This window comes from Spirosoma gilvum (genome assembly GCF_054776815.1).
In genome coordinates this window covers 115,344-173,014 of record NZ_BAAHBH010000003.1, presented here as the reverse complement: position 1 = coordinate 173,014, position 57,671 = coordinate 115,344, and the positions used below count along the sequence as shown (strand labels likewise).

General features: G+C 48.4%; 47 protein-coding genes (2 of these 47 cut by a window edge). 20 read left to right on the top strand and 27 right to left on the bottom strand.

The genetic code is table 11. From position 1 onward, the window contains the following. The 3 genes from ACYVFD_RS09050 to ACYVFD_RS09040 form a co-directional block, all read right to left on the bottom strand. Positions 1-2,602 carry the 5' portion of a PVC-type heme-binding CxxCH protein gene (locus tag ACYVFD_RS09050; RefSeq protein WP_461089580.1) on the bottom strand. 1,163 nt of this gene lie to the left of the window's left edge, so only the first 2,602 of its 3,765 coding nucleotides appear in the window; its start codon is at positions 2,600-2,602; its stop codon lies beyond the left edge, outside the window. Between the two features lie 111 nt (positions 2,603-2,713). After that, a complete protein-coding gene (locus ACYVFD_RS09045; RefSeq protein WP_461089579.1) occupies positions 2,714-3,823 on the bottom strand; it encodes a Gfo/Idh/MocA family protein in 1,110 nt (369 codons plus the stop codon). A 47-nt stretch (positions 3,824-3,870) separates the two neighbouring features. Next, positions 3,871-4,749: a sugar phosphate isomerase/epimerase family protein gene (locus ACYVFD_RS09040; protein ID WP_461089578.1), complete on the bottom strand. Its 879-nt coding sequence runs from the start codon at positions 4,747-4,749 to the stop codon at positions 3,871-3,873. Between the two features lie 135 nt (positions 4,750-4,884). Between ACYVFD_RS09040 and ACYVFD_RS09035 the strand changes: the two genes are divergently transcribed. Both ACYVFD_RS09035 and ACYVFD_RS09030 read left to right on the top strand, forming a co-directional pair. Then, entirely contained in the window at positions 4,885-5,757 is an 873-nt protein-coding gene (locus ACYVFD_RS09035; protein ID WP_461089577.1) for an AraC family transcriptional regulator, read from the top strand. A 39-nt stretch (positions 5,758-5,796) separates the two neighbouring features. Then, positions 5,797-6,729 carry an RpnC/YadD family protein gene (locus ACYVFD_RS09030; protein WP_461089576.1) on the top strand — a complete coding sequence of 311 codons (933 nt, stop codon included), beginning with the start codon at positions 5,797-5,799 and terminating at the stop codon, positions 6,727-6,729. 50 nt (positions 6,730-6,779) lie between these two features. Here the strand turns inward: ACYVFD_RS09030 and ACYVFD_RS09025 are convergent, their stop codons facing one another. Both ACYVFD_RS09025 and ACYVFD_RS09020 read right to left on the bottom strand, forming a co-directional pair. Further along, a complete protein-coding gene (locus tag ACYVFD_RS09025; protein WP_461089575.1) occupies positions 6,780-7,658 on the bottom strand; it encodes an alpha/beta fold hydrolase in 879 nt (292 codons plus the stop codon). 218 nt (positions 7,659-7,876) lie between these two features. After that, on the bottom strand, positions 7,877-8,425 hold the full coding sequence (locus ACYVFD_RS09020) for an RNA 2'-phosphotransferase (protein WP_461089574.1): 549 nt from the start codon (positions 8,423-8,425) through the stop codon (positions 7,877-7,879). A gap of 220 nt (positions 8,426-8,645) precedes the next feature. Between ACYVFD_RS09020 and ACYVFD_RS09015 the strand changes: the two genes are divergently transcribed. Beyond that, on the top strand, positions 8,646-9,344 hold the full coding sequence (locus ACYVFD_RS09015; protein ID WP_461089573.1) for an RNA ligase family protein: 699 nt from the start codon (positions 8,646-8,648) through the stop codon (positions 9,342-9,344). Beyond that, positions 9,341-10,453, top strand: a complete 1,113-nt coding sequence (locus ACYVFD_RS09010) for an AAA family ATPase (protein WP_461089572.1) — start codon at positions 9,341-9,343, stop codon at positions 10,451-10,453. The genes ACYVFD_RS09015 and ACYVFD_RS09010 overlap by 4 nt, the downstream gene beginning before the upstream one ends. Before the next feature lie 204 nt (positions 10,454-10,657). Here the strand turns inward: ACYVFD_RS09010 and ACYVFD_RS09005 are convergent, their stop codons facing one another. From ACYVFD_RS09005 to ACYVFD_RS08995, 3 genes are all read right to left on the bottom strand, one after another. Beyond that, positions 10,658-11,170, bottom strand: coding sequence for a hypothetical protein (locus ACYVFD_RS09005; RefSeq protein WP_461089571.1), 513 nt, complete (start codon positions 11,168-11,170; stop codon positions 10,658-10,660). 46 nt (positions 11,171-11,216) lie between these two features. Beyond that, complete coding sequence (locus ACYVFD_RS09000; RefSeq protein WP_461089570.1) at positions 11,217-11,729, bottom strand: RNA polymerase sigma factor; 513 nt, start codon at positions 11,727-11,729, stop codon at positions 11,217-11,219. Between the two features lie 319 nt (positions 11,730-12,048). Further along, positions 12,049-13,944, bottom strand: a complete 1,896-nt coding sequence (locus ACYVFD_RS08995; RefSeq protein ID WP_461089569.1) for a YgiQ family radical SAM protein — start codon at positions 13,942-13,944, stop codon at positions 12,049-12,051. Between the two features lie 307 nt (positions 13,945-14,251). On the opposite strand from ACYVFD_RS08995, the gene ACYVFD_RS08990 reads away from it, so the two are divergent. Both ACYVFD_RS08990 and ACYVFD_RS08985 read left to right on the top strand, forming a co-directional pair. Continuing rightward, a complete protein-coding gene (locus tag ACYVFD_RS08990; RefSeq protein WP_461089568.1) occupies positions 14,252-15,154 on the top strand; it encodes a Nif3-like dinuclear metal center hexameric protein in 903 nt (300 codons plus the stop codon). Between the two features lie 48 nt (positions 15,155-15,202). Further along, positions 15,203-16,096: a hypothetical protein gene (locus tag ACYVFD_RS08985; protein ID WP_461089567.1), complete on the top strand. Its 894-nt coding sequence runs from the start codon at positions 15,203-15,205 to the stop codon at positions 16,094-16,096. Between the two features lie 103 nt (positions 16,097-16,199). On the opposite strand, the gene ACYVFD_RS08980 is transcribed toward ACYVFD_RS08985, so the two are convergent. After that, complete coding sequence (locus ACYVFD_RS08980; protein ID WP_461089566.1) at positions 16,200-19,727, bottom strand: ThuA domain-containing protein; 3,528 nt, start codon at positions 19,725-19,727, stop codon at positions 16,200-16,202. 670 nt (positions 19,728-20,397) lie between these two features. On the opposite strand from ACYVFD_RS08980, the gene ACYVFD_RS08975 reads away from it, so the two are divergent. Further along, positions 20,398-20,769, top strand: a complete 372-nt coding sequence (locus ACYVFD_RS08975; RefSeq protein ID WP_461089565.1) for a LytR/AlgR family response regulator transcription factor — start codon at positions 20,398-20,400, stop codon at positions 20,767-20,769. A 119-nt stretch (positions 20,770-20,888) separates the two neighbouring features. Here the strand turns inward: ACYVFD_RS08975 and ACYVFD_RS08970 are convergent, their stop codons facing one another. From ACYVFD_RS08970 to ACYVFD_RS08955, 4 genes are all read right to left on the bottom strand, one after another. Then, on the bottom strand, positions 20,889-21,824 hold the full coding sequence (locus tag ACYVFD_RS08970) for a sugar phosphate isomerase/epimerase family protein (protein WP_461089564.1): 936 nt from the start codon (positions 21,822-21,824) through the stop codon (positions 20,889-20,891). Positions 21,825-21,836: 12 nt separating this feature from the next. Then, positions 21,837-22,676, bottom strand: coding sequence for a ThuA domain-containing protein (locus ACYVFD_RS08965; RefSeq protein WP_461090145.1), 840 nt, complete (start codon positions 22,674-22,676; stop codon positions 21,837-21,839). 98 nt (positions 22,677-22,774) lie between these two features. Next, on the bottom strand, positions 22,775-23,524 hold the full coding sequence (locus ACYVFD_RS08960) for a LytR/AlgR family response regulator transcription factor (RefSeq protein ID WP_461089563.1): 750 nt from the start codon (positions 23,522-23,524) through the stop codon (positions 22,775-22,777). Between the two features lie 55 nt (positions 23,525-23,579). Then, positions 23,580-24,740, bottom strand: coding sequence for a sensor histidine kinase (locus ACYVFD_RS08955; protein WP_461089562.1), 1,161 nt, complete (start codon positions 24,738-24,740; stop codon positions 23,580-23,582). Positions 24,741-24,989: 249 nt separating this feature from the next. Between ACYVFD_RS08955 and ACYVFD_RS08950 the strand changes: the two genes are divergently transcribed. Beyond that, positions 24,990-25,328, top strand: coding sequence for a hypothetical protein (locus tag ACYVFD_RS08950; RefSeq protein WP_461089561.1), 339 nt, complete (start codon positions 24,990-24,992; stop codon positions 25,326-25,328). 338 nt (positions 25,329-25,666) lie between these two features. Here the strand turns inward: ACYVFD_RS08950 and ACYVFD_RS08945 are convergent, their stop codons facing one another. After that, positions 25,667-26,239, bottom strand: a complete 573-nt coding sequence (locus tag ACYVFD_RS08945) for a hypothetical protein (protein WP_461089559.1) — start codon at positions 26,237-26,239, stop codon at positions 25,667-25,669. Positions 26,240-26,501: 262 nt separating this feature from the next. On the opposite strand from ACYVFD_RS08945, the gene ACYVFD_RS08940 reads away from it, so the two are divergent. Then, a complete protein-coding gene (locus ACYVFD_RS08940) occupies positions 26,502-27,971 on the top strand; it encodes a Gfo/Idh/MocA family protein (protein WP_461089558.1) in 1,470 nt (489 codons plus the stop codon). Positions 27,972-28,048: 77 nt separating this feature from the next. On the opposite strand, the gene ACYVFD_RS08935 is transcribed toward ACYVFD_RS08940, so the two are convergent. Further along, positions 28,049-28,594, bottom strand: a complete 546-nt coding sequence (locus tag ACYVFD_RS08935; RefSeq protein WP_461089557.1) for an RNA polymerase sigma factor — start codon at positions 28,592-28,594, stop codon at positions 28,049-28,051. Between the two features lie 235 nt (positions 28,595-28,829). On the opposite strand from ACYVFD_RS08935, the gene ACYVFD_RS08930 reads away from it, so the two are divergent. The 3 genes from ACYVFD_RS08930 (at position 28,830) to ACYVFD_RS08920 (ending at position 30,721) form a co-directional block, all read left to right on the top strand. Then, a complete protein-coding gene (locus ACYVFD_RS08930) occupies positions 28,830-29,135 on the top strand; it encodes a (2Fe-2S) ferredoxin domain-containing protein (RefSeq protein ID WP_461089556.1) in 306 nt (101 codons plus the stop codon). 82 nt (positions 29,136-29,217) lie between these two features. After that, entirely contained in the window at positions 29,218-29,910 is a 693-nt protein-coding gene (locus ACYVFD_RS08925) for a YjjG family noncanonical pyrimidine nucleotidase (protein WP_461089555.1), read from the top strand. Between the two features lie 31 nt (positions 29,911-29,941). Then, positions 29,942-30,721, top strand: coding sequence for a 3-hydroxyacyl-CoA dehydrogenase (locus ACYVFD_RS08920; protein WP_461089553.1), 780 nt, complete (start codon positions 29,942-29,944; stop codon positions 30,719-30,721). A 229-nt stretch (positions 30,722-30,950) separates the two neighbouring features. On the opposite strand, the gene ACYVFD_RS08915 is transcribed toward ACYVFD_RS08920, so the two are convergent. The 5 genes from ACYVFD_RS08915 to ACYVFD_RS08895 form a co-directional block, all read right to left on the bottom strand. After that, positions 30,951-32,219, bottom strand: coding sequence for a GDSL-type esterase/lipase family protein (locus ACYVFD_RS08915; protein WP_461089552.1), 1,269 nt, complete (start codon positions 32,217-32,219; stop codon positions 30,951-30,953). A 133-nt stretch (positions 32,220-32,352) separates the two neighbouring features. After that, positions 32,353-35,352 carry a TonB-dependent receptor gene (locus ACYVFD_RS08910; RefSeq protein WP_461089551.1) on the bottom strand — a complete coding sequence of 1,000 codons (3,000 nt, stop codon included), beginning with the start codon at positions 35,350-35,352 and terminating at the stop codon, positions 32,353-32,355. Between the two features lie 381 nt (positions 35,353-35,733). Then, on the bottom strand, positions 35,734-36,678 hold the full coding sequence (locus tag ACYVFD_RS08905; RefSeq protein WP_461089550.1) for an FKBP-type peptidyl-prolyl cis-trans isomerase: 945 nt from the start codon (positions 36,676-36,678) through the stop codon (positions 35,734-35,736). A 35-nt stretch (positions 36,679-36,713) separates the two neighbouring features. Then, on the bottom strand, positions 36,714-37,601 hold the full coding sequence (locus ACYVFD_RS08900; RefSeq protein WP_461089549.1) for an FKBP-type peptidyl-prolyl cis-trans isomerase: 888 nt from the start codon (positions 37,599-37,601) through the stop codon (positions 36,714-36,716). A gap of 119 nt (positions 37,602-37,720) precedes the next feature. Next, positions 37,721-38,674, bottom strand: a complete 954-nt coding sequence (locus ACYVFD_RS08895) for a fasciclin domain-containing protein (RefSeq protein ID WP_461089548.1) — start codon at positions 38,672-38,674, stop codon at positions 37,721-37,723. A gap of 307 nt (positions 38,675-38,981) precedes the next feature. Here ACYVFD_RS08895 and thrA point away from each other — a divergent pair, with 307 nt between their 5' ends. From thrA to ACYVFD_RS08870, 5 genes are all read left to right on the top strand, one after another. Continuing rightward, complete coding sequence (gene thrA, locus ACYVFD_RS08890; RefSeq protein ID WP_461089546.1) at positions 38,982-41,438, top strand: bifunctional aspartate kinase/homoserine dehydrogenase I; 2,457 nt, start codon at positions 38,982-38,984, stop codon at positions 41,436-41,438. 28 nt (positions 41,439-41,466) lie between these two features. Next, positions 41,467-42,180: a putative polyvalent protein kinase domain-containing protein gene (locus ACYVFD_RS08885; RefSeq protein ID WP_461089545.1), complete on the top strand. Its 714-nt coding sequence runs from the start codon at positions 41,467-41,469 to the stop codon at positions 42,178-42,180. 54 nt (positions 42,181-42,234) lie between these two features. After that, positions 42,235-43,365: a retropepsin-like aspartic protease gene (locus tag ACYVFD_RS08880; protein WP_461089544.1), complete on the top strand. Its 1,131-nt coding sequence runs from the start codon at positions 42,235-42,237 to the stop codon at positions 43,363-43,365. 74 nt (positions 43,366-43,439) lie between these two features. After that, positions 43,440-45,032, top strand: coding sequence for an McrB family protein (locus ACYVFD_RS08875; RefSeq protein WP_461089542.1), 1,593 nt, complete (start codon positions 43,440-43,442; stop codon positions 45,030-45,032). A 92-nt stretch (positions 45,033-45,124) separates the two neighbouring features. Then, on the top strand, positions 45,125-46,156 hold the full coding sequence (locus tag ACYVFD_RS08870) for a galactitol-1-phosphate 5-dehydrogenase (RefSeq protein ID WP_461089541.1): 1,032 nt from the start codon (positions 45,125-45,127) through the stop codon (positions 46,154-46,156). 175 nt (positions 46,157-46,331) lie between these two features. Here the strand turns inward: ACYVFD_RS08870 and ACYVFD_RS08865 are convergent, their stop codons facing one another. Both ACYVFD_RS08865 and ACYVFD_RS08860 read right to left on the bottom strand, forming a co-directional pair. Then, positions 46,332-46,772, bottom strand: a complete 441-nt coding sequence (locus ACYVFD_RS08865) for a hypothetical protein (protein WP_461089540.1) — start codon at positions 46,770-46,772, stop codon at positions 46,332-46,334. A gap of 60 nt (positions 46,773-46,832) precedes the next feature. Continuing rightward, positions 46,833-47,204, bottom strand: a complete 372-nt coding sequence (locus ACYVFD_RS08860) for a hypothetical protein (RefSeq protein WP_461089539.1) — start codon at positions 47,202-47,204, stop codon at positions 46,833-46,835. Positions 47,205-47,277: 73 nt separating this feature from the next. Between ACYVFD_RS08860 and ACYVFD_RS08855 the strand changes: the two genes are divergently transcribed. Continuing rightward, entirely contained in the window at positions 47,278-48,354 is a 1,077-nt protein-coding gene (locus ACYVFD_RS08855; RefSeq protein WP_461089538.1) for a Gfo/Idh/MocA family protein, read from the top strand. Between the two features lie 91 nt (positions 48,355-48,445). Here the strand turns inward: ACYVFD_RS08855 and ACYVFD_RS08850 are convergent, their stop codons facing one another. After that, positions 48,446-49,747, bottom strand: coding sequence for a RagB/SusD family nutrient uptake outer membrane protein (locus ACYVFD_RS08850; RefSeq protein WP_461089537.1), 1,302 nt, complete (start codon positions 49,745-49,747; stop codon positions 48,446-48,448). A gap of 1 nt (position 49,748) precedes the next feature. Next, positions 49,749-52,937, bottom strand: coding sequence for a SusC/RagA family TonB-linked outer membrane protein (locus tag ACYVFD_RS08845; protein WP_461089535.1), 3,189 nt, complete (start codon positions 52,935-52,937; stop codon positions 49,749-49,751). Positions 52,938-53,101: 164 nt separating this feature from the next. Here ACYVFD_RS08845 and ACYVFD_RS08840 point away from each other — a divergent pair, with 164 nt between their 5' ends. Beyond that, positions 53,102-55,333, top strand: coding sequence for a S9 family peptidase (locus ACYVFD_RS08840; RefSeq protein WP_461089534.1), 2,232 nt, complete (start codon positions 53,102-53,104; stop codon positions 55,331-55,333). 181 nt (positions 55,334-55,514) lie between these two features. Beyond that, positions 55,515-55,835: a hypothetical protein gene (locus tag ACYVFD_RS08835; RefSeq protein ID WP_461089533.1), complete on the top strand. Its 321-nt coding sequence runs from the start codon at positions 55,515-55,517 to the stop codon at positions 55,833-55,835. 103 nt (positions 55,836-55,938) lie between these two features. Here ACYVFD_RS08835 and ruvA read toward each other — a convergent pair whose 3' ends face one another. From ruvA to ACYVFD_RS08820, 3 genes are all read right to left on the bottom strand, one after another. Next, positions 55,939-56,532: a Holliday junction branch migration protein RuvA gene (gene ruvA / locus ACYVFD_RS08830; RefSeq protein WP_461089532.1), complete on the bottom strand. Its 594-nt coding sequence runs from the start codon at positions 56,530-56,532 to the stop codon at positions 55,939-55,941. Positions 56,533-56,640: 108 nt separating this feature from the next. Then, positions 56,641-57,120 (bottom strand): hypothetical protein, encoded by a 480-nt coding sequence (locus tag ACYVFD_RS08825; protein ID WP_461089531.1) that lies wholly within the window; start codon positions 57,118-57,120, stop codon positions 56,641-56,643. Between the two features lie 61 nt (positions 57,121-57,181). Next, a protein-coding gene (locus ACYVFD_RS08820) for a lytic transglycosylase domain-containing protein (RefSeq protein WP_461089529.1) crosses the window boundary here: on the bottom strand, positions 57,182-57,671 show its 3' portion. Its footprint extends 1,085 nt past the window's final position; the window shows 490 of its 1,575 coding nt (coding positions 1,086-1,575); the start codon falls outside the window, past its right edge; the stop codon is at positions 57,182-57,184.

The window sequence follows — 57,671 nt, the reverse complement described above, 5'->3', positions numbered from 1 at the left end:
CGTGCGTCTGCTGGCTATGTCCTGCCTCCGAAGTCGCTAATTGAGCCAGATAGGTTTTCAGCAGACGGCCATCGTTTGCCGTCAGCGCACAGGCAAATGCATCGGGCAACCAACGGTCATTTGCTTCGGTCGCTTTCGCCAGACGAGTCAGAATGGCATTATCTACTTCAGAAGACGCGGGCACCTGCGACAGTGCTAATAATGAATTTAGCACAACCAGCGGCTCTTGGTCCTGTAGCAGATTGTTCCGCAGAATGGCCTGTGCTGCATTAGAAGCGGGCATTACCTGAACAGCGGTTTTACGTACGGCCGAAGCGGGATGCTTAAGCGCACCGGTCATAGCCTGCATCACGTCGGGCTGACTGGCGGCACCTAATCCCTGTAACGTCCACAAGGCATGAATGGCGGCAGGGTTATTACCAATTTCGTCCAATGACTGATCGTTTACCAGGGCAACGAGTTTCGGCACAACGTCTTTGTTTGCTCGCTCGATCAACAGCCGCTGGGCCGTCATCCGCCAGAACATGTTCGTATTTTTCAGCGCAGCAATCAGTTCATCCGGGCGGTCTTTGCTCAAGGCCATTGGTGTATAGGCCGGTGCATTTTTATAGCCAACCCGGTATATCCGACCATGGGTAAAATCCCGGAGCGGGGTCTCATAGGCATTACCCGAACCGTTTGTAGCACCTTTGGGCGTCGGATTGTGCTGAATAATGAAGCTGTACCAATCAACGACCCAAACTGCTCCATCGGGACCTACCTCGGCAAAGACCGGTGCAAACCACTCATCGGCACCCGCCATCAGATTGAATCCGTCAACATCTTCGTAGTCGGTGCCCGACTTTTTCATCACATTCTGGTGCAGAATATGGCCGGTTGGCTCGGACACGAAAGCCACTTTATTCCAATACTGTTGCGGAAAAGCACGGGCAGTATAGAAATTATGCCCGGCGGCTGCCGTAAACCCACCAAATACATCCACCTGTCTTACTTTAGGGGTAATGGGTTTCATATCTTTATGGGTATCGGTACTGCGGCTACCATTTTCGCGCAGGTGCGGGGCTCCGTGGAAATAATTATTCGGAATCGCCATGTACCAACCGTGCGAATTATTGGCTGTCGATCCGAAAATATCGCCGGTTTCGGTAAAGCCCAAGCCCCAGGTATTGTTGGAGGTAGCGGTTACATATTCGAGTTTCGAGCCATCGGGTTTGAACCGGAAAAATCCCTGGCTAAACTTGACACTATCGGCCCCGACTTTACCTTTAAAGCCCGAGTAGCCAACGCTTCCCCAAATCCAGTTATCGAACCCATAATGCAGGTTGCTGGGTCCGGCATGGGTATCGAACGTACCAAAGCCCGTAAAGAGGATTTTTTTCACATCGGCCTTATTGTCGCCATCAGTATCCTGTAAAAACAGCATGTGTGGTGCCTGCGACACATACAGCCCACCATTGGCAAACACCATCCCGGTCGGGATGCTAAGTCCTTCGGCAAAATTGGTAAACTTATCGGCCTTTCCATCCTTGTCGGTATCCTCGCAGATCACAATATAATCGGAACCACCTTCGGGCTTACGCTCGTTCGGATAATCCTTAGTGATGAGCGCAAATAACCGGCCGCGCTCATCCCAGGCCATCGCAATGGGGTGCATCACGTTGGGCTCGTGGGCGAATAGTTCGAGCGTAAAATCGACCGGGACCTGAATATGTTTCATCGACTCTTCGGGCGAGAGGGGCTCCTGCTGCAATTGCGCTCCAGCTCGTTTTTCGTAGTTCGGCAGGTTCGCTTCGTGATAGGCAAACGCCTGCGGTTTCAGATCGTCGTGCAGTTTCTTTACCTTGTCGCCTACAGCCCAAAGAATCCCCCGTTCCAGTAATTGTTGAAACCCGGGCTGGCTCCACGTACGCTCGTCGTGTCCATAAGCGGTGTAAAATACCCGGCCTTTGCCGTACTGACGCGTCCAGGTGTAGGGTTCTTCTTTCTGGTCGGGACGGTCTTTTGTCTGATCGGCTTTGATTTCCCGTACAGCCAGCACATTATTATCGGCCTGTAAATGGCTGTGCAGGTAGGTTTCGTCGTAGGCTTTAAACGACGGCAAACCGGCTACAATGGCATTATTCGGCTGCGTAAAACGAGTTTGGATGGTATCCATCCGATGCCGCCAGAACTGTCCGCCAACTACTTTATCGACGTACTCCGGCGAATTGCGGAAACAATAGGATGCACAGTGAACCGGAATGAGCCCATGCCCCGACGATACATAAGCCAATAATGCCTGCTCCTGCGGCTTAGGGATACTATCCCAGTTGGCATAGATCAGCAGACCATCGTACTTGTTCAGGTTATCGGCATTCAGGTCTTCCAGCTTATCGGTATAGGTAATGTTGATTCCCTTATCGCCGAGAGCTGCCATCAGTTGCGGAACGCGTTCGATGGGTCGATGGTGGCCATTGTCGCCCAAAAACAGGATTTCGGTCCGACGAGGCTGTTCTTTACCTGATGCTCCGCCAGTTTGTCGGACAGAGGTTTGGGAAGCCGATTGGCGGGCGCACTGGGCAAGAGCGACTATAACTCCAACGGCGATGAGTAGTTTTTTCATGTTAACCAAAGGAAAAGGTAATGAGAAATGGATAATGAATACTGTAGAATGAATAATAGAAGGATTTCTCCCACATTTTCCATTCTACAGTATTCATTATCCATTTCTCATTTAGTTAAAATCAGGCAATTGAATGAGCTTGCCACCCTGTAGCGCCGACTCGTGCGCCAAAATTCCCACGCTTGTCCAGTTAGCCGACTGAGCCGCGTTGGGGAATGGGTCGCGGTCTTCAATGATGGCCGATATAAACTCATGCACCATATGCGGATGCGACCCTCCATGCCCGCCCCCCTGCGTAAACGACAGGTGCTGTTGCTCATCGGCGTCATACACCCCTTTGGTCGTAAACCGCTGGATAGGCTCAGGCAGGTAGTGTGCGTAATCAGGAACCGTTACTTTCTCAGGAATTTCCGGCTCCGGTTTTTTAGCGGTATGAATCACCGGTAGCTCTTCCTCGATCAACTGCCATTCAAACGACTTTTTATCGCCGTACACTTCAAAGCTTTCCCGGTACTGCCGCGCTACATCGAACAGTGAGCGATAGACATAAGCTGATAAATCGCTGTCCTTAAATTTAATATGCGCCGATTCAACGGCAAAGGGCGAATTGTGAATTTTGGCCAGTTCTTCCCGAATGGTGCCCGATCCAAAGCAGGATACATACTCAGCTTCGAGTTTGAGCAAACCGGCTACAGGTCCCACGCAGTGCGTAGCGTAGTGCATCGGTGGTAAGCCAGGCCAATAATCAGGCCAGCCGTCCATATCCTGTTGGTGACTGGCTTTCAAAAACTGCACTTTACCCAACTCACCCTTTTCGTACAACTCCTTGACGAACAGAAACTCGCGACTATACACCACCGTTTCCATCATCATATACTTCTTGCCCGATTCTTTGGTAGCCTTCACAATCTCCATACAATCCTCCACGCTGGTAGCCATCGGCACTGTGCAGGCAACGTGCTTACCAGCGCGCAACGCTTTCAGGCTTTGCTCGGCATGATTCGGAATGGGCGAGTTGATATGCACAGCATCAACAGCCGGATCAGCCAGCAACTCATCGTAACTACTATACCGTTTCTCGATACCATAGGCGTCGCCAATCTTGTTCAGACTCTCGACGTTCCGCTGGCAGATCGCATACATGTTGGCATTCGGATGCCGCTGATAAATTGGAATAAATTCGGCCCCAAATCCAAGGCCCACAATGGCGATGTTTAACATAAGTAAAGAGCGAAAGAATGAAAGAGTGAAAGAGCGAATAGGATAGGTCAAGATGCGATAGCTTCGCTCTTTCGCTCATTCACTCTTTCGCTCTTTGTTTTTATAAACGCCAGTCCATCGACGGCCAATTGCTCGGGCGAGTCGAACATGGGACGGAAAATATGCGTGGCGGCTGCGAGTTCTGGTGGGTTTGGCCCAAAGGCTTCGATCGCAATTGGCCCGTTGTAACCCACTTCGTCCAGCACACTAAAAACGTCATCGAAATTAATATGTCCCTGCCCTGGTGTAGAACGGTCGTTTTCCGAAATCTGGATATGGACCAGATAGGGAGCACATTTACGTAAGGCTTCAGCCATGTTTTTCTCCTCCATATTGGCATGGAACGTATCGAAGGCCGCCTTACAATTCGGATGGTCGACAGCCTCAACATACCGAACCAGTTCATCAGCACAAGTAAGGAGGTACGTCTCGAAGCGATTCAGGTATTCCATCGCCAGCATCACGCCTTTCGTCTGTGCATACTCGGCCACTTCACGCATACCCGTTACCGACCAGTTCCACTCGTCAATGGTGGCGGGTTTACCTGTAAATGTTTTAAAGCCTGCATAAAACGGTCCCATTAAAATGGTAGCTCCTGCAGCAGCGGCACAATCGACAATTTGCTTTAGGTATGCAACCCCCGCCTGCCGGACAGCATCATTAGGACTGATGAGACTGTATTCTGAGCTACAGAGTGTACAAGCCTGAACACTTAAACCCAGTTCGGCAAGCTGCTTTCCTAACTGCTGCCATTTATCCAGCTTGACATCGTTAATGGGTATTTCAACGAAATCGAAACCGCTTGCTTTCAGGAATGATAATGTATCCGACAAATCTTCGTCCATCGTCATCGTCCAGACGAACAGGTTCATTCCTAGCTTATTCATATTTAGTCTCAAAAATTTACACAAAACTATTCAGTAACGAAGTGACTATCTCCGCTTTTATTAGCCAATTCTGACTCTATTTTTACATAAATTAGAAAAAAAGGGCAACATTTGTGTTAAAAAAGGAACAATGGAATGAAACAGCCTCTGCGTAAAGATCTGGAACCCGTTGCAGCCTCATTCATCGTTAAAGAATTGGTGGAATCTCATTTCGACCCGAACTGGCACTTCCATCCACACTATCAATTGTTTCTGGTCGAAGAGGGAACGGGGACGCGATTCATAGGCGATTCGATAAAGCCGTTTGGCCCTGGTGATCTGGTTTTTCTTGGCCCTAACTTACCCCACCTCTGGCGAAGCGATCAGGCTTATTTTAGTAAGCAGCCCGATCTTATTACGAAAGGAATTGTTGTTTATTTCGCCGACGATTTTCTGGGAATTGATTTTCTCAAAAAACAGGAGATGAATCTGCTGCGTCAGTTACTTAATCATGCCCGACAGGGGTTGGAATGGACAGGACCAACCCGTGCTTACGCTGAAACGGCACTTCGAAATTTAGCCACTCAACCAGTAGGTTTTGAGCGTATATTAAGTTTGCTCACGTTGCTCAATCGATTGTCGCAGGCGACCGACCATCGGTTTCTGACAAGTTCGGGCTATACAAATACGGTAAAACCCTCAGAAACCGACCGAATGCAACTGGTCCATGATTATGTACTGGATCATTTTCCGGACGAAATCAGCTTGGATACTGTATCAGATCTGGCCGGTATGACACCTCCAGCCTTTTGTCGTTACTTTAAAGCGCGAGCCAACAAAACCTTCTCTGAATTTGTATCCGAGGTCCGAATTGGCCATGCCTGTAAGTTATTGATGATAGGCAAGTTGAACATCACACAAATCAGCTTCGAAAGTGGGTTTCGAACACTCTCAAACTTCAACCGCCAGTTCAAATTCATTACCGGTCAAACGCCCTCATCATACGTAAAAACGTACCGGGATTTATAATTAGTAAACACTATATATTTTTTGCCACTTTGCGAGTCTATGAAGTCTCGCTACAAACTGCCATCCATTAGTCAGTGCGACAAAATTGTCAAGGAGAATTTAGAAGCGGCTATTCCGGCCCTGATTGAACGACTGCTGCACATCCATCCTGTAGAATCGGTAGAACTACCTGACGATTTACAACATACCAAAGAACGAAAGCCTGATGCCCTAAAGCGCATTCTTGACCGTGACGGCAATACATTCATACTTCATCTGGAATTCCAGGTTGCTGATGACCCGGATATGATCTACCGAATGGGCGACTATTGTGTTATGCTGGCCCGTACTTACCGGCTCTCGGTTCGGCAATACGTGTTGTATATGGGTGATAAACGCCCTAAAATGGTAACTGAACTCAATACAGGCGATTCCATTTTCCGGTATCGTTTGTTGTCGTTCCAGCAGTACTCTTACCAGGTATTTCTACATTCAGACAAACCCGAAGAGATTCTATTTGCGTTATTAGCTGATTTTGACAGGCAATCACCCCAGATTGTTCTGGAGCAAATGGTCAATCGAATTTATGAAACCACAACCAGTTCATTAGCGTTTGAGCGGTACATGAGCCAATTGCGGGTATTAGTCCAACTCCGTAAATTACAACCCAATTTAGAGCTAGTCATGGAAAAGCTAACACAGTATTTTAAAGAGCAGGAAGATCCATTCTTCCAGAAGGGCCAACGTCTAGGCTTTACCCTCGGTCTTGAAAGTGGCAAAAAAGCAGGATTGGAAGAGGGTAAAAAGCAGGGAATTGAACAAGGTAAAAAGCAGGGAATTGAGCAAGGAGAAAAGAAGGGACTTGAACAGGGAAAACGACTCGTTATTTTGAATCTGCTCAGTCAAACCAGTTTTTCGGTAGCTGAAATTGCTCGACTAACGGATGTTTCTTCTTCGTTTGTCGAAACGATTAAAAAAGAATTGGGTGCATAACCTATGGTATGCACCCAATTTAATGAATCCGTACTGAGTATCTTTTCCGCTTAGTAGACGGTTGTGGTTCCAACTGGCTGCCGCACCGAAACTCCTTCCAGAATAAAGGATATTAGATCCTCGTTCAACCGATCCTTCTCGGTCATGAACAACCCGTGTGGGGCTCCATCATATACAATGTATTGGGCTGTTGGCAATGCATTAGCTGTCCGCTCACCCGACGCTTCAATAGGCACTGTCTTATCCGAATCGCCATGAATAATCAGGGCGGGCACCTGAATCTGAGCGAGATCGTCCCGAAAATCGGTCATGGCAAATGCCTTCGCACATTCGACTGTTGCTCGCTGCGAGGCTACATAAGCTCGGGCAAAATCACCGTCCAGATGCGCCTGACTAACGGGCTTGCTGATCAGATTAACACCATAAAATTGCTTGCCAAAAGTTTGCAGGAAATCGGCCCGGTCTTTCTGTAGCCCTTCCAGAATTTCATTGAACACACTTTGGTCTACCCCATCCGGGTTATCGTCTGTTTTCAGCAAATAAGGGGTTACGGCGCTCACAAAGGCTACTTTGGCCACTCGTGCCCCACCATGCCGACTCATATAACGAGCCACTTCGCCACCACCCATCGAAAAGCCAACCAGGGTCACATTGGTAAGATCCAGCTCATCAAGCACCGCTTTCAGATCATCGGCCATTGTATCATAGTCATAACCATCCCAGGGTTGCGACGATTTACCAAAGCCTCGACGATCGTAAGTGACAACCCGTATACCATGGGCAGGTAGTTCGGCTAGTTGATAATCCCACATTTCGTGGCTTAGTGGCCAGCCATGGATAAGTACGACGGGAGTACCAGCTCCTAAATCCTGATAGAAAAGTTTAACGTCATTGCCCGAGGCATCCGTACCTGCTTTGATGTAGCTCATAACGCAGTAGAATTTGTTGAGTTTATCGATTAATTTACTAGAGAACTAACTCTAGGTACGAAGAATAGTTTGTCGTGGATTTTTGTTTAACCGATTTTTACCAATACCCTATTTACTGGCTAAGCAACCACCTGTCCTGGCCTTGCAAAACAAGCAAGCCAGTGGCTAGATCAGTTAGTAGAATGGCTTCTAGGTAAACCTAAAATCAGGTTACTAACTTAGTTATAGAGAATATAATCAGCCGGTACAGTATCTGTCAGCCAAACGCCATTTTCGGATTGGTAAAAAGCGTGTCCGGTAGTTGCCATCTCACCAGCTTTTATGGTCAGAATAACGGGCTTCCCGTGACGACTACCAACAGCATAGGCCGTCTGTTCATCGCTACTTAAGTGTACGTGGTGACGGTTCATTTTCTTAAGCCCTTCAGCCCGAATCGCGTCTAAAAATCGCGTGGCTGTACCATGATATAGGAATCGCGGTGGCTGCTTTTCTGTATATCCTAAATCAACGTCCACCGAATGTCCTTGATTGGCTCGAATCTGAGTGCCATCCGGGCTAAATGCAAATCGTTTTTTATTGTTTGTTTCAACGATATATTCTAGCTGATTCCGATCAATTCGATAGCCTTTCGTTCGCAATTTTGTGAGTAGCGTATCTACCTCGGTCCAGCCTTGCTCATCAAGGGTTATACCAAGGGATTCGGGTTTATGACGAAGCACTAAACTTAGAAATTTGCTCACCCGCTGAGCGTCATGATCGGTTAACATCGGAATAGAAATTTTTGAATACGAACTGGCGTTACAAACTATACCTATCTGGTTGAAATTTAGCGGAATGCTTACATTTTTTTACTTTTGTGCCGCGCAACTCTAAAAACGCGCCAAAGCTCGTTTGAAAAGCCATGTAATACGAATCGACACCACCAATTACTAAAGAGCCTTCTCACCGAAGGCCTTGTGTCTATTGTATTACCTAAATTTTTGAACGATGGCTTTATCAACCAAGTACGGGCGAACGTACCACTATCCGTTTTCGCCCGGCACTACCAGCGACGACCGTATTAATTATGACTACGCATCGGACCTGACCACAATTAACGAGCTTATTCATACCGAAAAATTGGATGGTGAAAATAACTGTCTGAGTCGTTATGGCGTTTTTGCCCGTTCGCATGCGGCACCTACCACATCGCCCTGGACCAGTGCCCTACGCCAACGCTGGGAATTGATCCGGCATGATCTGGGCACTCTGGAAATCTTTGGCGAGAACCTGTTTGCCATTCATTCCATTCAGTACGAACGACTGGAAGATCATTTTTTTGTCTTTGCCGTACGGGAGCACGATGTCTGGTTATCGTGGGAAGAAACGCAGTTCTACGCCCGGCTGCTCGATTTTCCAACGGTGCCTGAACTGGGAAGAGCAATTACGCCGTTCCAACCATATGATGTCGAAGCAGACGTACGCTTGTTTGCCAGCCAGGCAAGTCAGTTTGGCTCTGTGGATGTGCATACGGGCGAATTCTGCACGAGGGAAGGCATCGTGTCGCGGGATGCGGGTTCCTATTCGGTCACTGAGTTTCCGCATCGCGTATTCAAATATGTTCGCAAGGGACATGTTCAGACCGATGAACACTGGACACGTACCTGGAAACGCGCACCCTTGGCGTGGGAAAGGAGGAACGTATGAACTGGCAATTAACCGATCGTAAAAACTGGCCCGACTTGCTGCGCCAGTTCGATTTCGTTCGCGATATGGTGGGCGTTCCGCAAGACCCTGTCCATCATGCCGAAGGCGATGTCGCTATACACACGCGCATGGTACTGGAAGCGCTGGAATCTTTACCGGGCTATCAGGCATTACCCACCGATGAGCAGGCGATTCTTTGGGCAGCAGCCTTGTTGCATGATGTTGAAAAACGCTCGACAACGGTACAGGAAGAAGATGGCCGGATTACCTCCAAAGGACATGCCCGCAAAGGCGAACGAACCGCTCGCCTGCTCTTGTACGACAGGATTCCAACACCGTTTGCTCAGCGGGAAGCCGTCGCCAAACTGGTCCGGTATCACGGTTTGCCACTTTGGATTTTCGAGAAAGAGAATCCGCGTCAATCGTTGTTGCAGGCCAGCCTGGAAGTTAATACAGCCTGGCTTAGCCTGCTGGCCCGCGCGGATGTACTGGGCCGTATCTGTGCTGATCAGGATGAGTTGTTGTATCGTATTGATCTGTTCGAAGAGTTTTGCCGGGAGCAGGATTGCTTTGGGCAAACGTATCCGTTTGCTTCTAACCTGACGCAGTTTCAGTATTTTCGACGCGACGATCTTTCGCCCGACTTTCCGTTATTCGACGAAACCAAAACAACCGTTGCCGTCATGAGCGGCTTACCGGGCGTAGGCAAAGACTTTTACATTTTGTCGCATTACCGAGACTGGCCTGTTGTTAGTCTGGACGGTATCCGACGGCAGTATGGTATCGATCCGTTGGATCGAAGGGGTACTGGTCGGGTTGTTCAGATGGCCAAAGAGCAGGCACGAACATATTTGCGGAGCCAGCAACCATTCGTCTGGAATGCCACCAACATCACCCAAAACCTACGCGCCCAACTGATCGATTTATTCGTGACCTATGGAGCCTGGGTTAAGCTGGTGTATGTTGAAGTCCCAAACGCCCGGCGGGCCGAACAAAACGAGGACAGGAAGTACCCTGTACCAGAACCAGCCGTTAGTCGTATGTTGGAGAAACTAGAGATTCCAGCCCTCTGGGAAGCCCATGAAGTGATTTATGAGGTAGACGAATAATTCTGCGTTATAACTTCCCGAAAGCTTTGAGCTTTCGGGAAGTTTCTTATTGATTGCTCGTCCGCGATTGCATCGCGGATGATTGAGGTACGCGTCTGTGACGCTTAAGACAGAAAATCATTAGCAACCGATAATGAAATTGTTGTTTGCGTCACAGACGCGGACTTCGAACATCCGCGATACAATCGCGGACGAGCATAGGAATTACTCTTGCTGTAGTTTTTTCTGTAACGTTTCCAGTTCCAGCTTACGGGATACGTAAAACCGATGTTCCCATCCACTGGCCCAATTGACCAGAACGAAGAAAACGATTAGAGCTGTCGCTATCCACAGCGACTTACCCCCATCCAGCATACCAGCCACGATCAGTAGGGCAATCGGTAAATTATTCCAGCGCATCAGTTGGGATAGACGAACCTGGTAGGTTGTCATAGCCAGGGCATGATCCAATTCACCAAACAGCGACCGATCAAACCGATTTTCTCGCCGTATCCGACGAATTCGACTTACCAAAACAGCCAGGGCTGTAACCAGCATCCAGCCTGCCAGTAGATACATAAATAGATTATTCCCCGATTTTGACGCCTGTAACCCAAGCACCAGACAGCCCGCTCCGGCATTTACTCCGACCAAGAGCCATTCGCTGTAATTGGTTATGTGGCTGGCCTTCGCCTTTTTCGTATGAATGCGCTTGTGCAGTGCGTCTTCGTTAATCATGTACATGGGTTGTTGGTTTTGTGAGTCCCAAATTTTTTGCAATTCGTCAAATTCCATGTGTGTTCAGTTGTTTCGATCTAGAAATCAGTTGTTTCTTGATGCGGTTAATTTTTACTCCTACGTTCGATTCAGTGATCCCCAGCATGGTGGCCATTTCTTTATAACTGAAGCCATCGAGCATCAACAGGGTAATTGAGCGATCTATTTCATCGAGTTTGTAAATCTCTTCGTAGAGCCAGGTCAGGCGTTCATCGGGCGGTACTTTAACTTCCTGCAATACAGCCTGAACGGCATCCAACGATTCACGGCTTTTCAGATGTTTTTGTTCTTTACCTATCCACTTGATGGCCGTATTTAGTGCGATGCGATAAACCCAGGTGTTGACAGATGATTCTTCCCGAAAAGCAGGAATCGAATGCCAGACCTGAATGATGATCTCCTGAAACAGGTCGTCCTGATCCATCGCCGTCGAGGCATAGGCCCGCACCACCTTAAAAATCTGCACCTTGTGTTGCCGAAGCCACTGGTTGAACGTATGGTTCTGCTCTGATTCCGTCATAGCCTCATCGGTTTATGCTAATTAGTACTCGACAGGATTTACTTTCTTACAGGAAGACGCGAAAAACATAAAAATACACCGGCCCCAAACAAACAGCGCGAAGCCTGAAGACTTCGCGCTGTTTGTTTGGGGTGAGTACTGGAATTTTCTGAGTCTTTTTAATTTTTCAAAAACACGAAAAATGAACGTATTTGTCATTCCGACGCAGGAGGAATCTCAATTTGTGTATTAGTCAAGTTTGAGATTCCTCCTGCGACTACGCGTCCCGGTCGGAATGACAAAAATAGCTTTTCACAAAACGTTTAACACCACAATCACCCTACCGCTTTTTCTTACTTGAAAAATTCCGATTAAACGATGGCTTACCGGTTTTCTCTTTCTTCGGACTGCCCAACAGTTTATCCGCTAAATCGGGACGATTGAGTTTGTTCAGGCGGTTCCGAATCCAGTCTTTATATTCGGGTTTATACCAGAAGAAATAGCGGTTTTGGGCCTGTTTTTCATCCCGGGTTTTGGCCGTTTTGACCGGTTTTAGTGTGTATGGATGCACACCAGAATAGTAAATCACTTCGGCCACCGTCATCGGCGTTGGCGTAAAATCCTGTACCTGTTCGAGCTGGAAACCCATGTCTTTGGTTTCGGCCGCCAGATTGGCCATATCCTGTTCTTCGCAGCCGGGGTGTGACGAAATAAAGTACGGAATCAGCGGTTGCTTTAGGTTGTGCTTCTCCTGAATCTGGTCGTATTTTTTCTTGAACAGCTTGAAATACTTGAACGACGGCTTTCGCATGATTCGCAGCGTATCATCCGCAGTATGCTCAGGTGCTACTTTCAACCGACCCGATACGTGGCGCGTGGTCAATTGCTCCATGTATTCGTCGTGGTTACCGTCTTCGTTGTTTTTGTTGAAATCATCGACCAGCAAATCGTACCGAACGCCCGAACCTACAAACGCTTTCTTGATTTTCGGGTGCGCATCGACCTGACGATACAACTGCGTTAGCGGTTTGTGCGAGGTATCGAGGTTCGAGCAGATGACCGGATGAATACAACTTGGACTTTGGCAACGAGCGCAGATCGACTCATCTTTACCCTTCATCTTGTACATGTTGGCCGATGGGCCGCCCAGGTCCGAAATGTATCCCTTAAACTCAGGATGTTTGGTTATTTCTTCTACTTCGCGCATCACCGACTGTTCACTTCGGGAGGCAATAAACTTGCCCTGGTGTGCCGAAATAGTACAGAAACTACAACCCCCGAAACACCCCCGGTGCATATTCACCGAAAACTTGATCATGTCGTAGGCCGGAATCGGTCCCCGTTTTTTGTATTTTGGATGGGGTAAACGCGTATAGGGCAGATCGAACGACTTGTCGATTTCGGTCTCATCCATCGTTTTGAACGGCGGATTGATCACCAGCACCTGATCACCTACTTTCTGGACAATTCGGTTAGCCTGCCACTTGTTAGACTCGACTTCGACAATCTTGAAGTTGGCTGCGTATTTAATTTTATCAGTCAGGCAATCCTCATGGCTCGACAGCTCGACCGTATTCCAGTTGTTATAATCGCGAAGTTCAGTTTGCGCGTCATGCATGAACGCCACCTGATTGATGTTCCGCATGGACGAAAACGGTACATTCTTCCGAACCAGTTTCAGGATTTCACGGAGAGGCTGTTCCCCCATCCCATACACCAGCATATCGGCCCCCGAATCGACCAGGATCGACGGCATCAGTTTATCCTGCCAGTAATCGTAATGGGTGACCCGACGTAGCGACGCTTCGATACCCCCGAGCAGCACCGGCACATCGGGATAAAGCGTTTTCAGAATGTTGGAGTACACAATGGTCGCGTAATCGGGCCGGAAACCCGCTTCGCCACCGGGCGTGTACGAATCATTGGAACGTAGACGTTTGTTGGCTGTATAGTGGTTCACCATCGAATCCATACAGCCAGCGGTTACGCCAAAGAAATATTTTGGGCGACCGAATTTCTTGAAGTCGCGTAGATCGTCTTTCCAGTTGGGTTGGGCAATAATGGCTACGCGAAAGCCTTCGCTTTCCATAATACGTCCAATCACAGCCGTTCCGAAAGCCGGATGGTCAACATAGGCATCCCCCGACACCAGCACAATATCCACTTCATCCCAGCCTCTCTTGTCAACTTCCTGTTTTGTAAGAGGCAACCAATCGGTTAGGGGTCTTTCGATCATAAGTACGTGAGCTAATCTTTCTCAAAACCACTGAACCGGGGAAATGATTCACTCGAAAGCTGTTCTTAAAAGCTATTGCCAATAGAACACACCGCTCGTCCGCGATTGCATCGCGGATGGGTGAGGCCCGCGTCTGCGACGCGAACGAAAATCATAAAAAGAGAAATGAATAGAGCCTGTGACGCTAATACAAAATCTATGTCCAGCGCGTCACAGACTAGGGCTTTAACCGTCCGCGAGCTTAACCGTGCACAAGCACCTTTCATCAAAATTGTGTATTATCGTCTCTTCTAAACCGAAAACAACCATGAATAACGCTCCCGGACGCCGTCAATTTCTAGCAACTGTTACGAAAGCCGTTGGTACGTCGCTCCTGATTAATACGCCTTTTTTAACCGAAGCCAGTGCGCCAACCACAGCTACGTTTACGGTTGGGCAGGTGATGGACCTGATTCTGAAAACGATTCCGGGTGCTCCATTTTCGAAAACCGTCGATACGTTAAAGTCAGGTAGCCCATCGCAAACGGTTACGGGAATCGTCTCGACCATGTTTACGACTATTGAAGTGATCGAAAAAACCATTGCCGCCGGTGCCAACTTTATCATCGCCCACGAACCGACGTTCTACAACCACCTCGACGAAACCGACTGGCTCAGTAACGATCCCGTATTTAAGCATAAACATGATCTATTGACCAAAAACAATATTGCCGTTTGGCGGTTTCACGACTACTGGCATTCACATCGTCCTGATGGTATTCGGACCGGGATGTTGTCGGCACTGGGTTGGGAGAAAAATGTAGATCCTGAGAATCCGCAGGTACTGCTGCTTCCATCAACCACCGTTGGGCAGATTATCGCTCATGCCAAGCAAAAATTGGGCATCAAGCAGGTACGGTTAGTAGGCGATACGAGTCAAAAATGCCAGCGTGTTCTACTCCTGCCCGGCGCTGCTGGTGGCCGAAATCAGATCATGGCGATTGAAAAAGCAAAGCCCGATGTGGTGTTGTGCGGAGAAGCCAGCGAGTGGGAAACGCCTGAGTATATCCGCGATGCACGACGGCAGGGGCAAACTATATCGCTGGTTGTTCTGGGTCATATTATGAGCGAAGCAGCCGGTATGGAATGGCTAGTATCGTGGCTGACACCGCAGGTACGGGGCGTCAAGGTCAGCTATATCCCATCGGGCAATCCGTTTAGCTATGAGTGAGCGTTTACCCAGCTTATACTCTATAAATTAGAATTCAACAACAAGGTTATGCGCTACTATTTACTTCTAATCACTTTGCTGTCGGCTCTACACGCATCCGCTCAGTTGACAGTCGGTAGTCAGGGCATGCTTGTTCAGGCGAACACATCCCTGACGGTTGATGGACTGGTACTTACCCCCTCCGTCAACCTCACGCTAACTAATAATACGCTGCAAAAAACCACTACGCCTGTTTCGATGACGCCCCAGGCTAGTATTAGTCGAGTCTATCAATTCAGTGTAGCCATACCTTTTTCTGGAACCATTAGCTTTCCTTACCTTACCGCTGAGCTGAATGGGAACACCGAGAGTCGCCTGAAGCTGGCCTATGCCAATACACCCAACGGGCCTGTTTTAAATAATCCAACAAGCACGCTCAATACGACCACAAAGATCATCTCGACTACCTTTACCAGCCAGAATCTGGCACTAGTTATGGCAGCCAGTCAGTACCCTGATCTAAGCCCAACCCTAATCCTACCCGATGCCAATTTCCCCGTCAGTAGTTCCCGTAATTTTGTGATCAATGTTTTTGAAGGATCGGGTATAGCTACTTCTCAGGGAATTGTAGCAATAACTCTGACGGCCCCTGCTGGCTACAACCTAAGTTTTAATAATAGCCTTACTAGTATTGCCGTATCGGGAGGAACAACGACAACGGTTAACAACAGCCAGTGGAGCGTCATTCAAAACACAGCTAATCAGCAATTAACGCTTCGGATGAATACGGGGCAGGCGGTAGGTGCTAATGCCACCTCGACGCTGGGTTTTACCATTAGTCGTACCACGGCCAATTCGGGGAGTGTGTCGAATGTGACAGTCAATGTAACCGATGATACCAGCCGCAACTACGATGGAAATCCGGCCAATAATGTCTATGCCCGTATCATTAGTGGTTTATAGCATACAAGTTTTAATTTAGGATTAAACACAGAGGCACAGAGATCACAGAGTATAAAGATTTAAAAACTCTGTGGCCTTTGTGCCTCTGTGTTTAATTCCGATTTTACTGATTGAACTGAATGCTTTTTAGTTGAATTATACCGTCGTTGGGTTTATCGCGCTTCACTACCACTACGTACACATCATGACGTCCTGTAAATGGCGTCTCGAACGTACTAGTCACCTGTTCCGTCTTATTCCAGGCCCCAGTCGCTTTGTAAGGCACCCGACTTACTACAGGGCCAGCGTATGAATCCAGCCTGACTTCGATTTCGCCATCTTTATTCTGTGATGAATAATCGTAAGTGAGCGACTTGATAGTGGTCATATCGATGCCTTTCAGCAGCACATACGATTTGTGATTACCAGCGCTCAGGTTATTACCAAACCGGGGGAATCCAACATACGCATCGGCATTGATCGTTTTGACGTTGGCGCTACGCAGGGTGACAACTTCAGAGCCTGTCAATGGTCCAACTACCTTGCCCCCTTTGTCCGTATATGAGGCCATGATGGTGTATTGACCACGCGTCTCTTCGGGTTTGTGTTCGTTTAAGGCCAGGCTCCCCTGTAACGGAACAGTTTTCTGCTTACGGGCGTCGGTCAGCGAGAAAATATATTTCACCATCTCCTGGGCGTCCTGCACCGGAATTTGTGGGTGCGCACTCATTAAGTGGTCTTTACTCCAGCTTCCACCCCCACCTTCAATGATTTTCTTGGCCAGCCGTTCAACGCTACCTGCCTGGCCTTTGTACCGATCTGCCACCGCCAGGAATGTCGGCCCAACCGAAGGTTTGTCAATCGTATGACAGGCTTTGCAATCGCTGCCCGCCATCAGCGTTTTCCCAAGCGATCCGTTTCCAACCATCGCCAAATCCTGATGGCCTTGCTGCGGTCCCAAAACAGGTGTTCCGCGCGGCTGGGCATTGTATTCGTAAATGACTTTAATTCGTTTGGGGTCAATTTTACTATCTTCCTTGTCGGCCACTTTTACCGAATAGGTAAACGGCTTCCCTTCCCAGAAAAACGATTTATTGTCGGGTGTCGCAATCACTACTTCGGGTTGGGCGTTCCCTACTTTCACCACGATAGTATCAGCACCTACCAGACCCGTTTGGTCAGTTGCCCGTAAAATCGCATTATACACCCCCGGCTGTGTATAGGTGTAGGTCGCCATTGGCTGAGTCGAACCAACGGTTTTGCCATCGAACAACCACTGATAAGTGATTCGATCGTCTTCGTCCAAATCCGTTCCCCGTCCGCTGAATTTAACCCGCAACGGTGCCTGACCTATAGCTTCCCGAATAACCGGTGCATTTCGGCCATCAGAAGTGAGATACGAACGGGCGTTGAACTGAGCCATTGCCAGCGAGTCAACTACATTAGCCCGTACCGTAGGAGGCCGACTACCCGTGTTGTATTCAATTTTTACCAGTCGGGCATCGTCGTTATCAGCTCCATACACCGAACCGTATTCAAGCATATACATAACCCCGTCTTTCCCAAAAGCCAGGTCGATTGGCCGACGGAAATCGCCATTGCCTGCCATAAACGGCTCAGTACGGATGTAGTTGTCATTCTTATCGACCCGAACGGCCATTACCCAGTTGCGCATCCAGTCGAAGATAAACAGGGCACCATCGTAATAGTCCGGGAATTTGTTTTTTGATGAGGAGTTTCTGTCGTAGGTATAAAACTCACCGGCCATAGCGCTTCGTCCGCCCTGGCCTAGTTCAGGAAATTCTTTGGAAGCCGCATACGGATACCAGATCATAGCCGGATTGACGGGCGGAAGATGCTTCAACCCACTGCTTTTGGGCGAATCGTTTACGGGGTCATTTGGATCAAAGCGAGCTCCTATGGCGTTCGTCGCAAAATCGTAGGCCGGGTAAGGCTGGCTATTACCTATGAACAGCGGCCAGCCGAAATTGCCCGCTTTTTTCGCTTGGTTAAACTCGTCATACCCGCGTGGTCCCAGCGTGCTGTCTTTCCCGGCGTCTGGCCCGATTTCGCCCCAGTACAACACCGACGATTTGGGATTCAGCGCGATACGATATGGATTCCGTAGCCCCATCGTATAGATTTCGGGCCGGGTCTGGGCTGTCCCTTTCGGAAAGAGATTACCTTCGGGAATTGTGTAGGTCCCATCAGCCTGGGGGCGTATCCGCAGAATTTTACCCCGAAAATCATTGGTGTTGGCGGCCGTCCCACGCGCATCGGCGGCTAAATGGTCAGGACGGGCGTCGATGGGTGCATAGCCATTTGATGGGAATGGGTTGGTATGATCGCCTGTCGACAGATAGAGATTGCCTTCTTTATTGAACGCCAGTGACCCACCGTGGTGCGCGCCCGGCTCGGCAATACTGGGCACTTTCAGCAGCACTTTTTCAGATGCCAGATCGAGCGAACCGTCGTCTTTAAGTGTAAATCGAGACAGATTATAGAACGGATCTTTGTCGAATGATGGTGAATAATACACATAGAGCCAGTGGTTGGTGGCAAAATTCGGATCGAGGGTAATTCCCTGTAAACCATGCCCAAATTTGGTAGGTGCATCAAACTTATGCACCAGTTGGTTTTTATTCGTCTTTGTATCATAGACCGACAGGTTTCCGCTGCGTTCGGTAAAGAATACCCGACCATCGTTGGCAACGGCCACTTCCATGGGTTCATTGAGATCATTGACCAGAACCGTTTTCACAAACCGGTTGTCTTCGGGCATCACCACCGAGTACGACTTGCTGTAATCCAGCGGTTTGCCACTACCCATTACCCAGTTGAGAGCACCCAGAAGGTGCTGAACGAACAAGGGCTCGCTGAAACTGGAATCTTCGTGCCCGCCACCTGTATAATACGCCCGGCCTCCATCGAACTCATGGTACCAGGCAATAGGGTGATTGGCCCCGTTGATTCCTCCATCATAGGTGTTTTCGTCCAGATTTGCCAGTATATGCAGATCGGAATAGAGTGACCGATAATTGTACCATTCATCAGTACGTTCCCAATGGTCAGGAAGCATACTGGTTGAGCCGTGGCTCTTATCAAGCACGTCGACGGTAGCTTTCCGAACGTTGGAATTGCTAGGATGACTGGCAAAATAGCCACCTGCGAGTTTGTTGTACCATGGCCAGTCGTATTCCGTATCGGCAGCCGCATGAATTCCCAGATAGCCGCCACCGGCCTGAATATACCGTTCAAAAGCCGCCTGCTGCACCTGATTCAGTACGTTGCCGGTAGTACTGAGCCAGATAACCGCCTGATAATGCTTCAGACTATCATCGTTGAAATAGGCCGCATTTTTGGTAGTATCGACCCGGAAGTTATTCTCTCGGCCCAATTTCTGAATAGCGGCAATCCCGAACGGAATGGACGTATGTTTCCAGCCTTTTGTTTTTGAAAAGACCAGTACGCGCTTGGGAACAGCCGGAGCAACGGGGGCTGAAGTCGTAGCAACTGTTGTCGAGGTTGTTGTCGATACCGTTTGAGTTGTAGTTGTTTTCGGATTGCTTGCACAGGCATAAAGGCCAATAACGGCCCCTGTAACAGCCAGCCATTGGAAAATAGGCTTAGAAGGTCGGCTTAAGGTAATCATAAAGAACGTAGGTTGGGCAGTCGGTTAGCAGCACTAAATTGCCACCCATCGAGGCTCTTTCCGAGCCGAATTGGGGGCTGCTTAAAAAGTATGATGATCTCGGAAACTACCCTGCCCTGAGCCGTTCCGTATAGACTTAGGTTGGTTCCTACGCCAGAACTGTTCGTTAACTACGAATAAATGATTCCTTAATTAAGCCATCGATCGGATTCTATTTTATTCATAGAATATAAAACTTCATGGATGAATTCGATCCGTTTATGTACAATTCGCAAGGTTTAATAAACTCTCCCAAAACCGATTACTTTCCTACTTACTAAACTGTTACTTTTGAGCTACTTGTTAACAGCGATTGTTTACTTATAACGTAAGAGTATTTTACCCAGACACCACGATTGAGTCAGTCACGTAGGTTAACAAGCCACTAACTACCTGTAACCTCTGTATTATTCCGAACCTTATGACTACCATGTTACTTCCCGACACAAGGTCACTACACAATTGTCAGTCTTCTGCGCCGGTTCTATCTTAACCCGCTAGCTAACTGACAAATAGGGTTATCAAAACCTCACAAGAGTCATCTTTTCTTATTGGTATCAAACACCCATAATTATTGTTTAATTCTTGCTGACAAACTCCGTCGAATGGGGTTTATCCCACCACTATTACCATGAAAAAAAAGCTTACCATTGCCAAAGGTCATTACCGATTCGACACCAACGCCGTGCTTTACCTAACCGGTGATGCCAACTACTGCTACGTGCATATGCTCAACGGCGAAATGGTTTTGACAAGCCGAACCTTAAAATGGTTTGAGAAACAGTGGCCCTCTTTTCTGCGAGTCCATAAGCATGCGCTGGTTAACCCACAACATGCGGCTCAGGTCAATCGAGCGGCCCGATTAACCTCCCCCAGCTATCTGGTTATGCGGGATCAAACCCAACTGCTTATCGCCCGGCGACGTGTATCTGATGTAGTAGAGCAGTTAAGACCATTGCATAAGGTCGTATATGCCAAACGACGAAATGAACTGGTATGCTAATTCAGGGTTGTTGTCTATTTCTAAACTCCAGAACCATTAATACAGCACGAATACACATCCCATTAAAGACTCAATCGCGAATCAAGTTAGCCTGATTGTACTTTATACATCCAACCCATTCAGGCCAGCGGAATAGCGGCTTTATCAGCCTGACTAATCACAAACTGGCGGGCTTCATCATATTCTTCTGCTGTGCGGAGGTGTTCCAGCATCAGCGGCACTTCACGCGGCAGGGCCGTCACGTTACGGATATAGGCCAGGTAATCCATCTGCCCCCGACCGGGCATGGTTTCGGCGAAATGGCCGTCTTTCCCATAGATGTCCTTTGCATGAACGGATACAATCCAGCGCCCTAATTTCTGAAATGTCTCGTTGATGAGGGCGGTATTGTTGTAATACCGTGACGGACTATTGATGATATTGGCTATATCGATATGTGCAGCAAAGGCAGGCCGATCGATGGCTTTGATGAATTTCAGGTAAGAATCAGGGCCATCGGGCAGGCTCCACCCCATCATTTCGAGGGCAAATTTGGACCGTTTGGGCTTTACGGCATCGATCACTTTCCGGCAATTTTCCACCGTAGCATCGAAGTAGGCTGATGACAGATTTCGGGCATCGGGGCCATCCCATTGTTTTGGGTTAAACGAACCAGCAATATTCACACAGGTTAACGCACCAACGGCTTCAGCCAACGCCAGTCGCTCGGTCACATACGCCAGGTTTTTCGTTCGTTTTGCTGGATCCGCTTCCAGCATATTCACCCACGCGCCAACCTCAGCAATAAGCACATTCTGACCAGCGAAGGCTTTACGAATAGCGCCAATCCGCGTAGTATCCGCCAGTTCGACCTTCGGAACGTAAGCTGCACTGTAGCGTAACCGACGGTGTTCCCGTGCTAATTCGTCGGGATCATCACTTTTCAGAAAAATAGGACCTCCTAACCGCAATGGGTTTTGTACGGTCATTTCACCAAAAGCAAAAGGAGCCAGTAAAACACTGCTTGCCAGGCCAGCAGACGTTTGCAGAAATTTACGACGAGAGACTGTGTTCATAGCTTCAGTGCATTAACGCTTCTTCCCGTTTCCCAGCCACAGCAGCGCGTCAATCAGGAATTTATTTTGGGTTTCACTGCTGAATGAGGATGAAAGCTCTTTGTTGGTTTTGCCCTCATAGTCGATGTCATTGTGGCCCATATTTGAATAAATCATCCGGTATTTTTTGTTCGTCCAGACCACCGGATAATAACCGCTGTGCCAGATTTCGTGCGGCTTGGGCCCTGTACCCAACGGAAAGCTGGTTGAATCGATCGACATGAGGATGTCGATGTTCGGGTTGGCTTTCAGGTCGTTGGTCCACCGATACCATTCGTTGGGAGCCGTTTTGAACGTTGCGGGTAAATGCTTTGTAGCCGGATGTTTCCGATCTTCGACCCGCAAAATAGCTGATGTCGGTCGCCAGGTGTTGCTTTTGTACGAACCCGCCCCGATAAACTCATTGTGATACCAGTCCCAGTTTTGCGGGTATTTGGAAGGCGTTAGCGCGAATCCGGCAAAATGAAAGCCCAGCCAGCCTCCGCCGTTTTCCATGTATTTCTGAAATGCCTCCCGTTGGGCGGGTTCTTCGGGTCGGGTATCCAGAAATAGCACGACCTGATAGTTGGCCAGAAAAGTAGAATTCAGATTGGTCCAGTTACTGGTCGAATCGTACGAAAACCCATATTTCTCGCCCATCTTCGGAAACCACCGATTGGCTTCATGTACATAACTGATATGAGCGCGGTCGTTTTGAGCTGTGTAAAAAGCAATAACCCGAAATTTCGGATTTCGCTGAGCCTGTAAGCTGTTTGACAGGCCCAACAGACATAGCATCAGGAAGTAAGCGATCTTGTTCGGGAAGGGTAGCATGAAAATCATTCAGATACTAGGGAGTAGTACGCTAGTATCTGAATGCTGAAAACACTGATTTCTACTCTGCTCGTCCGCGATGCAATCGCAGCCGAGCGCTACTCCATTTTAAGCACGCGCCCTACCTCTTTGTGGTACAGTCGGCCAATGGGTAGTTCCTGACCAGCGACATCGACATAGTTGGGTGTGTAGGCGTTAATCTTGTCCACAGCGATGATATATGATCGATGGATGCGCAAAAAATCGGCATCGGGCAACATCTCTTCCAGTGAACTGATGCTTTGCTTAACCACCAACGGTTTTGCCGATACGGTTACGATTTTGACGTAATCTTTCAGGCTTTCGACATAGAGAATATCACGGATAAATACTTTCACCATTTTACGGTCGGCCCGAAAGTAGAGGAACGCATTTTCGGCAGTTGGCGAATTCGGCTTCTCGCTCAGCGTGTCCAGCCAGCCTTCAGATGCCGTAGTGCTGATCGTACTCGGTTCAACCCGCATCACCTTCGACACAGCCCGCAGGAATCGCTCAAACGAAATCGGTTTCAGCAGGTAATCGACTGCATCCAGCTCAAAACCATCCAGTGCGTAATCCCGATAAGCGGTTGTAAAAATGACTTTGGGAGGCTGTCGCAGACTACGGACAAAATCGGTACCGAGCAGCTTCGGCATTTTAATGTCTAAAAACAGTAAATCAACGGATGTCGACTGCAATACGCCAAAGGCCTGAATGGCATTATGGCACTTGCCCACGATTTCCAGCCCATCAATCATCGTGATGTGCGATTCGATAACAGCCAGCGCAGGCGGTTCATCATCAACCAGTAAACAACGGATTGGAGGCATGGACGACACTAACGTATGACAATAGAACGATTAATTATAGTGCTAAGCTATGAAATCAGGCGGTTTCCATCAACCGGGCAGCCCATACCAGCGGAGTTGTTTTTTCGGGTTGCAGTTCCAGTGTCAGTAAAACCATAAAGGTCTCTTCCTCTGCTACAATCCGTAAATCATGCTGGTCTTTATAGAGTAGCGTCAACCGCTTTTTCACATTCTGAAGGCCAATTCCCCCCACAGAATCATCGGTCTGTTCAGGTAGTTCTCGGCTGTTGATCACCTTGAATTTCAACTGATTCCCCTGCACCGACAACTCAATATGCATCCAGGCCTGCTCTAACTGTTCGCTAATGCCATGCTTAAAGGCATTTTCCAGAAAAGGCACCAACAGTAGCGGAGCAATCAGTTTGGTCTGATAATCGCCCGTAATGGTAAGGGATAAATCGAGTCGGTCGCCGTATCGGAGCTGCTCCAGTCCGATGTAATTACGCATGAACGCAATTTCTTTCTGAAGCGGTACTTCCGGGGCATTGCAATCATAGAGCATGTAGCTCAGCAATTCCGACAGTTTCAGTACCACTTCGGGTGAGTGATCCGATTTGTGCAGCGTGAGTCCATACAGGTTATTCAGCGTGTTGAACAGAAAATGCGGATGCACCTGCGACTTCAGTAATTGTAGTTCGGCCTGTAGCTTCTCACGCTCAATCTGCTGATAAGCCTCCTGCTTCTGATACCAGATTTTTACCAGTTTGATCGCTACGGCAAAACCTGCTATGGTCGTGCCCCCCCGCATACCCGCCATCATGGCAAAAAAGAACGAATTTCCCGAATAGCGATTATAGATAAGCATACGCACCGGATACACGACAAACTCAGCCAGGGTAGCCGACAAAGCGGCTGCTGCGATAACGAGCAGTATGGTAATTAAAACGGCCATCACATAACGCCCCTGCATCAGGTAACGCGGCACTACCCAGTACATAAGGCTGTACGACAAAAACATATGCGCCGGCATAAACAGCACCGAATCGATACCCGAAACTGTGAATCCTTTCAGGAAAGCCAGTGGCCATTCAACACCTTCATGAAGCAGTACATTCGCCGGTAAAAATCCGTAGGTCAGCGTGAAAAAAAACGCCCAGACAGACCAGAACAATCCGTGCCGGATGAGCCGCTGCCGGGGTTGATTGGAGAAGACAAATTCTTTGTTCAGGCGTTGCATGACTTGACCGATTTACTACCCGAAGATAGACAAACAGAAGCGCTTCACCTACCGAACACGCCATTAGTCGACAGACGACGTTTTGCAGTCGCTAAATGGCAGTTTTTCGCCCAAATGACATTCATAGGCCATTGGCTGACGTATAGCGATAACCCGTCGTAACCCAGCGAATTTCCTGGCGGCCAATTCGCTACGTTTCTACTTTTGATTCGGTTAACGACTAACCGTAAACACACAAAAACTAAAACGATGAACACACGTAAACACTTCCGCTTTGCCATTGCCGCCCTTTTTCTGCTGGCTACATCATTTGCTACTCAAGCCCAGTCGTTGAAAGAATCCCTTGCCCCACAAGACGGGTTTTGGGTAATCGAAACCGCCCCGAAAAGTAGTACGTCAACTGTTCGATTTTATACGAATGACCAACGGCTGATTTATCAGGAAACGATCAATCGCAAATTGAATATCCGTCGATTACAAACCAAGAAGCAACTGAATGTAGCGCTTGAACAGGCCTTATTTGTTTGGAATGCTACCCATAAAGTCCCAACCGACCGTCAATGGGTAGCGGTGCAGTTCGATAAATAGTTTGGAGAGGGCAGTACGAGGTTTATTGCTATTTACAGTTGATGGTAAACCTCGTATTCGAAACTTCAAACTATTTTTTTCTGATTTTAAAAGTAGCGACAAAGTCCCTCAGCCATAACACGCTCCTACCGATCATAAAGCCCCATCGGGGCAGAATATCGGTAGATTATGCTAAAAGGATAACGCCCAGAGCCCCGTTAGGGGCGTAACAAGACCAGAAAAGTCTGTTACGCCCCTAACGGGGCTCTGGTTTTGGTAGGATTGTCTTTTCTACCAACGTTTTGCCCCGCTGGGGCTATTTACACCCAAACCTGAAATAACTCACATTTCAGAGCAATTTATTCAGCAGCCTGCGATCCGTCACCTGGTTTATAAAAAGCTTCAACCAATTGCCGGGCCCGGAACGAGGGATGCTCGTTAAGCCAATCGATGGTATCGAACGCAGCGAGTATAGCAGACTGGTCGTAATATACATTGGCCAGATTATGCGCCGTGATTAAATAAATCGGCGAATTGAGTTCCCGGCTGAAATAGTAGGTGTTCCCTCCGGCCCCGGTAATGGTGGCTGGCAGGCTATAAATAATCACCCGGTCTGAATGCTCAACCCGGTAGAGCTGACCATCAAAAATCCGATAATCGACCCCAAGTTTTCGTTCGCCCCATAAAGTAGCCATAGCGATTTTAACCTCCTGATGATTAGGCTCATCTACTTTCACAACCGGCTCGAATAATTCATTTTTTACGCGATACCCCGGCTGACCAGTGTTAAACCCATCGGTTAAGGTATGGGTGGCAAAATCGGTGGATGATGCATAAATTCCATTGTCAGGAAAGGACACCCGATGGCTATTCTGTTGACCCAACACGGAAAAAGGCAATGCGGCAAGCACTGCAAAGACAATCGTTTTCATAGCAATTGATGATAAAATGGAAGAAAAGAAATAAACCCACTCACTGAGTGGCAACCTGCTTATACGGTTTGTAGCTCTGCATCATCCGTCGATTCTGAAGCGGCCGTGTGTTGATTTCCGCTTGCAAACTTGAGTCAACCAGATTAGCATGAACTAAAAATGACTTTAACAATCCATTAAAAATTGGTATGCCTGCCTAGCCATCCCTACTTATCGGGTAAATCATCTTGTGAACCAGCTTTGTATAAAAACCCCTCAATCTATGCAATCCAACAGACGCACGTTTATTAGAACCCTCTCAACAGCTTCGGCAATCGTCGCTACTGAGGGGCTGGCTAAGCCCTTCGGTATGCCTGCTTATATCCCGAATCTGGCGAAGATTAGTCCGAACGACAAAATTCGGATTGCAACCATTGGGATGGGTATTCAGGGGAATTACGATACCCGAGCCGCTCTGCGCAACCCGGATGTTGAACTGGTCGGTGTTGCGGATTTATATACGGGTCGGCTCGAACATGCCAAGACCGAATATGGTAAAGATAAAGACCTCTTTACGACCCGCGATTACCGGGAAATTCTGGCCCGACCGGATGTGGATGCCGTACTGATTGTAACACCCGACCACTGGCACGATCACATCACTATAGCCGCTCTGAAAGCCGGAAAACATGTGTACTGTGAAAAGCCGATGGTGCAGCACCTGAACGAAGGCAAAGCCGTGATCGATGCCTGGAAAAAATCGGGCAAGACCATGCAGGTCGGCAGCCAGCGCATCAGTAGTGCCGCGTTTCAGGAAGCAAAACGACTGGTCGAAGCGGGCGAAATTGGTGCGATCAATTACATCGAGTCCAACAACGACCGATTCAATGCCATAGGTGCCTGGAACTACTCGATTCCACCCGATGCATCGCCCCAAACCGTCGACTGGGATCGGTTCCTGGGCGACGCACCCAAGCGTCCGTTCGATGCGACCCGGTTTTTCCGCTGGCGGAATTATAAGGATTATGGTACAGGCGTTGCGGGCGATCTGTTTATTCATCTCATCACGGGCGTTCACTTTGTGACCAACACGATGGGGCCAACCCGAATTTTCTCGTCGGGCAATCTGGCCTACTGGAAAGATGGGCGCGATGTACCCGATGTGATGTCGTGCATCATGGACTACCCCAAAACCGACAAGCACGAAGCTTTCCAGATGGTGCTGCGGGTAAACTTCGCCAATGCCGGTAAAATCAGCAATGTTACGCGCATCATTGGCAACGAAGGACAGATCGAGTTTTCGGAAGATAACCTGATTATGACCAAGAAAAAGCTGCCCATTGCACCCGGCTACGGCAATTACGACAGTTTCTTTACGTTTACCGAGCCGGTTCAGCAGGAGTTTGTTAAGCAGTATGACGCCAAATATCCGCCCGACACACGAACCGCTGAGCCCGTTAAGGAAGTGAAGTTTACAGCGCCTAAAGACGATGATGCACATGCGAAACACTTTGGCAACTTCTTCGAGAATGTTCGCAAAGGCAGTCAGGGTACGGTCGAGGATCCGGTGTTTGGTTTCCGGGCAGCCGCTCCCGTATTGGCCTGCAACGAAAGTTATTTCGAGCAAAAAGTGGTGTATTGGGACCCCGTCACGATGACGCAGAAGAACCCATCGGCTCCATCATCCGCTAAACCGGCTAAGAAAAAGCCATCCATTACAGCATCTTCAAACCCAGTAACGAAGAAGTCATAGTAGCAAGTGCTGTTAAAAGCTGAGGTTTCATCCGATTCTATCCTGGTTATCCGTAGAATCGGATGAAACCTCAGCTTTTAGCTCTTTTTCCCTGCTTTCCTGACCTGCTGCATGGCCAGCCTTAACTGCTGCCGGACGGTTTCGACAGGTATTCCCAGCGACATGGCTGCTTCCTGAGGAGTACAATTTCTAAACAGAACCATATCCAGTAGCTGCTTCTGCTGCCCTTCGGCCGATCGTGTTTGAGGTCGAGTCAGGACCGTTTGATTACTTTTACCCCACATTGGCCGAACTACCGACCCTTGTTCAGTTAATTGAAGAACGGGTACCGCTGCCTGACGGCGCTCCTTAAGCGCATCCAACGCTGTACAACGGGCTATTTGCAGAAGCCATACAAACAAAGGTTGCTTGCTGGGCTTAAATTGAGGTAGTTCCGACCGGACTTTACTAAAGGTCGTTTCCAACAGCGATACAGCTTCTGCTTTTTCGGGAATTATTTTTGTAATAACACCCAGTAGGATAGCTGCGTATCGATCATATATGTCTGCGAAGACGAGTTGATTAAGCCCTTCGGCCGGGCCTATCAATCCCTGCTTTATAGATGAGGACACGAAGGTTTTCATGGGTGTGTCAAAAGGGAGTTTATACCTCAATCGATGATACGATCAGATTGGCAGTATGTTCCCCAACATTCTTCAATTTGTGTATCTGGCCAGATAACTTTTTGTTTCAAATAAAGTTTTAGTCAATTCATTAATTTTTATACCCCAACCAAATATCTTCACCTGAACCACACCAAGGCTATATGGATAGCAGACGGTTCGTTCGTACCTTTGAGTCAGTATCCAATCTGAATGTATGAAATACAAGAAGCACGTTTTCATTTGTAATAACCAAAAGCCAGCCCCAAAAAAGTCATGTGGCGAAGTCCATGGCAATGAATTAGTCGATGCATTCAAAGCCGCTCTGGCCGAACGCGGACTGCTGAAAGAAATGCGGGCTCAACGAACTGGCTGCCTCGATGCCTGCGCCTTCGGCCCAAGTCTGGTTGTTTACCCGGAAGGTACCTACTACGGCAACGTACAACTCTCCGACGTCGACGAAATCGTTGACAGTCATTTAGTGAACAATCAGCCCGTCGAACGGCTGAAGCTGGAGTTCTAAAGTCATCAAAGTCATAGAGTTGTAAAGCTGGTGCTATTATTTACCACTTTATAACTCTATACCCTTTCAACTTTACAACTCTATGAAGTACAAACACCTGTTTTTCGACCTCGATCATACGCTGTGGGATTTCGACCGGAACTCAGCCGAATGTATTGCCGAGTTGTACGAAACATTCCGACTGGGCGATCTGGGCATCGAATCGGCTGCGGAGTTTAGTCGGCACTTTATTGCTGTGAACCGAAAGCTATGGGCCGACTACGACAAAAATCTGATTGAGCACAGCTACATTCGGCAGCATCGATTTCCGATGGTGTTCCAGGCACTAGGTATCGACGAATCAATGGTCAAGGCGGATCTGAATGCCGAATACCTGAAGTTATTGCCTTACAAGCCTCACCTGCTGGAGTCGGCCCGTGACATACTGGACTACCTGAACGGTCGCTTTGTGATGCACATTATCACCAATGGTTTCGCCGAAATTCAGGCCATCAAGATGAACAGTTCTGAGATTGCCCATTATTTCGTGAACGTGATCACCAGTGAGAAAGCCAACGCCAAAAAACCCGATCCACTGGTATTTCAGTATGCGATGGAAATCAGTGGCACAACGGCCGCCGAAAGTATCATGATTGGTGACAACTACGAAGCCGATATTCTGGGCGCGAAAAGCGTAGGGCTCGACACCTTGTTTTATAATCCCGAAGGCATTGTTGTTGATGACAGACCAACCTACGAGATTCGCCACTGGAATGAATTGATGGCTATTTTGTAAAACGGTTTATTGTTTTAAACCCTACCTAATCATGAACCTAAAAAATAAAACCGCCATCGTGTCGGGGGGCGCTTCTGGCTTAGGCGAAGCCACTACCCGTATGCTGTTATCGAAGGGCGCCAATGTGGTTATTCTGGACCTGAACGACACTCGTGGTCAGGCGCTGGTCGACGAATTGGGCACTCAGGTACGTTTTCACCGAACCAACGTTACCGACGAAACCGACGTCCAGGAAGCGATTAATCTGGCAGTCGAAACGTTTGGCGGTTTACATATTAATGTCAACTGTGCTGGTGTGGCCGAGGCCCGAAAAACCGTTGGCAAAGTCGATGGAGTATATGGCGCGCATTCGCTGGCGGCTTTCCAAAAGGTCATTTCCGTCAATCTAATTGGTACGTTCAATGTCATTCGATTAGCCGCGCTGGCAATGGAGCATAATGAACCAAACGAAGAAGGAGAACGTGGGGTAATTATCAATACGGCTTCTGTAGCGGCATATGATGGGCAAATCGGTCAGGCAGCGTATTCGGCCTCGAAAGGTGGTATTGTTGGAATGACGTTGCCTATCGCTCGTGATCTGGCCCGCTCCGGCATTCGGGTTATGACCATTGCACCGGGTTTGTTCGAAACACCCCTACTCGCTAGTCTACCTGAAGAAGCCCGATTATCGCTTGGCCAACAGGTTCCGTTCCCCTCCCGACTGGGCCGACCGGGTGAGTATGCCTTGCTGGCCAAAAGCATTATCGAAAACCCCATGCTCAACGGCGAGGTGATCCGACTCGACGGGGCTATTCGGATGGCTCCGAAATAACGTCTATTGTTTAAAGTTTCAGGTTTCAAGTTGGCAGCTCGGCTCGTCCGCGATTGTATCGCGGATGGGTGAAGTCCGCGTCTGCGACGCCCAGGAAAAACTAGCTACTACTCATACGCGTCACAGACGCAAACCTCACCCATCCGCGATTGTATCGCGGACGAGCATGGGTTTCAAGTTGGCAGCCCCACTCGTCCGCCAATTTGAAACCTGAAACCTGAAACTTCTTTTACAACACCTCGCCAATAATCAGCAACTGCCCGGCGTAGCAGTTTTTGGGTGCGTATTGGACGGGGTCTGCCATCGTCTGATTTCGTTGTTTCAAAATCGCAGCTTTGTCCAGCGTTTGTGAATCGACAGTGAGTTCGATGGTGTGAACGCCGTCGGGAAGCGGGGGCAGCAGGATGTAGTTGGAGCGGTAATACGTGCAAAAACTGTCGAACCGAGGGTACAGGATTGGTTCTTTTCCATCGACCACCACCCGATACTGACCACAACCCGGCCCCATCACATCATAAATCCCAAAATGCGTTCCTCGAAAACGAACCTTCAGTTGTTCGCCAGGATTCGTTGCTTTCAACAAAAACGTAAAACGGTTTGCTAATTTCCGGGCTACCGAATCGGTTGCCGGAGTAATTACCTGCCAACCCGGCGATCGGGTAGCCCGTTCGGCACTGACCATCTGCGCGTTCTCCCAATTGTTTGGGTAGAGCGGTTGCTTCAGTTGGGCCTTTCGGCTGGTAGCCGTTTTATGCAATACGCCAAAGGCACGGATTAACGCTTCGGTATACAGTCGGTGGCCCGTTTGCGGATACGGATGCACATTATCGGCTGAGAATACAAGCTTACCGGGATGATCTTCGGGCTTACCACTAAAAATCAACTCCCCTTTTTCGGCCAGCTTCACCACTTCCAATCCAAGATGGACAGACGGAATTCCATAATGATCGGCAATGGTTTCCATCACGGAAGCCGACAGCGGGAAATAGCCTTTTGCCAAGGTAGATGCCATGGTACCTGTTAAGGTGTAAACAAAGCAGATGTCGGTTTGCGGATTGGCCCGCCAGATTTGCCGGACAATACCTTCCATCGCCACCGCAATCGGCTCGGGCTTTTTACCATTATCGTTTACGGCAAACTCCACAAAGACCAGGTCAGGTTTATGGGCTAGTACCTGTTCCTGTAGCCGAAAAACGCCCAGATCAGAACCTGTACCACCGATAGCTGCCGGAATCTGTTCAATACGGGACTTAGGATATTGTTGTTGAAACCACTTCAGTGATTGTTCTCGCCACCCTCCTCCTGCTTCGGTAATACTACCACCTAGATACGCAATGTGGACCGACTGCCCAGCTTTCACCTTCTCAAAAAAATAGGGCAGTCCACTACGCACTCTGCACTCCTGGGCTTTCACCAGCGTATCGGGTTGGGCATTTGCTGTCAGAGCAAGACAGAGCAGATTAAGCAGCAGAACATAAAAAGAAGCCGTTTTTAGCATACCGAAAAGAGATTCTGAAGTTAGCGTATTCTCAGAAGGCGTTTCCCGACAACCACCTACTCAGTTGTACAACGAAAAAAAGCCGCTCTTTCGGGCGACTCTTTTTGATTAACTTATTCAATAGTTTACTCTGTTAAAACGTAAAGTTCAAACGGGCAAACAGGAACCGGCCATTCATACCAAACTGCGACGTATTCCGTGAATACACGAATTGGTTGGAGTTCGACAAATCAACGACCGATGGGGTTGCGCTATACACAATGTTGCCACTGGCATCTACACCGGTTGGCCGTTTGGCCGACACTGGTCCATAGTTTTTGTCGGGGTAAATATCAAAGATATTGTTAGCTCCCACTACCACTTTGATGGCAGGCATGAACTGATAACCAACAGAGAGGTCTGTAATAACCCGTGCGCCCCAAATTGGATGCTCGTTTTCGACAGCCTGTCCATTTACAACAATGGCACCAATCATACCATCACCATTTACGTCAACCGTGTTGGGATCGGTAACTTTACCGAAATACACATTCCGCAGGAAGAAGTCAAACTTGTTTATCGTCAGCGTATGGCTCAGGTTGAACTTAACTCTGGGCACGGCTTCCTGTAAATATACCCGCGATGCTTCCGAATAGTACCGGTTGACCTGACCGTTATCTGCCAGAATTTTAGAGGCTTTGATATCGCCAACCTGTTTCGTTTGCGAAATCGTACCGGCTAAATCCGTTTTCAGCGAAGCTCCTCCACCAAGCTTAGCCCGGTGCGTAATCACTAAGTCAATTCCTTTCGATTGGGTATCGATGGCGTTGGCAAAGAAGGTAGCCGCCGTAGCATTAGCCTGATCGAAGAGTTGTTGCAATGTCAGCGCAGCTCCCGATACCGTACCACTAGGGCGGGCAAACTGGTCGGTCAATATAACCCGATCTTTAATTGCCACAAAATAGCCATCGGCCGTAATGGTTAAATTGGCAGAAGGTATTTTTGCCGTGAAGCCAGCACTGATGCTTTTCGATTCTTCCTGTTTCAGTTTAGGAATACCCAGCAATTCGGCTGGTTTTGATCGGTTACTAAATGTGCCTACTTCAAAAGGTACGCCACCTACAAATTGGGTTGCTGTTGAGTTGAAGTAAATCTGAGCTAACGAAGGCGCCCGGAAACCTGTTGATGCCGCACCACGAATATTGATATTGTCGGTCAGCTTATAGCGTGTAGCCAGTTTGAAGTTGGTAGTGCTCCCAAAATCGGAGTAATTCTCGAAACGAATAGCACCTTCCAGCAGCCACCGGTTGGTTACGTCCAATTCGCCATCAGCGTACAGGGCCATGCTTTGCCGGTTGGCATCTTTTGTCTCCCGTTCGTTTTCTGGTCTGAAACCGGGAAATACCTGCGAACCACCTGGACGTGCAGCGCCAAAGAAATCAGAAGGTGCTACCTGCGTTGAGGTTGTGATAACGTTTCCGTTTACGTCATAGCGCGCCCATGAGTTCTCATCACCCGCCTTGATGCGGTAGCTTTCAAAACGACCTTCTGCACCAAAAGCGAGGTTCAGGCCAGAAAGTACGTCGAGCTTACGGCTAAAGTCGAGGTTAATCGTGTTTTGCTTGAAGTTCAAACCACCAGCCTTAAATACAGTTGGCGATTTGTCGAGCAAGGTTGCATTAACGGTATTTTCTACACCATAATTAAAGGTGTTCGAGCCAAATGTATTGCTCAGGTCATAATTGAAGGCACCGAGTTTGCCACGAAGCCCCGCAGCCATCGAACCGTCGATGATTTCTGAATGAATTTCGGGCAGAAAACCATTGATAAAAATACCAGTATAAGCGCGTGCCTGGTTAGGCGATCTGTAGAAACCGGCTGCGTCGCCCGTCCGGCGACCGTAGCCCCCAAAGGCATAAAATTCATGTTTATCATTGATGGGGATAGCCGAGTTTGCAAAAAACTGAACGCTCTGTAAGTTTGACTGCCCAACGCGCATATTGAAATCGCTCCGCTGCAGGCCACGGGCGGCTACTTCAGTGTCTGTTACGTCTGCACTCAGAACACTTCGTAGATCTGTAAGGCTGGTTGCATTGGCAATGCTTGCCTGAGTAGCAGCATCAAAATAGGTCACTGCCAAAGCCCCTTTCTTGATAGCATCAATGTTGTTGGGCAAATTAATCACACTTCCACCCGACTGTAAGGTTCTGTATTCAATAGCATTATAGCGATTGAGCAAAGCCGCTGTGTTTGGCATAGCCCGGCTTGTATAGTTTCGCATTTGTGCTGAACCCGTTACGTTGAAAAAACCAGATTTACCAATCCGAACCCCATAGTTGGCATCTACCTGAACATTGCCACCATCCATGCCACCTTTGAAGTTGTTCGAACCTTGCGAGAAGTTCCCACCACCATATACTGATAACGACAGTTTGCCAGTAGCTTCCTTCATTTTTACGTTGATAATACCCGCAATAGCATCTGAGCCATACTGGGCAGCCGCCCCGTCGCGCAGTACTTCAATCCGGTCAATGGCAAAAGCAGGAATTGCGTTGAGGTCAGTACCTACCGAACCACGGCCAGGCGTACCGTTTACGTTTACCAGAGAGGAGGTGTGTCTTCTTTTGCCATTCAGCAGCACCAGCACCTGGTCAGGACCTAAGCCACGCAACTGGGCAGGGTCAATATGGTCGGTACCATCAGCTACCGTTGTGGTGTTTGAGGTAAACGACGGCGCCACCATGTTCAGAATCTGGTTCAGGTTGTTCTGGGGAGCCTGCGTAGTAAGCTGCTGTACGCTGATGATATCTACCGGAACAGGGCTTTCGGTTTTCACGCGTCCTGTGCTTCGTGTTCCAGTTACTACTACTTCTGACAATGAAGCCGTAGTTTCCTTCAACGAGGCATCGGCCACCACCGGATCGCCACTTGTGACGGTGACGGGTATACTCAGCGTTTCATATCCTACAAAACTCACCCGTACGGTATAGTTGCCCGGAGCCACTTTCACGTTATAATCCCCATTTGCATCGGTAGTAGCGCCAATGGCAGTGTTTACCAAAACAACCGTTGCACCCGGTATCGCCACTTTAGTAGTTCCATCAATAACACGGCCCCGAATCCCCTGGGCCAAGACAGCAGTAAGTGTCAGCATCGTCAGCGCTGAACTTAACAAAAAACGATTCAATTTGTAATAAGTACACATAGGTTCAATAATAATTAAACAGCGAATGTAGAATAAAATACATTCCATAAGACGTAAAACTTTAATAATGTTTCGCTTAATACTGTTTTTTCAGAATTATCAATAATTAGTCATTAATGTGTATAGATAAGTATTATTACATTTCCCACTTAAGTATATTTCTCATTAATTAATCAACTTTCTATATGTAAATGGCAATCATCATAACACTAATACAACAATCCGCAATAAATAGGTACATTACAAAATAAAGAAATCATAGTATTTTTCTTAAAAAAAAGCGACTTACGGAGCCCGCAAGTCGCTAAAAAAAATATATGTAGTCGTTATTTACTGTACTGAAACAAGCTCTATATCGAACCGCAATGGCGCATAAGGTGGTATGATATAGGTTGCCGTAGTGGAACTGGTTACACCTTTTTCGGCGTACCCTAATTTTGAGGCAAAAATGATCGTTGCTTTTTCACCTACCTTAAGTTTTGATAAGCCTTCAGAAAAACCAGGTATAAATTGAGTAGCGGTCGAAGCGAGTGTACCCGTACCGGTGCTGTCAAAAGCGGTCCCAAGTCTCAACGAAGGAGTAGCCCTTAACAACTGCCCTCTATACTTTATAACGAGCGTTTGTGTGGGGCCTGGGGTTTGGCCTGTGGGATTCGACTGTGTCTTAATGAAACGCAAACCGGTTGATGTCACCTCAGTTGGCGTCATCTTTTGGGTAGTCATATACTCATCCATCTGTTGATCTTCTGTGCGTACCCGATTGAGTTTTACATCAAACCGAACTGGGGAATTGGCCGGAAGATCGGATGTTGACCCATTACCAAAAGCCAGGACCGATGGCATAATCATGACAGCCTGATCGCCCTCATGCATCTTTAACAAACCTTCTTCCAGGCCCGGCAATAGCACCCCCTGATAAAAATTCCGGTAAACCGGTGTGCTTAAATAGGTTGTATCCAGCAATTTGTCTGTAACTCCACTAGCCCCATTCGAATTGCTTGGTCCATACAATGCGTAAAGCCGATAATTAAATTCTAGTTCTGTACCATACGTTGCAGCAAGACCTGTTGCATTCACTTTCAGCGGAGCAAAGAAAAGTCCGGTGCTGGTTGTGGTACCGGTTAGTCCTTTGGCGGTTGTATAGGTTTTGATATCAGCCAAATTGGCCTGATAAATAGTGTTGGCGTCCTGGCTAGGATCTACAGTACTATTTGAGCAGGAAGTCAATCCGCAAATGAGCAGAAGGCCTAGAAAAAAGAGAGGTATTGTACGCATGAAAAGTTGAATTGATAATTGTTTTTGGTATTGCGTCACCTGGCCGAAACCACTGTGACAGTATATATTAATGGCGTATAAGGAGCTACTCGATATAAGTAATTCCCCTTGTCGTTGGTAGTGGCTGTTTTAGTACCGGCATCTTTATACCCCGCCGAAGATGGAAAAATAAGCGTCGCCGTTTCGCCTACTCGCAATTGATTTACCCCTTCGATATAGCCCGCCAGATTTTTTACATTCGCTCCCGTCGTATCGAAGTCAACCGCCGTTTTTGCCCGAAGTTGCCTGACCACAGTCGTAGTCGTTATTACTGTTTTACCGGCTACGGCAACTCCTGTCGGATTCTTCACAGTCCGAATAACCCGTACTTTATTCGTAGTCGTTGTATCCACTATGAGCTTATTGGCAGTAATATAGTCTGTAATCTGTTGTTCCTCCGTCCGCGCCCGCACAAGTGTCACATCATAACGCACTGCCGAGTTTGCCGCTACTTTCTTATCCTCTGACCCTACACTGCCGAAAGCCAGGCTTGCGGGCATTAGCATTGCAGCACTTTCACCTTCATGCATTTTCAGTAATCCCTCCTGCAAACCTGCCTTTAGCGAACCACTGAAAAAAGGAAAAAAGGTCGACGTTGTGGCATAAGCCGAATCAACGGCCTGCGCTACAATAACATTCGTATTGCTGGTGCTGCGCGTCAGTACTGATAATGTATACGTTAACTCAAGCTCCTGGCCAAAAGCGGGAACCACCGTGGATGAACTCGCCTTTGTGGTTACGAAATACAGTCCACTCCCTGTTGCCGTGAACGACAGCGGCTGTGTATCCATATAGCTTTGAATAACTTCCAGATTAGATGTGGTTGTAGGATCTACAGAACTATCGGAGCAGGAAGCCATCGCAACCAGTGCTAAGAGGCTCAAAATGAGTAGCTGAACTTTAGGCATCAACACAATACAATATAAGAACTACGCTAATTGACCCACAAACGTGGCAAAACGTTGGGAAGATTATAAAAAGATTTCGGTATTCGGTTTACAGTTTACGGCAACAGCACCTGATCGATCAGGTGAATGATGCCGTTATTGGTGAGTACATCCGCCTGCTTCACACTCGACAGGGTAGCATTCTTCGCTCCTTTTACCGTAATCTGCCCTGCTCCTACCGTTACGATCAGTTTACTACCGCTCAGCAAGGTGTTGTAAGTCCCCGATTGAAGCTGATTGGAAAATAAGGCTCCTGGTATGACGTGATACAACAACGTATTCGTCAACGTTTGTACACTAGCCGACTCAATGGCCGCTTTCGTATTATAGACTTTATCGGCCATAAACGCGGCATCAGTCGGTGCAAATACAGTAACACCATTAGCGGCCGTCGTACTCGTCAACATATCGACCAACGCCGGACTACTCGTGCTAACTCGCTTAAGAGCCGTTGCCAGATAGGTCAGATTTGGATTACTCTGGATAGCCGCCAGCATCGTACCTGTAGCCGGAACCAGCACCCGGTCGATGGTGTGAATATACCCATTGGCGACGGTAATGGTGGTCTGCGTCAGTTTGGCATTATTGATCGATACCGATCCATCCGTTGATTTATTGACGAATGCAATGCCTTTGCTGGCCATCTCGACGGAATTGGCTCCTGAAGGAATCGCACTGATAGCCACCTGACCATACAGCACATGGTATAACACCAGCACCCGCGCCTGAGCAGGGGTCATAGCCCGAATCGATTCGGCCGTTATGCCCGACGCCTGAAATGCCGCATCCGTCGGCGCGAACAACGTCATATTACCGTCTTTGAGCGCATCGCTAACACCTGCATACGCAACGACCGCCCGAAACAAGCCAAACTGACTGTCTTCCAGCAAGCGATCAGTTATGGTTTGTGGTGCCGCAACTGCGTCGTCACGCTGCTGACAGCCAAACGTGGCCAGCAGCAGCATAAACACCGAAAGGCGGGTTAAAAACATCGAAAACGAAGTGTTCATCGCAATGAATGGAAAAAAATAGGTTCGTACCCAAACAACGTACCGCCCAACTTTATGTTTTCTCCGGGCACAAAGATACCTAACAAAGAGCGAAATCGGACTGCCGAAGCGGAGTGAATGAGTGTATGAGGGAAAAGTGCTGCCTAACTTATTCACTCAATAACTTACTCACTCATTCACTCATTCGCTCTTTGTTAGGTATCTTTGTGCCCTTAAAAACTACCTCATCAATAGCCTCCTGAATAAATTACGTTGAGTGACTGTAGATTATTCGCTCATTCACTCATTCACTCATTCGCCATTACAAATGCAGGTTCTTAAATTCGGTGGTACCTCTGTCGGTTCCGTAGAAAGTATCAAACTGGTTATCCAAATCATTGAAAATCATCGCCAAAATGGCGACCAAATTGCCGTCATATTTTCGGCGATGGGGGGCGTTACCAACCAGCTTATCGAAATCGGTCGCATGGCCACTACCGGCGAAACAGATTATATGGAACTGGTTCGGCGGATTGAAGATCGGCATTTCAACGTAATTAAATCCCTTATTCCCATTAAGGAGCAGAGCAAGGTATTTGCTCATATTCGGGGCATTATCAACGAACTGGAAGACCTGTTGCGGGGTGTTTCGCTCATCCGGGAGTTAACTCCCCGCACCCATGACCTGATTACCAGCTTTGGCGAGCGCTTGTCTACAACGGTCATCACCGAATGTGTAAAAAGTCGCGGGATACCAGCTCAGTATTGTGACGCCCGTAAGTTGATTAAGACCGATGCGCAGTTTGGTCATGCTGAAGTCAATTATACGCTTACCAATCAGCTTATTCAGGAATATTTTGGCAAAGTAACCGATCTACAGTTGATTACTGGCTTTATCGGCTCTACCGAGAAAAACGAAACTACTACGCTTGGGCGGGGTGGGTCGGATTATACCGCATCGATTATCGGGGCTGCGCTGAATGCCGAAGTGATCGACATCTGGACGGATGTCGATGGTATGATGACGGCCGATCCCCGGAAAGTGCCAAACGCCTTCAACATTCCAACTATTACCTATGCCGAAGCCATGGAACTCAGTCATTTCGGCGCGAAAGTTATTTACCCACCGAGTCTGCAACCAGCCTTCGCCCGAAACATCCCCATTCGAGTGTTGAATACGTTCAATTCCACCCATAATGGTACGGTTGTCAGTCGAACGGCCGACCGGCGGCAGTATACGATTACGGGTATTTCGAGCATCGACGATATTGCGCTGGTCAACGTACAGGGTTCGGGGATGATTGGCGTAGCGGGGGTGTCGGCTAAGTTGTTTGGTGTACTGGCTGCTCATCGGATCAGTGTCATTCTGATTTCGCAGGCGTCGTCGGAGCACTCCATCTGTTTTGCCATCGACCCACGTGGAGCCGACAACGTAAAGGCCGTTCTGGAAGCCGAATTTGCCACCGAGATCGAACACGGCCATATCGACAGCATTGCTATCGAGCGCGATTTATCGGTTATAGCGACCGTCGGTGAAGGCATGAAAAAAAGCTCCGGTATTGCCGGGAAGCTCTTTTCTGTACTGGGCAAAAACGGGGTCAATATTGTGGCCGTAGCACAGGGTTCTTCGGAGATCAACATCTCGGTGGTGATCAATAAGAACAACCTTTCGAAGGCACTCAATGCCCTGCACAATATCTTCTTCCAGTCCGAAGCCCGCGTACTGAATCTGTATCTGGTCGGAACCGGCCTCATTGGCAAAACACTCCTGAAACAGATCAACGACCAGTTCGAATTTCTAAGGACTGAAAAGTTGCTGAAGGTGTGCGTGGTGGGTATGACAAACACCAAAAAAATGCTACTCGACCCGAAAGGCATTTCGCTGGACGATTGGCGCGAACGACTGCTTACCGAGGGCGTAACCACCTCACTACCAGCCTTTGTCGATAAGATCAAAGATTATAACCTACCCAATTCCGTATTTATCGACTGTACGTCGGATAAAGATATTGTGCAGTTTTACGAGTCGCTGCTGGACAGTAATATCTCCGTGGTGACCCCGAACAAAGTAGCGAACTCAGGCCCGTACAGTGAGTATCGACGCTTGCAGCGTACAGCCCTGAATCGGGGAGTTAAATTCCTGTACGAAACCAACGTAGGAGCAGGACTACCGATTATCAACACCGTACAAGGTCTAATGACGGCCGGGGACCGCTTCCTGAAAATCGAAGCTATTCTGTCGGGTACGTTGTCATTCATTTTCAACACCTTCCGTCCTGAAACGTCGTTTGCCGATGTGGTGCGTGAAGCCAAGGAGAAAGGCTATACCGAACCCGATCCCCGCGACGATCTGAGCGGGCTGGACGTAGCCCGAAAAATCCTGATTCTGGCACGTGAAGCCGGTTTCCCACTCGAACCGGAAGACATCACCATCACGCCCATACTGCCCGAATCATGCCAGTTGGCTCCAACGGTACCTGCCTTTTTTGAGGAACTCGAACGCAATAACGCCTATTTCGAAAACCTGCTTTCCGAAGCCGAAGCCAACGGCGAAAAACTCCGCTTTGTAGCCAGTTTCGAAAACAACAAAGCAACCATCGGCCTACGAACGGTTGGTCAGGATCACCCGTTCTACCAGTTGACAGGTGCTGACAATATCGTTTCGTTCACAACTGAACGCTACAAAGATCGTCCGCTGGTGGTAAAAGGTCCCGGTGCGGGTGCTGAGGTAACCGCTTCAGGTGTATTTGCCGATGTAGTCAGTATCGGGAGTTATTTGGCGTAGCAGTTTAGCAAGAACCAAACCCTACGCTATGTCTGTTAATGAAGAAAAAGGGAGATTGTCAGATGGACGAGAACGCTACATACCTCAACGAATACCACCGGCAGCAGAGCAAAAAAATGATCAGGAAAGTCTCCGAGCAGCCCTTGATGTCATTGCAGGAGTGCATCGAGCAAGCAAAGCGGCTCAGGGACCAGCCCCTCAAACCCGTACCGAAAAAATAACGCTGGATCGGGCCTTACGAATAGGGGAAGAAAAGTTGCTGCGTAAGTGGGCTAACGCGAATCATAAACTGATTCCAGAAGAGCCTTTTACTGATGCCTGGCAAGCTCAAGGTGGAGAAGGGGGAGCCGAACATCAGGTTTACGTTCAATTCGGCGTTTACTTTAAGCGAAACAATCTCAACTATTATAGCACCTGGTTGAGCTATTTCCATAACCTGTTGCTTCATAACTGGCTTTTTCCAGAAACAGGCTATACCTTCCTGGGATTGATGGAAGTCGATGATTCGTTAATGGCAGTGGTTAGCCAAAAAGCCCTTCGCGGTGTGCGTGGGGCCACGCCCGAAGAAGTAGCGGCCTATATGAAACCGTTTGATTTCGTTCCCCTGCAAAACAATGATTATATCAATTCAAACTTCGGGATCATCGTCAGCGATCTTCATTATCGGAATGTACTTGTAAGAGAAGATGGTGAGTTATTAGTGTTTGATCCAGTTATCTATTTGCAACCAATTAAGAAGTGACTAAAATAACATCGAGAGTCTTAGCTAATATTGTTAATAACCTCCTGATTGTACATGAATAAACTGTTGCTCTGGCTAGTAACTTATTTATCTATCAACTGTGTAATTGCTGCCCCTAAGTCCACTTCACCCATAGATACCATTACGGCAGACTATGCCACAGCGGTTGATTTCTGTTTGTTTCATCAGTTTACCGACGCTGAAAAGCTACTCAAACAGATCATTCAGAACGGAGAACACCCCAATCGCGAAGATGCTCAGTCTCTGTTACTGGAAGAAGTTTATTTCAGACGACATCAATATCAAGCCTACGTTCGCTTTTGTGATTCAACAGGTTATACGGGGCCTAACCTGTCCGAAGCTCGTTTATTAACTTCTCAACCTCTTCCCAATTTCAGCATTCCAACCGATAGTATTCAACTGCCGATACGCGTACAAAAGTGGCCGATTGTGACGGTACTAATCCACGGCAAGCCCTACCGTTTTGTTATCGATACCGGATGCGAACGAACAACTATTTCAAAGCGTTTGGCCAGCCAGCTAAAGAGCAAGCCTTTATTTAATGTATCCGTGATAAACAGCCTTCACCAATCTACTAAGGCTGTCTTAACCCGAATTGATTCGCTTCAAATCGGTGAACTGACCATTATGAACCTACCCGTTTGGAAAACAACTATGACAGGTTTTCCGGCCGATGGGATGCTGGGTTGGGATGTACTACAACAGTTTCGGTTTACAATCGACTATAAAGCTCAACAGCTTAGTGTACGAAAACCAGTTTTTCAGCCAACCGCGACGCGTAACCTGTTGGGAACTAGACGACCTCTTTTAGTTTTTCATAGCTCCCTTGGACATCAACTAAATCTATTCCTGGATACCGGCTCCAATGTCGGAATCAGTTTAACACCTGTCGGAATTTCCAAAATCGGCCCGTATCAAAAGGGGAGTCGCCTGGGTGCTCAGCTAGGTATAGGCGGACGATTTAAAATTCGTAAAGAACAGACGATAAAACATACTGATTTGCGTATGGGAGCACATGTGCTAAACCTGAGAAAGACGCAGATTGAGCGTTCTAACGAAATAATATGCAGCGTCCTAAAAGATGGTACGGTTGGCAGCGGGCAATTCAGGAAAGGAAGGCTTTCAATCGACTATCTGAATAATCATTTCGATTATGACGAGTAGGTAAAAAAACCTTTCCCTTGTCTCATTCCAAGCATTTTATCGTAACTTCGTAGGCTATACTTATCACCTTTTCCGTGACCGCCGATCCCCAGCAGCAAGCTCTTATTGACCGAATTCGCGACATTGGCCATGCCGAAGCCATTCGTCGGTTTTTCGGTTTGCTCAAGGACCTGATCGATATTGTCAACTTACCGAATGGCGATGCCCGGCTAGCTTTTGTTGTAAAATCCGACAAAGCGTCGATCACGGCCAACATCAATTTTTTTCAGGCTTTGCGGATTCAGAAGCTCCGTCGGGGCGAGGCTGAATATCACTTAACGATCAAAAAGTCGTGCCAGGACCGGCTCAAAAATCTGGAGGAGCTGGGCTTTGAGCCATTAACCGAAAAGTCAGATTATCTGGCTGTCATCATTGGCCAATCGACGGCTCACTTGCTATATAACCCTACCCTGCGCACTTGCTGGGAAGATTGCCTGCTCGAACTGGTTGAAAGTACCAAGCGGGGGCCGCACCTGGCCCGGCATAATACCGACGTATATCAGGCTGCCGAAGACGAAGCCTTCCTCAGCGATATGATTCGTCTGGCCGACGACCCTAGTTTGGGGGAGCGGCTGGTAAACGGACAGTTGCTCGAAGAACCGGAAGCGCCATATGAGCCCGAGCCAACCTTACCCAATCAGCCGCACAATCTCATTCTGTTTGGACCACCAGGTACCGGTAAAACGTTTGCCTTACAGCCTTACCTGACCGATAAAAATGCGAGTCTGATCACATTTCACCCGTCTTACAGCTACGAAGAGTTTGTCGAAGGCATCCGGCCAGAGGTAGTTGACAAACAGATTAGCTATAAAATCCGTAAGGGTATTTTCTATAGAGCCTGCGTAACGGCCATTCAACAGGCTGGGTATGGCACATTGGCTGATTGTCTGCATGATTCAGCCGAGAATCGTAGCAAAAAGCTGAAACGGGCACCAGCGCATTACCTGCTCATCGACGAGGTCAACCGGGCCAACGTAGCCAGCGTTTTTGGGGATTTGATCACATTGCTTGAATCCGACAAACGACTGGGTGCTGAGCATGAACTCTGGTTGACCCTCCCCTACTCGCAGGAGCGTTTCGGCGTACCGATCAATCTGTTTGTGATCGGCACTATGAACACAACTGACCGATCCATCGCTCTGCTCGACATTGCCCTCCGTCGGCGATTTTCGTTCCGCGAGATGCTGCCCGACCCGTCCCTACTGAAGACTGTCGATGGCGTCGATTTAGCACAATTACTCCGAACGATGAATGAGCGGATTGAATACCTGCTCGACCGCGATCATCAGATTGGCCATGCGTATCTTACCAATATCGAAACCTTTGCCGATCTTTGTCAGGCCTTTCGAGATCGGATAATTCCGTTATTGCAGGAGTATTTCTTTAACGACTGGGCCAAAATCCAGTTGATTCTGGGCGACAATGCCGCCTGGGGTAAAGATCCGGATCATCGACTGGTTCGGACAAAAAAGAAATACACAGCCAATACGGCCAGCAAACTGTTTGGCGAACTACCAGACTCGCTGGATGAGGTAGTAACCTATGAAATAGCTCCCAATCTGCAACAGGGTAACTACGATCAGGTTCCTATTGAAGCATTTGTCAGGATATATCAGCGAATGAATTAGCATTTTTGTCATGCTGACGAAGGAAGCATCTTCTCACATTATTACTTATTGCTCTACCGAAGATGCTTCCTTCGTCAGCATGACAAAAAGAAATGAAAGCACTCGTTCTTACCGAATACAATCAATTCGATTTGCAAGATCTGCCGAAGCCTGGCATTCGGCCCAATGAAGTACTGGTTCGCGTGCAGGCCGTAGGCATTTGTGGGTCCGACGTTCACGGCATGGATGGCAGCAGCGGCCGACGGATTCCCCCCATTGTGATGGGGCATGAAGCCAGTGGTATCATTGCCGAAGTGGGCGCCGACGTACGCGACTGGTCGGTCGGGGACCGGGTTACCTTCGATTCGACGGTGTATGCGCTGGATGACTGGTACAGCCGCCGGGGACATTATAATCTCAGCGATGGCCGTGAAGTGGTAGGCGTGTCGACCCCTGATTTTAAACGCCAGGGAGCGTTTGCCGAATATGTTTCCGTACCCCAGCACATTCTGTACGCCGTTCCCGATAATGTCACGTTTACCCAGGCTGCCCTGGTCGAGCCGGTAGCGGTAGCCCTTCATGCACTGAGTCTAACGCCCATTCAGGTCAACGACTCGGCGGTAGTGGTCGGAGCCGGTATGATTGGCCTGTTCGTAATCCAGGCATTGAAACTGGCCGGTTGTACGACGATCATTGCCATTGATCTGGACGACGACCGACTTGCACTGGCCCAAAAATTAGGGGCTACCCACGCCATCAACGCACGAAGTGGCGAGGTAGCCAAACAGGTGCAGGACCTTACGCATGGGCGCGGAGCCGATGTTTCGTTTGAAGTTGTTGGCGCTGGCCCGACGGTTAAAACCGCCATTGAGTGCGTTCGGAAAGGGGCTACGGTAACGCTTGTCGGTAATCTGGCCCCGACGGTTGAGATTCCCCTGCAAGCCGTTGTGACGCGTCAATTACGGCTGCAAGGCTCCTGTGCCATCAATGGTGAGTACGAAGCCGCTTTGGCCCTAATCTCATCAGGCAAAATAAATGTCGAAGCCATCCTGAGTGCCGAAGTACCCCTGGAAGAAGGTGCCGACTGGTTTAAGCGCTTGTACGCTAAAGAAAAAGGCCTGATTAAGGTCGTTTTAAAACCGTAAAGTCACCTGGATAGCGCATATTGGGCAACCCAGTCTCCAATTTATAGTTCAAGGAAGGTTTTGCTCTACTTCGTTATCGTCGTGACGCGTCCTGTCAATGAAACGCATGAGGCAGTAGCACACATCTTCTGATCAGTATCAATAAATCGATTGCTTATAGCATTGGTAAACTGTCTTAAGAATACGGCACATAGGTTATCACAGCCCTATCCTGTTGAATGACTAATTCATTTGGGTTAAGCCTGATGATTTGCCAGGAAGCCCCATAAGGAGCACAATCGACCGCAGTACACATATTGTTCGGTGTCCGTTCAGGCATAGGAATGGAAGCTACGTCCTGTAAATCTAATACAGTTCCTTTGCGCTTAAACCGGGCAGGTGAACAGCAGGGATCATATTTTCCATCCTCGCCATAAAGGATTGTCCCGTTCGATGTAAACCTTACCAGCGCCCAGGGGTTGGTGGCTACCACCTCGACCGGATCACCAGTCGAGTATTGGATTTTCGTCATTCGCCATTTCCGATACAAAAGATCGCTGACGGCTACATCATCTTCCCGCTGGCAGCCAACTACCAGCATAAGTAGCACAAGTGCGCTGGGCAAATATGATTTCATTACTGTCTATTATAAATTCTAAATCAAAGCTCATTAAGGCCGAAGCACATTTTAAGCGAGCTATAAACTGCGTTTATAGAGAACATACGGTTCCGACGACCACAAACGACTCATTATCTCCTCCCGATCAGCAGCAGGTAGTTGACTGAGATTGACTGAACTCCCGTCGCAACGGTAGATATGACAACCCATACAAGACCAATGGTAAGCGTAAAGATCAATATACGTTTCCCCTTTGTAGGTAGCTGCTCGAACAACATCAACAGTTAACTGACTGATGAGCGAACGAAGCCAAGGCAGGTTTTGGGAGGGATTCACCGTACCACAGGCGATGGTAGTGGGGTAAGGTCCAATCCCTAGGCTATCCTCCTTTTTCTGGCAGGATATGGTAACCAGATTAATCAGCATCAATCCAATAAAGAGTCGTTTCATACCGCTACAGTAGTTATCATGAGTAGAAGACTCTATTTTTGAGCATTTCGTTGGAATACGGTTCAACATAATTATGCCAAATCCTCTTCGTATTGCCATTATTGGCCCTGGCAAAGTAGCGCATCTTCATGCCAAAGCAACTTTGCAAACTCCCGATACCCAACTCGTAGCCGTTTATGGCCGTACTTACCAAAAAGCCGAAGATTTCGCCAATCAATACGGCATTCGGGCGTATAGCGATATTTACGATATGGTCGACCGGGAGAACGTCGATCTTTGTCTGGTCTGCACCACGCACCCCTCGCACCGGGATGTTACGGTAGCCGCCCTAAATGCCGGTTCGCACGTGCTGGTCGAAAAACCGCTGGCTTCTACCCTCGAAGACTGCGACGCCATGATCGAAGCGGCCAGCCGAAACAATCGTTATCTGGGAACGATTAGCCAACGTCGTTTCTATGCCCCTTCCATGCGGATTCGGGACGCTATCGATACGGGCAAAATCGGCAAGCCTGTGCTAGGAACGATTCAGATGCTTGGCTGGCGGAGCGAAGAGTATTACAAAAGCGATGCCTGGCGCGGTACCTGGGCCGACGAGGGCGGTGGGGTACTGGTCAATCAGTCCCCTCACCAGTTGGATTTGCTACTGTGGTACATGGGCGACATTGAGGAAGTGTACGGTGTCTGGCGCAACCTGAATCACCCTTATATAGAGGTGGACGACACAGCACTGGCTATCGTTAAATTCAAAAATGGTGGGCTGGGCAACATCATTGTCAGCAACAGCCAGAAACCGGGCATTTTCGGAAAAGTGCATGTGCACGGCGAAAATGGCGCGTCGGTGGGTGTTCAGACCGATGGTGGAGCGTTATTTATCGCCGGCATGTCGAGCATTACCGATCCGCCCGTCAACGATCTCTGGACCGTACCGGGCGAAGAATCTAAACTCGCTGAATTCGTAGCCGAAGACACGGCCTTTTTCAATACCATTGATGCGACAGTCTATTATTTCGGTATTCAGATCGCCGAATTCCGTGACGCCATCCGGGCAGGGCGCCCACCAATGGTAACGGGTGAAGATGGTCGTAAAGTGGTGGCTCTATTCCAGGCCATTTATGAATCGACTCGTACGGGGCTTCCGGTAAAATTTTAGAAAAGGAGAAGGGGTTAAAGGAAAAAGGAGAAAAGGATCACTGTTGAGTAATCCTTTTCTCCTTTTTCCTTTAACCCCTTCTCCTGCCGTTTTAATTCGCCGGATCGGTGGGCGTACTGGTATTGTTGTTACGCTCCGTCAGCGGATACGGGAAAAAGTTACGGTTCCGCTCAGCGCCAGTAGCGCCTGGGCCTGGGCGGTTAAACCGACGACTATCTTCAAGCCGGAATCCCTGATACGCCAACTCGATTTGCCGGTTCCGGTAGATTTCGGTCAATACCGCATCGGCCGTTTGGGCACCTGAGTAGGCTGGTAAAGCGGCTCCCAGTCCGAATGCATCGGTTGTTTTGGTCAGCACTTTATTCAACGACGCAACGGCATTGGTCAGATCACCTTTGCGAGCATAAGCTTCAGCCTGAATCAGCAGAATTTCACCAGGCAGGTAAACGGGTACAGCCGCATTGTTGGCCGTATAAAAAGCCGTCGCAATAACCGGCGCTACGGCTGTATTGGTGCTTGGTTTGGTTAAAAACGAAATCCGTTTATCAGCCGGGTCGGGGGCTAGAGCACCTGTCAGACCCAGGCTGGCATTCGTAGGCTGGAATACGTTCAGGTTTCCAAATGTGTACTCGAACAGCGGGTTACGTGTCACGTCATCGAAGTTATAAACCGACTTTTTCGACAGATCAACCTTCGCAGCCGCAGCCAGGGCTTTATCGTAATCACCGGAGAAAAGTGCATAGCGGGCAATGAGCGCCTGAATGGTATTCGTGATATCGATACCCGGTACGATCTTACCGGTAAAATCAGCCGAAATGGGAGCCGAAGCAACCTGGGTTGCCGCCGATTCGAGTGTGGTGATGGCTTCTTTAAACACTTGGGCTCGCGGAACAAAAGGCACGTTCGTTCCCGTCGTTACCGGCGATTGCTCAAAAAATAGCCCTAGTGTTCCCAGCGACAATGCCCGAAAAATGGATGCGTAGCCGATAATTCCACTCTTGGTGCCCGCATCGTTCACAACACCCGTATTAGCCAGAATCAGTTCAGAATTAGCGCGAACCAGATGGCTTTGTGTCCATAGGTTACGGACAACACCGTTGATATTCGACACGTTCCCGCCACCTACGGCCAGGTTCGCTTCATCGAGGTTACCCACGTTTAAGACAAAGTCTTCGCGGGTTGTCAGTCCGGCACCGGCTGTACTCGCATACAGTACACTTAAAGCGCCACCCGTTGTATAGCGGTATTGCAGTCCGTTGCTCAACGTAATCAGACCATCGGACGAACTAACCGCCTGCGACTGGCTAATGGTACTGGGATTTAAAAACGTCTGATTACAGGAAAACTGCAGCAACAGTCCTGTCAGACAGATGGGTATGAGAATCTTTTTCATATTAGAATGTGGCTGACAGTTTAAGCTGATAAGTACGTGGAATGGGGACGTTGCCGAAATCGATGCCGCGCAACAGATCGTTGTTTCCTCCGGCATTTGTTTCAGGATCGAAGCCCGTGTACTTATCCCACGAATAGAGGTTACGACCAACCAAGCCGATGTTCAGTCGGCTAAGACCTTTCACCAACGTAGGCAGCGTATAACTCAGCGCCACTTCACGAAGCTTAACATACGATCCCGGATCGACCCGGAACTCCTGCGTGTTATAAATACCGAAAATGTAACCGCGTTTTAGGGTTCCACGAAGCTCCTGTTCAGCATAGTCGCCCAGTCCAACCCCCTGCCGTGTCCGTTTATCCGCATTGAATACATCGACACCCTGTACGGCATCCAGCAGCACATGCAGACTCAGCTTTTTATACGATACATTCGTATTGAATGAGCCGGTCCATTTGGGATTCGGGTTACCAATGATAATGTTAGCCGTTGGCTTGGTTGCGTCAATGGCTCCATCACTACCACGAGTGGCCGGAACATAGTTAATGGCACCATTATCCTGCGAAGCCGCCCGCTCCGACTGCGGAAAACCCGATGGTGACAGGAATAGCGAACCATCTGGATTCCGCGCGTACGCTGTCCCATAGAAAACACCAACCGGCTGACCAACCATCAGGTAAACAGGCGTACCAGAGGCTGAAGAGGCATCGGGGCTGATAATTGGTAAGCCGCCCAAGTCAAGCACTTTGTTCCGGTTGTGGTTGTAAATGACCGTGAAATCCCAGGTAATGTCTTTGGTTTTAATGGGTGTAACGTCCAGCACAACCTCAAATCCTTTGTTCTCCATCGACCCTACGTTGTTCACAATACTCGTTCCGCCCGTAGTTGGCGCCAGTGTCCGGTTAACGACCAGGTTACTAATTTTTTGCTTATAAGCGGTGACCCCTAAACCAATCCGTCCATTCAGAAACGCCAGGTCGATACCGCCCTCCAGTTCGCCCATTCGCTCAGGCTGCACATCGGGATTCGCCAATTGAGTGCCCGGAACCACTGTGTTTTTACCGAGGTAGCTTACCGGACTAAACTGGTAGAAACGAGCATACGAGCCAATACCCGACAGGTTACCGGCTTCACCATAACTAGCCCGTAATTTCAGGCTGTTGAAGGCGTTGCTGAACGACAAGCCTTTCCAGAAGTCAAGATCCGACACAATGAACGAACCGCTGACTTTAGGATAGTATTGGTTCGTTTGGGTTGGCGAGAATTTCGATGACTGGTCACGCCGAACAGCCCCCGTAATGAAGGCCAGATTTCGATACCCAAAGGTGGCCTGAGCAAACATACCGCTCAGACTATACCGGTCCAGATCGTATTTGATTGCATAGGTTGCGCTGGCTCCGCTAACTGTCTCGATAAATGGCGACAGGTTCTGCCCACTATTGATCGAGTAATCAGCCTGGAAATACTGATAACTATACCCGATGGCCGCATTGATCTTAAAGTTATCACTAAACTGACGCTCATACTGTGCATTCAGGTCATTGTTGAACTGAACAACCTGATTGGTAGCCGTAGCTGCAAACCCATTCGGATAACGGGCAGCAGGCAACCCAGCAACGGCCTGATACGGATACGGACGGATGTAGTTTTTACCAAACTGCGAGTACGCATCTACCCCTACAATGTAATCGACACTTAAACCTTTGAGTGGTGTCAGGTTCAGTTGCAGACTGTTGATAGTCCGGCTGACGGCCTGCGAAAACTTCATGTCTTCGATTGTAGAAAGAGGATTCACGCGGGTTGGCTCCACGGCCTGCAGGTTACCGGCCGCATCACGCTGGGTAATATCGTAGATGTTGTTCGTGATATTGACCGAGTTGATCGGGCTATAAAACACGTTGCCGTTGGCTTTCTCGTTGGACAAGCTATTGATGTAACTCAAGCCTACCGATACTTTGGCCCAGTTGGTTAGCCGCTGATCGACGCGGGCGCGAAGGTTATAGCGGGTGAAATCGGTCTGTTTGATAATACCCTGATTTTTCAGATACCCGAACGACACATAATACTGCGTATTGTCGCGACCTCCGGCAATGGAAATGGTATTGTCGGTACCCGTACCCTTCTGAAAAATCTGATCAAAGTAATTGTACCGCTGTACATCCACCAGATTCGTAGCCAGGGCCGATTGTGTTCCTTCGCGATAAATATTGGTGGTGGTCGTTCCTGGGTTGGCGGCAATCTGAGCGGCCGAGATCACTCCAATAGGATAAAGGCGGAGCGCAGCAAACCCAAACTGCTTGCCATAGGTATTCACGGGTACGCTCTTACGCAACTCATTGACATTAAACGAAGTCGTAAACGTAACGGTCGGTTTGCCAGTCTGTCCACGCTTGGTTGTGATGATGACTACACCATTAGCCGCCCGCGAACCATACTGAGCAGCCGCAGCCGCACCGTTAATTACGTTGATCGTAGCAATGTCATCGGGATTGATGTCGGCCATACGGTTCTGTCCAACGTTGGCATTGCCCACATCATTAGCCAGCGCCAGTTGCGAAACGTTGGTACTGGCATTGCTGACGATCACTCCATCGACTACATACAGAGGATCGGACGAGCCAACCAGCGATTTTATCCCACGCAGACGAATGCTGATACCACCCGCCGGATCACCCGAATTTTGCGTAATCTGCGCACCCGGCATTTTACCCTGTAACGAATTGATCAGGTTACCTGAACCCGACTGTTGCAAATCGGTTGCCTTAATGGTGCTGATAGCGTTACCCAGTTCACGCTTGGGGGCCGATAGGGTTGAACCCGTTACCACCACTTCATCCAGATTGGTTGGCGCAGCCACCATTTCGGCATCAACCGTCACCTCTGTTGCGTTACCGAGCGTAATGTTTTTACGCAGGGTTTCATACCCGATAATGGTAAAGGCGAGGGTAATGGGGCCTGGCTTAAGGGTTACAGGCAGGGTGTAAGTCCCATCTGCATCGGTGGTGGTTCCAACCGTTGTACCAACGATTACGACGGTAGCTCCCGGAAGAGCCAGTTTCTCAGAGTCAGTGACGCGTCCTCTCAGCGTATAACGCGTGCTTTGTGCCAAAGCGGTAGTACAAAGCAACAAGGTCAAACAGAACAGCCAAAGCGAGTGGGCCGATCTGCCAACCAGTACGTACCTGTTTGTCATAGGTCAGTAGTTAGTTTGTGAATGATTTAAAAAGGAATGTTAATTTATTGTGAAATATAACTATAAAACTCCGCCTAAAGACACCAACGAAGTGGGAATCATTGCACCAATCCGAAAAGCCTTTTTTTGTAAATTTGAATCTTCGATAAGTCATACTATTCTCAATGAACAACCGTAATCGACTCGGGCTGCTTTTCACGACTGCTATCCTACTTGCTCATTTACACCTGGAGCAGGCTGTAGCGCAGACCCGTCAGCGCTATGCCAATCTTCAACAGGCCTTATTTTCGGGAGGGCAGCTTGCCGGACTGCCCGGCCCCCGCTCCGTCAACTGGATTGAAGGTGGCAGCAAGTTTTCGTTTATCGATGGTCAGAATACCATCAAAACGTTTTCGCCCAAAGACCAGAAGGAAGAGATTATCTTCGACGGTGCTCAACTGAAATTTCCTAATTCGGATCGTCCTTTCGCCTACGGCTCGTTTCAGTGGTCGAAAGACTCAAAAAATATCCTGTTTCAAAGCAATTTCCGGCCAGTTTATCGGCGCTCAGGTATATCCGATTATTATGTGTATTCGGTAGCTGATAAAAGCCTGAAGCTGGTGGCCAAAGATGCCCAAACGGCCGAACTATCGTCCGATGGTCAGAAAATCGGCTACGAACGCGGGGGTAATCTGTTTGTATTCGATTTTGCTACGCAACAGGAAACCCAGCTTACCGACGATGCGAAACCAGCTTTTTACAACGGCCGTTTTGGCTGGGTGTATGAAGAAGAATTTGGTCTAGCCCAAGCCTGGGAATGGTCGCCCGATAGTAAGTTCATTGCGTTCTGGCAGTCGGACGAACGGCAGGTACCGATGTATCGACTGACGGATTACAAAGGATTTGACGAAAAATACGACTCACTCCCCTACCCCCGCGTGGGCGACACCAATCCGATTGTCCGCATCGGCGTCATCGAAATTGCCAACAAATCCAAGCAATGGATGAAGGTCGATCTTGGTGATGGCTACATTCCACGTATTTACTGGACATCGCTCGAAGGGCAACTGGCGCTCATGCACCTCAACCGCAAACAGAACCACCTGCAGGTGTACATGGCCAACGGTCGTACGGGGGAGGCTCGTCAGATTATGGAAGAAACCTCCAACACCTGGATCGACATCTTCGATTTCTTCGCAGGCATAAACCACTTGATGTATTTCCCGGCCGGTGTTCAGGAGTTTTATTGGGTATCCGACCGCGATGGCTATTCGCATCTGTATCGCTACAACTATTCGGGTAAACTGCTCAACGCCGTCACGACTGGCAAATGGGAAGTAACGTACGTGCATTACATCGACCCTAAAACCAAGAAAGTTTATTTCACCTCTACTGAAGCCTCCCCACTGGAACGCCAGTTATTCGTAGCCGATGTAGACGGAAAAAACAAACGACGATTGACCAGTGTAGCCGGACGACATGCGGTGAATTTTTCGCCCAACGGCCAGTATTTCATCGACAAATACTCGAACGTAACCACACCTACGCAGGTTGAACTCCGCGATACCAAAGGCCAGCTTATCAAGGCGCTAGAAACGAACAAGCGAGTTTGGGATTACATCGCCAGCCACGATTATGCGCATAAAGAACTGGCCAACTTCACTACTTCCGACGGCCAACCCATCGACATCTCGATCATCAAGCCCATCGATTTCGACCCGAGCCACAAATATCCGGTTGTGCTGGATATTTACGGGGGGCCGGGTGCTCAGTCGGTTTATAACGAATTTGCTACAACAGGCTGGCACCAGTGGCTGGCCCAAACGGGCTATGTGGTCGTTAGTGTAAACAACCGGGGTAGCGGAGGCTATGGTCGCGATTTTGAGAAGATTGTTTATGAGAAATTGGGTAAATATGAAAGCCTGGATTTTGCCGAAACGGCTGCCTATCTGGCCAAACTTCCCTGGATCGATGCCAATCGGATGGCCATTCGTGGGCACAGCTATGGTGGGTACATGAGCAGCTACACCATGCTGACGCATCCGGGCGTATTCAAAGTGTCGATTGTGGGGGCTCCTGTTACGGATTGGCGCTTATACGACTCCATTTACACCGAGCGATACATGGGATTACTGCCCGAAAATGACGAAAAGTATAAGGCCAGTGCCGTGACGACCTATGCCAAAAACCTGGCAGGCAAAATGTTCATCGCCCACTCAACAATGGATGAAAACGTACATGTTCGGAACACATTCCAGTTGATGAATGCCCTCGAAGATGCCGGTAAAGATGCTGATTTACGAATCTACCCACCCGGTGCCCATGGGGTTGCGTATAGTGCGAATACTCAGTTGCTTCTCTATCAGCAGTATACTACTTACTTAGAAAATTACTTAAAAAATAGCCCCATCAACTAAATCCAAAGCCCAGCCGAAAAGCTGGGCTTTTTCACGCTAAAGGCCGTTTTTGACCGGATTAGGGCATTTAAACAAATTCTAAATTAGTGGAAAACAGAACAAATGCAGACGAAGGTGGTTAATAGTTCATTCACAACACTAATTTAATTAGTAAGTAAATTCACTAAAACCATCAAACGTTATGAAAAAGCTCATCATTGCTGCTTCTGCCTGCGTCATGCTGGTAGCTGCACAAACCAGTTTTGCCCAGGCCGTTCAGGAAGGGAAAGCGGTTAAAAAAGAGATGAAAGCTGAAAAGAAAATTTCAAAAGCGCATGAACTCAATGCTAACGCCCGTAGCGGCAAAGGACTTGAGATAGCTGGTGTTTCTGATCCTAAAACACGGATGGCTAAGGCTGACCGCAAAATGGAAAAAGCTGAAAAGAAAGCAATAAAAAGCGACGCTAAAGAGCTAAAAGCTGTGGCAAAAGCCAAAACCAAAAAAGCTGCTGGCGTCAATTAAATCATTCTGAAGAATACAAAGCGAGGGGAATTCCCTCATTAATCCATCATCACACACATGACAAACGTAGTCAGACTTATCTGGCTACGTTTGTTATTTATGCCTAGCCTTGTCGTAAGGCACGTCGGATGACTTCTTCTACCGTTGAATTTGGCTCAGCTTTTAGCGCATCATCTACGCTCTTTTCAGCAGTTGCTTTGGGGAAGCCCAGCGCCATAAGCGCGGCCAACGACTCCTCCCGAACCGGGTTAGCTGTTTGCTGACGATACGTTGGCCCGTCCGGCACAATGCCCGACTTCTTCATTTTATCGCGCAGCTCCAGAATAATCCGCTGGGCCGTTTTGGCGCCAATGCCTTTAATTGCCTGCACCGCCCGAACATTTTCGCCCAGAATGGCCAGCCGTAAATCACCCGGCTGCATAGCCGACAGCATACCCAACGCCGTATTGGGACCAACGCCCGACACGCCGATCAGGTCCAGAAAGAGTGATTTTTCATCAGCGCTGGCGAATCCATACAGCGCCTGCGAATCTTCCCGAAATAGATGGTGAATGAACAATTTGATACGATCACCCCCACTAGGCAAAACAGAATAAGTTTGTAATGAGATGTGGACCATGTACCCCACGCCATGAACGTCGATAATCGTATGGGTAGGCTCTTTATAGGCAAGAATTCCGTCTAAATAAGCAATCATTCGTTAGCAGCAAAGGCCTGTTTTTAAGCCTGTTATAGAGATATAAAGATACAAAAAACCGACGACTTATCCGTTAGAAAGTCGTCGGTTTTACTATATTGAGTTCACTTATTTAAGTCGTTCCAGTAGGAGACTGAAAATTGCTTTAACATCCTGCTGCATGTCACCTTGCCGAGCTTCAAGACGAGCTTGACCCTCTTTCAATGCAGCAAAATCAGCTTCGAGACGAGCCTGACCCTCTTTTAAATCATATACATCAACTTTAAGACCGGCAACATCAGATTCAAAACGAGCTTGGCCTTCTTTTAAACTAGCCACGTCAGCTTCGAGACGAGCCTGACCCTCTTTCAAATCAGCTACATCTGTTTTTAGAATTGTTACGTCACTGGCAATCTGATTGGTTCGCTCTTCTACTAAATCGACTTTCACTTCCAGCCGGTTAATTCGTTGAATAACTACATCAACCCGCTCCCGGGTATCTGTAACATAGTCAACAATCTTACCAATCTGGAAAATAATACGTTCCTGTGTCCGAACAACGTCAGCTAAAACAGGTTCAATTTGGTTTAATCGTTCGTCAGAAGTCATGGCGGGTTAATTCATAGTCGTAAATCTAACGAATTAGACGACATGTACACCATTTGGTTACTTAACCAACCAGCAACTTTTGTCCGGGACGGAGCGAATTGGTACGGATATGGTTTAGTTTCTTCAACCGCTCAATGGTCAAGCCATCGTAGCGCTGGGCAATGTTCCAGAGCGTATCGCCATCCTGTACGCGGTGATAACGAGGCTTATAGCGCTTACTTTTGGCCACGACTTCAGCTTTCTTGTGCGCTTTGGCGGTACCCTGATGAGCCAGCCGCTCCGTATGCGTTTCGGCTACTTCTTTCAGGATCGTTAACTTCTGACCACGCTGGATTTTGGTCGAACGTAGATGATTCCATCGTTTTAAGTCGTACAACTCTACGTTATATCGATCCGCAATGTCGGTCAGGTTATCCCCTTTTTTGACCACATATGTTTGCTTGCGGGGCTTCCGCATCACAATCGTTTCAATGTCTTCCTCCGGCCCATCATCTGATTCCTCAGCGGCCAGTCTTGCCGAAACTGCCGGTGATTCGTCCAGACTTATATTA

Excerpts from the sequence above, each read along its gene's own strand:
- ACYVFD_RS09045 (WP_461089579.1), bottom strand. The coding sequence starts at position 3,823 with ATGTTAAACATCGCCATTGTGGGCCTTGGATTTGGGGCCGAATTTATT.
- ACYVFD_RS09040 (WP_461089578.1), bottom strand. The coding sequence starts at position 4,749 with ATGAATAAGCTAGGAATGAACCTGTTCGTCTGGACGATGACGATGGAC.
- ACYVFD_RS09035 (WP_461089577.1), top strand. The coding sequence starts at position 4,885 with ATGAAACAGCCTCTGCGTAAAGATCTGGAACCCGTTGCAGCCTCATTC.
- ACYVFD_RS09030 (WP_461089576.1), top strand. The coding sequence starts at position 5,797 with ATGAAGTCTCGCTACAAACTGCCATCCATTAGTCAGTGCGACAAAATT.
- ACYVFD_RS09025 (WP_461089575.1), bottom strand. The coding sequence starts at position 7,658 with ATGAGCTACATCAAAGCAGGTACGGATGCCTCGGGCAATGACGTTAAA.
- ACYVFD_RS09020 (WP_461089574.1), bottom strand. The coding sequence starts at position 8,425 with ATGTTAACCGATCATGACGCTCAGCGGGTGAGCAAATTTCTAAGTTTA.
- ACYVFD_RS09015 (WP_461089573.1), top strand. The coding sequence starts at position 8,646 with ATGGCTTTATCAACCAAGTACGGGCGAACGTACCACTATCCGTTTTCG.
- ACYVFD_RS09010 (WP_461089572.1), top strand. The coding sequence starts at position 9,341 with ATGAACTGGCAATTAACCGATCGTAAAAACTGGCCCGACTTGCTGCGC.
- ACYVFD_RS09005 (WP_461089571.1), bottom strand. The coding sequence starts at position 11,170 with ATGATTAACGAAGACGCACTGCACAAGCGCATTCATACGAAAAAGGCG.
- ACYVFD_RS09000 (WP_461089570.1), bottom strand. The coding sequence starts at position 11,729 with ATGACGGAATCAGAGCAGAACCATACGTTCAACCAGTGGCTTCGGCAA.
- ACYVFD_RS08995 (WP_461089569.1), bottom strand. The coding sequence starts at position 13,944 with ATGATCGAAAGACCCCTAACCGATTGGTTGCCTCTTACAAAACAGGAA.
- ACYVFD_RS08990 (WP_461089568.1), top strand. The coding sequence starts at position 14,252 with ATGAATAACGCTCCCGGACGCCGTCAATTTCTAGCAACTGTTACGAAA.
- ACYVFD_RS08985 (WP_461089567.1), top strand. The coding sequence starts at position 15,203 with ATGCGCTACTATTTACTTCTAATCACTTTGCTGTCGGCTCTACACGCA.
- ACYVFD_RS08980 (WP_461089566.1), bottom strand. The coding sequence starts at position 19,727 with ATGATTACCTTAAGCCGACCTTCTAAGCCTATTTTCCAATGGCTGGCT.
- ACYVFD_RS08975 (WP_461089565.1), top strand. The coding sequence starts at position 20,398 with ATGAAAAAAAAGCTTACCATTGCCAAAGGTCATTACCGATTCGACACC.
- ACYVFD_RS08970 (WP_461089564.1), bottom strand. The coding sequence starts at position 21,824 with ATGAACACAGTCTCTCGTCGTAAATTTCTGCAAACGTCTGCTGGCCTG.
- ACYVFD_RS08965 (WP_461090145.1), bottom strand. The coding sequence starts at position 22,676 with ATGCTACCCTTCCCGAACAAGATCGCTTACTTCCTGATGCTATGTCTG.
- ACYVFD_RS08960 (WP_461089563.1), bottom strand. The coding sequence starts at position 23,524 with ATGCCTCCAATCCGTTGTTTACTGGTTGATGATGAACCGCCTGCGCTG.
- ACYVFD_RS08955 (WP_461089562.1), bottom strand. The coding sequence starts at position 24,740 with ATGCAACGCCTGAACAAAGAATTTGTCTTCTCCAATCAACCCCGGCAG.
- ACYVFD_RS08950 (WP_461089561.1), top strand. The coding sequence starts at position 24,990 with ATGAACACACGTAAACACTTCCGCTTTGCCATTGCCGCCCTTTTTCTG.
- ACYVFD_RS08945 (WP_461089559.1), bottom strand. The coding sequence starts at position 26,239 with ATGAAAACGATTGTCTTTGCAGTGCTTGCCGCATTGCCTTTTTCCGTG.
- ACYVFD_RS08940 (WP_461089558.1), top strand. The coding sequence starts at position 26,502 with ATGCAATCCAACAGACGCACGTTTATTAGAACCCTCTCAACAGCTTCG.
- ACYVFD_RS08935 (WP_461089557.1), bottom strand. The coding sequence starts at position 28,594 with ATGAAAACCTTCGTGTCCTCATCTATAAAGCAGGGATTGATAGGCCCG.
- ACYVFD_RS08930 (WP_461089556.1), top strand. The coding sequence starts at position 28,830 with ATGAAATACAAGAAGCACGTTTTCATTTGTAATAACCAAAAGCCAGCC.
- ACYVFD_RS08925 (WP_461089555.1), top strand. The coding sequence starts at position 29,218 with ATGAAGTACAAACACCTGTTTTTCGACCTCGATCATACGCTGTGGGAT.
- ACYVFD_RS08920 (WP_461089553.1), top strand. The coding sequence starts at position 29,942 with ATGAACCTAAAAAATAAAACCGCCATCGTGTCGGGGGGCGCTTCTGGC.
- ACYVFD_RS08915 (WP_461089552.1), bottom strand. The coding sequence starts at position 32,219 with ATGCTAAAAACGGCTTCTTTTTATGTTCTGCTGCTTAATCTGCTCTGT.
- ACYVFD_RS08910 (WP_461089551.1), bottom strand. The coding sequence starts at position 35,352 with ATGCTGACACTTACTGCTGTCTTGGCCCAGGGGATTCGGGGCCGTGTT.
- ACYVFD_RS08905 (WP_461089550.1), bottom strand. The coding sequence starts at position 36,678 with ATGCGTACAATACCTCTCTTTTTTCTAGGCCTTCTGCTCATTTGCGGA.
- ACYVFD_RS08895 (WP_461089548.1), bottom strand. The coding sequence starts at position 38,674 with ATGAACACTTCGTTTTCGATGTTTTTAACCCGCCTTTCGGTGTTTATG.
- thrA (WP_461089546.1), top strand. The coding sequence starts at position 38,982 with ATGCAGGTTCTTAAATTCGGTGGTACCTCTGTCGGTTCCGTAGAAAGT.
- ACYVFD_RS08885 (WP_461089545.1), top strand. The coding sequence starts at position 41,467 with ATGTCTGTTAATGAAGAAAAAGGGAGATTGTCAGATGGACGAGAACGC.
- ACYVFD_RS08880 (WP_461089544.1), top strand. The coding sequence starts at position 42,235 with ATGAATAAACTGTTGCTCTGGCTAGTAACTTATTTATCTATCAACTGT.
- ACYVFD_RS08870 (WP_461089541.1), top strand. The coding sequence starts at position 45,125 with ATGAAAGCACTCGTTCTTACCGAATACAATCAATTCGATTTGCAAGAT.
- ACYVFD_RS08865 (WP_461089540.1), bottom strand. The coding sequence starts at position 46,772 with ATGAAATCATATTTGCCCAGCGCACTTGTGCTACTTATGCTGGTAGTT.
- ACYVFD_RS08860 (WP_461089539.1), bottom strand. The coding sequence starts at position 47,204 with ATGAAACGACTCTTTATTGGATTGATGCTGATTAATCTGGTTACCATA.
- ACYVFD_RS08855 (WP_461089538.1), top strand. The coding sequence starts at position 47,278 with ATGCCAAATCCTCTTCGTATTGCCATTATTGGCCCTGGCAAAGTAGCG.
- ACYVFD_RS08850 (WP_461089537.1), bottom strand. The coding sequence starts at position 49,747 with ATGAAAAAGATTCTCATACCCATCTGTCTGACAGGACTGTTGCTGCAG.
- ACYVFD_RS08845 (WP_461089535.1), bottom strand. The coding sequence starts at position 52,937 with ATGACAAACAGGTACGTACTGGTTGGCAGATCGGCCCACTCGCTTTGG.
- ACYVFD_RS08840 (WP_461089534.1), top strand. The coding sequence starts at position 53,102 with ATGAACAACCGTAATCGACTCGGGCTGCTTTTCACGACTGCTATCCTA.
- ACYVFD_RS08835 (WP_461089533.1), top strand. The coding sequence starts at position 55,515 with ATGAAAAAGCTCATCATTGCTGCTTCTGCCTGCGTCATGCTGGTAGCT.
- ruvA (WP_461089532.1), bottom strand. The coding sequence starts at position 56,532 with ATGATTGCTTATTTAGACGGAATTCTTGCCTATAAAGAGCCTACCCAT.
- ACYVFD_RS08825 (WP_461089531.1), bottom strand. The coding sequence starts at position 57,120 with ATGACTTCTGACGAACGATTAAACCAAATTGAACCTGTTTTAGCTGAC.